Source organism: Kribbella kalugense (assembly GCF_004365875.1).
Classification (GTDB): Bacteria; Actinomycetota; Actinomycetes; order Propionibacteriales; family Kribbellaceae; genus Kribbella; species Kribbella kalugense.
On the sequence record NZ_SODF01000001.1, the window covers coordinates 911,010 to 967,780 of the forward strand.

The following is a 56,771-nucleotide window of genomic DNA, read 5'->3' on the forward strand; positions in this document are numbered from 1 at the left end:
TACGGCGCACCGGTCGCCGGATCGATCGACGAAGGCCCGGTGGTCCCGCGGCAGCCGCCCAGGAGGTTGGTCGACACGACGAAGTACCGGTCGGTGTCGAACGCCTTGCCCGGACCGATCATCCCGTCCCACCAGCCGAGCCCGGCGCCGGCGGTGCCGTCGCGGTCCGCGGCCCCGAACCCGTCGCGGGTGCCGGCCTCCGGCGGGGACTTCGCGAACCCCGCCGCATGCGCGTCGCCGCTCAGTGCGTGGCAGACCAGGATGACGTTGTCGCGCTGCGGCGAGAGCTCGCCGTACGTCTCGTAGGCCACGCGGATCGGGTGCAGTCTCCGCCCGCAATCGAGTGCCACCGGCTCGGGCAGCTCGGCGTACCGGGTCTCCACCGTTCCGACGGAACCGGCCGCGAGTTTCGGGTCTGGCTCCGCCATGTGGTCATCCTAGCTGGCTTCTTAACTATCTCTATAGACTAACCAAACAATCCGAACGAAGGGGCGAACGGACATGAGTACGACGGTTGTCAACGGGGTCAACGTGCAGGCACTGCTGGACGCGCGGGAGGTCCTGAAGGGCGCGCCGGAAGCCGCCCAGTTCGTCTGGCGGGCGTCGTCGAAGTGGCAGAAGGGCGTGCACAGCACGACCACGATCCAGAACTTCTTCGGTCTCGGCGAAGAACAGACGCACAAGTCCGAATCGGTCTTCGACGCCGATCACCCCGCGGTCTTCGCGGCCGAGGACAACGGCATCACCCCGATCGAGTACCTGCTGGTCGGCCTGGCGAGCTGCCTGACGGCGGGCGTCGCGTCGGTCGCGCAGAACCGCGGCATCCAGCTGCGTTCGGTCGAGTCGACGGTCGAGGGCAACCACGACATCCGCGGCATCCTCGGTGCCGACAGCGACGTTCGCAACGGCTTCAACGACGTCAAGGTGACGTTCACGATCGACGCCGACGCGTCCAAGGAGGACATCGAGGCGCTGGTGGCCCAGTCCCAGAAGCGTTCCGCGGTGTTCGACGCGCTCACCAACCCGACCAACGTGACCGTCGAAGTCGCCTGAGGTTCCGGCCATCGAGCGCACCGCGGTCGTCGTCATCGGCGCCGGCCACGCCGGTCTCGCCGCCAGTCACTTCCTCACCGAGCGGTCCCTGGACCATGTCGTGCTCGAGCGCGGCGAGGTGGCGAACTCCTGGCGACGCGAACGCTGGCCGTCGCTGCGGCTGCTCACGCCCAACTGGCTGAGCCGGCTCCCGGGTCATCACTACGACGGCCCGGAGCCGGACGGCTACATGACGATGGCCGAGGTGACCGAGTTCATCGAGCGCTTCGCCAAGGTGTCGCGCGCGCCCGTCCGGACTGGCACTGAAGTGACTCGGGTACGCCGCATTGACGACGGCTACCAGGTCATGACGAGCAACGGCGAGATCCGGTGTCGTGCGCTAGTAATCGCTAGCGGTGCGTGTAACCGGCCGACCGTGCCGGAGCTGGCTGCCGCAGTGCCGGAGTCGGTCGAGCAGCTGACGCCGTTCTCCTATCGCGATCCCGCTCAGCTTGCCGATGGCGGCGTACTCGTCGTCGGCGCCTCGGCGACCGGGGTTCAGCTCGCAGCCGAACTGCGACGCTCGGGCCGGCCGGTGACGATCTCGGTGGGGGAGCAGGCACGGATGCCGCGGACCTACCGCGGTCGCGACGTACTGTGGTGGATGGTTGCCTCCGGCATCTGGGACCAGCGGTACGACGAGGTTGACGACCTCGACCGGGCCCGCCGACTGCCGTCGCCGCAGCTCGTGGGGACGCCGGAGCGCACGACGCTCGACCTCAACGTGCTCACCGCGATGGGTGTCGAGCCGGTGGGTCGGCTGGCCGCTATCCGCGACGGCACCGCGTTGTTCTCGGGCGGGTTGCGCAACGTGTTCGCGCTGGCTGACCTGAAGTTGGCGCGACTGTTGACCACCTTCGACGAGTGGGCCGACGACGAGGCCGATGCGCCCGAACGCTTCGCGCCGACCCAGGTGCCTGCGTCGGCACGACTGCAGCTCGATCTGCGCAGGGGCGAGATTCGGACGATCATCTGGGCGACCGGCTTCCGGCCCGACTACGGGTGGCTCGACGTACCGGTCCTCGATCCGAAAGGCCGCCTGCGCCATGACGGCGGCGTGGTCGACAGCCCAGGAATGTACGCCCTCGGCCTGCCCGTGCTGAGACGCCGCAAATCCACCTTCATTCACGGCATCGAAGACGACGCCCGAGACGTCACCAACCACCTCGCACACCATCTTGACGGCATGGTGGAATGAGGCGGGTGACCCCGTTCTCCCCAGACGCCATCGGCGCTGCGCTCGGCTCGCGGCTGAGCGACGTACAACTGCTGGACACGTTCGCTGCCTCGGATGCTGAGGTCGTGCGGGTGCGGCTGGACGGCTCTGAAACCACGGTCATCGCAAAGCACGCGACCGGTGCCGGGGCGGCAGCTGCGCGGCGGGAAATCGCCTTCTACGAGCAGCTTGCGCCGCGTTGGGACCACCCGGCACCGCGGTTGCTCGGTGCAACAGACGACGGTGAGTCGGTCCTCCTGCTGACCGAGGACCTGAACGCAGGCGGCTATCACGCCCCGGGTCCGGACGTTTCCGACAATCAGTTGCACGGCGCAATCGACGTACTCGCGGCTCTGCATCGTGAGTTCTGGAACGACGTCCCGGCCGCCGAGCTCGAGCAATCGGTCACCAGTACGGCGCAAGCCTGGCCGCCGGAGGTGATCAGCCGGAATGCGGCCGCCGTCCGCGCCGAGGCCGCACGATTCTTCGACGCCGCCACGGAACTCGTGGACGCGGAACGCTCGATCCTCGAGGAGATCGTCGACGGCTGGGAGAACCAGTTCCAAGCAAGAGTCCGCGAAGGCCGCGCACTCACCCTGATCCACGGTGACTTCCACTTCCTCGGCAACGTGTTCTTCAAGGAAGCCGACCCGAGGCCCAAGGTCATCGACTGGTCCGAACTCAAGCCCGGCCTCGGCCCGCACGACCTGGCCTACGCCCTGTCTGTGGTCCCATCCGACGATCGACCGACCCGCGACCGAGCGCTCCTGCGCCGTTACTGGGAAGCACTCGCAGCCGAGGACTACAGCTGGGAACTGTGCGAGTGGGACTTCCGCTTCTCACTCATCAGCAACCTCTTCCAGTCGGTGTTCCAGCACAGCGTCCGCTGGTACCGCGTCTCACTCACCGCAATCGAGACCCTCGACGCCCGCTCAACCCTGACCGACCGCCCGCCGATCAGTGGCGGGTGAGGCGGTCCAGGACTTCGAAGACGCCGGCGATGTCTCGGCGCTCGTAGCCGAGGGCTCGGGCCAGTGTCAGGATCTCGTCGGCGCTGGTTGCTGTTGGCAACAGGACCTCCAGGGTGCGGCCGGCCTCGAGGGCGAGAACGAGGTCCTTCTGCATCAGCCGGATGTCGAACCAGGCCTCGTCGGGAAGGTTGAGCAGCAGCGGTTCGCGGGCCTGCAGCATCGGTGAGCCGATCGGGCTGGCGGTCATCACCCGGAGGGCGAGCTCGCGGTCGACCCCGGACCGCTCGGCCAGCAGCAGCCCTTCGGCCATCGCGAGGACCTGCACCGCGAGGCTGATGTTGATCCCGAGCTTCAGCGCGAGCCCCTGACCGTTGCCGCCGATGTACGTCGGCCTGCCGAGCTCACCGAGTACCGGTTCGACCTGGTGGTAGGCCTGCTCGTCCCCGCCGACCATGATCGTGAGTGTGCCGGCCCGCACCTGAGGGACGCTTCCGGACACCGGCGCGTCCAGCAGCCGGGCTCCGGTCGCGAGCACCCGGTCCGCGACCTCGCGGCTGACCCGCGGGCTGACGGTGCTCATGTCGATCCAAACCTGACCGTCGGCCAGCTCGGGAATGATGCTGTCGGCAACGAGTTCCAGGGCAGAGTCGTCGGGAATCGAGGTGACGACCACCTCGGACGTCTTCGCCAGCGACCCTGCGTCGTCGATCCAGCGCAGACCGTCCGCGACGAGCGGTTCAGCCCGTTCGCGGGTCCGGCTCGTTCCGTACACCTCGTACCCAGCTCCGAGCAGCCGTCCCGCCATCGCGCCACCCATATGGCCCAGGCCGACAAAGCCAACAACCGGACGCCTCGCCGTACTCGTCATCGTCTCTACTCACTCCCGTCGACTTCGCACTGTCTCCAGGATCGCCGGCCGGATCGCGCGAATCGTCACCGCCAGCCGTCCTCGTATCCCCCCGCTAGCCGGAACATCGGTTTGACGCTGGCCGGGGCGATCGATCCCCACTCGGCACCGGAAACTGAGGCTATGAAGCGTGAACATCTTCGGCGCCTGCTCGCCGCACTGGCCGTATGGCGGTGGGCGCGGAGGCGGCGGCCCAGCGCGGCGCCGCAGCCAATAGGCCCGCCGATCGAGGAGATCGCGGCGGCGCTTCGGCAGTTGCTCTGGGACCACGACGAACTGCTGCGATCGCCGAACCGGGCTGTGCCTGATGGGCGACTGCGGTGGATGGAGAAGCGGATCGGCGACCGCGCGGTACAGGCGGCGCAGGCGATCGACGTACCGCATCCGGACCGGCCGGTAGGCGGTTACAGCAGGCAACAACTGGTTCGGCTACTGCATGAGCTGACCTGTGCCGGCCTGGCACTTCCCCGCTCCGTCGTCCTCCTCGCGCCGGACAACCTGCCCTGAGACGGGCCGTTGTGCGGTCGGGACGGCAGTGGGACGCTCGTCGGGTGGTGAGCCTCGGATGGGTCCGGCTCCGCGGGTCGTTGCTGCTGCAGTGTGTGGGCGCGCTGGCCGCGGGTGTCGTTGCGTTCGTCCTGGCCGCTGTCGTGTGTACGGAGGCTCGAGGTCACGTGCACGTGGTGATCGTCGGTGTCGTCCTGCTGATCGTTGTCTTCGGCATCGTTCGGCTCACCGGGATCCTGTACGCCCTGCCGATCGGCGTCGTCGTGATCCTGGCGTTCGACTGGTACATCCTGCCTCCGCTGCGGGCGCTGGACGCGGCCACCGTCCTGCTGCTGGTGCTGTTCCTGGTGATGTCGGTGATCATCGGCGCGGTGACGACCGAGGCGGGGCGCCGGTCGGTCGAAGCCGAGAAGGCCCGGGGCGACATGGCCGACACGCAGGCTTCCTTGCGACGGCTGGCCCTGCTGGTCGCGGCCGGCGAACCGCCCGCGGTGGTGTTCAGCGCGGTGACGGAGGAAGTGCTGCGGCACTTCGGCGGCGACACGGCCCGGATGATCCGCTTCGAGCGCGACGGTACGGCGACGTTGGTCGCGAGCGAGGGGACGACCGGACCGCATGTCCGGATCGGTGAGCCGTGGCAGGGCTATCCGCCGACCGGCCTGACCGAGACGATACTGCGCACCGGACAGGCCGCTCGGGTCGACGACTACGCCGTAATCCCGGGCGGCGAACCGTACCTGCGCGAAGGTCTGCGCGCCGCCGTGGCGATGCCGGTCCACGTCGACGGTCGGGTGTGGGGGATGATCGCCCTCGGGTCCGGGCACGGACCGCTGCCGGCCGGCGCCGAGGATCGGTTGACGGACTTCACCAACCTGGTCGCGATGGCGGTGGCGAACGCGCAGAGTCGCGCCGAGGTGATGACCTCGAGAGCACGGTTGGTGACGGCATCGGACGACGCCCGCCGCCGGATCGAGCGGAACCTGCACGACGGCGCCCAGCAGCGACTGGTCTCGCTGGCTCTCGGTCTCCGGTCGGCGGCGACCGGCTTCACCGGACCGGACGACATCCGTGCCGAGATCGAACAGATCGCCACCGAGCTCGTCGAGGTGATCGACGAGCTCCGGGAGATCTCCCGCGGGATCCACCCGGCGATCCTGTCGGAATCGGGACTGCGTCCGGCGCTCCGGGCGCTGGCCCGAAGGTCGGTGGTCGAAGTGGAGCTCGAGGCCCGGATCGAGGGCAGGCTTCCTGAGGCGGTCGAGGTGGCGGCGTACTACGTCGTCTCCGAGATGCTCGCCAACGCGGCCAAGCACGCGCAGGCGACGATTGTGCAGGTGCGCGCGGAGGTCTCGGATGGCCAGCTTCTGCTGGTCGTGCGAGACGATGGCGTCGGTGGCGCCGATCCGGCGCTAGGCTCGGGGCTGGTGGGCCTCAAGGACCGCCTCGACGCCCTCGGTGGTTCCTTCGCAGTCGACAGCCCACGAGGCGCCGGTACGACAGCTACCTGCGAGCTCCCGATCGGCAGCTGAGTTCCTGCTAGCGGGAACTCAGGATTCCCACCACCGTGCTCATCGGTTGGGTGCTCACCGCGACGACAGCACCACCCGCGCCGCGCGATGCTCCAAGGGTGCGATCACTGCGTAGTCCCCAGGAGCTCAAGGAGCGCTTCGAAGTCGAGGCGGTCCCGCTTCGTCAACGCGTGTACGTCGGTGCCCTGCGACTGACCGGAAATCCGGCCGATGCGGAGGATCTGGTCCAGGAGACGTACCTGCGGGCTTATCGAGGCTTCGCGGGATTCGAGCCCGGAACCAACCTGCGCGGGTGGCTGTTCCGGATCCTGCGCAACGTCTTCATCACCAGCTATCGCAAGCGCCAGAACGAGCCGATCACCGTCTCCCACGACTGGTACGAGAGCAGTGTCCGCGTCCTGCACAGCGTCGCGGCCTCCGCCGAAACCACCGTGCTCGACGCGATCCCGGACCGCGGACTGCAAACAGCGCTGGCGTCGCTGCCGGAGCGTTACCGGCGAGTGGTACTGCTGTTCGACGTCGACGGGTTCAGCTACCAGGAGATCGCCGACATCGTCGGCATTCCCCGCGGAACCGTCATGTCCCGCATCCACCGCGGCCGCCGAGCCCTCCGCGCGGACCTGGAGCGCGCGTCGTGAATGTCTCGTCGCGTGCGAGCTGGACTCATGGCCCGTGATGGCGACATCGGAGATACTCTGTGCCATGGCGACTGGGCCGTCACCACAGCAGAGCGGCGATGATGCCGCTCGGACGCGCGTGGTGCTGGCCGAGGACGACGTACTGCTGCGTGAGGGGCTCGCCAGGCTGCTGCAGCAGGCGGGGTTCGAGGTGGCCGGGCAGACCGGCGACAGCGCGTGGATCCTTCCGCTGGTGCGCGACGAGCAGCCCGATCTGGTCGTGGTGGACATCCGGATGCCTCCGACCAACACCACCGAGGGCCTGGACGCCGCCCGGCAGATCCGCCTGGAGTTCCCGGGGATCGCCATTCTGGTGCTGTCGGCCCACACCGAGGTCGAGCACGCGATGGAGCTGCTGGGGAGCGGTGAGCGGATCGGGTACCTGCTGAAGACGCGGATCACCGATGTGGACGAGTTCATCCAGACGTTGGAGCGGATCGTCCGGGGCGGTTCGGTGATCGACCCCGCGCTGGTGCAGGAGCTGGTCAGGACGCGCCGCCGGAACGACCCGCTGGCCGGACTCAGCGACCGGGAGCAGGAGGTGCTCGCGCTGATGGCAGAGGGCCGGTCGAACGCCGGCATCGCGCGGCGGCTGTGGGTGACCGAAGGCACCGTGGAGAAGCACGTCCGGCACATCATGGCGAAGTTGAGCCTGTCGGCGACCGACGACGACCACCGCCGCGTGCTCGCGGTGGTGACCTACCTCGAGGCTCGCTGACTCAGGCCGTGAGCCCGAGCACATCCCGGATCGCCGGGACCGACAGCCTGGTCTTGGGCAGGAAGCCGGCGACCCGGCTTGCCGAGATGCGATCCGCGTAGTCCTCTTCGGCGTGGGTGGAGACCACGATCACAGTGGCCGGCGCGAGGCCGGTCTCGCTGGTCAACCGGCGTACGACGTCGAAGCCGCTCTCCTGGCCGAGGTCGATGTCGACCAGCGTGACATCCGGCCCGAGCTCCACGACGAGGCGCACCGCGTCGTCCCCGTTCGAGGCCACGGCAACGACCCGCATGCCCTCGCGCTCCAGCAGACCGCGAGCAGCCGCCAGGAAATGAGGGCTGTCATCCACGATCAAGCAGCGCAACTCCATGGCTCCAGCATGCCGAACCGCCTGACCGTCGGACAATCCGGCTAGCTGGAAGCATGCGGGCTCGCGATCTTCCGGCTGGCCGGTACGCCGAATGGGCGCTCGCTGTGACGAAATCCGGTCGTTCCGTCGGCACCGTGGGAAGTGGCAGAACCCCGGAGTCGTGGAGAGGTACAGGTCGTGGTGAAAGGATCGGTGCTGAGGGCAACGGCAATGCTGGTCTCGCTGGCGGGATACGGGATCAGTCCGCAATCGCCGCCCATCGTCGTGCACCAGGATCAGGTTTCGGCGGCATCACCGGCTACACGTGCAGAGGAGCGGCTGGATGCGATGTCGACCGCCGACCGTGACCGGGTGCAGGCGACGCTGGCGGCGGCCGGTCGCGACGAGCGGCCGTACGTCGTCGAGGTGGTGGCCGCCGGGCACAGCGCCGCCGAAGTCGCCTCGTTCGCACGCCTGATCAGCGGCAAGCGGCCTCGGTGGCTGCAGACGCACCTCGATCTGCTCGATCCGGATGGGTCCGGCTGGGTGGCGTACCGGTCTTCACCGGTGCAACAGCCCGACGACACGAGCTGCGGGCCGATGACGATCCTGATGGCCCGCGCGATCTCGGACCCGTTCTACTCGCTGTACCTCACCACCGGCGACACCACCGACCGGGCCGACGCCGGCGCGGAACAGTTCCAGGCGCGGTTGACCGCCGAGGAACACCGCATTCACGCCGAGACCAACCGCTTCTGGCCGCAGAGCCTCGGCTCGACACCGCTCGGCATGAGCAACGAGCTGAACCGGTACGCCGCTGCGCTCGGAACCCGCTATCAGGCCCGGCCGGCCGATGGGTCGACGCTGTCGGATGCGGCCGAGGCGGCCGGCAACGGTCAGCCGGTGCCGGTGCTGATCGGAGACTGGATCCCGCGGCACTACATCCTGCTGATCGGCCGCGCCGGCGGCGATCTGATCTACTACGAGCCCGGGTACGCGACGGTCGGCCACATCTCCGAGCAGGACTTCGTGCAGGGCAAGATCGACGTGATCGGCTTCCACCGCATCTTCGCGGTTGTCCGCCCGCACTAGTTCAGTGCGGCGGGGGATTCGGCCTGGGGGATGAGCAGGGCGGGGTGGCCCGAGCCGTTGGCTGGGACGCTCCAGATGTCGGAGTCGGCCGGGCCGTGGGGGATGGCGTAGCCGATGGTGTCGGAGTCGAGCCAGGCCGGCTGGTCGTCGACGGTGCGGGTCTCGGCCAGTGGCGTCCTGGCGCCGGTGGCCAGGTCGAGGACCGTCAGTCGCCAGCCCTTGGCCGGGTTGCCGTCGATCGCCGACTTGAAGGCGATCCGGCGGCCGTCGGGGGAGAGGGACGGACATTCCACGTTAACGGTGATGGTACGCACGGTCCTCGCCGCGATGTCGCCCTCGACCAGGTAGCGGTGGCCGGCGGTGGACATAGTGGCGTAGAAGTGGTTGTCGTCGGCGGTGAACGTGATACCCCAGAAGTTCAGGTCGGCGGCCTTGTAGGGGTGACCGTCCAACGTCACCGACAGGAACTCCAGCGAATCGACCATGTCCAGCGTCTTCAGGTCGATCAGTCCGGAACGCGTCGAGAACCGGCCGTTGTTGTACGAGTCGCCCGCGACGAAGACGGTCCACGCCGCCATTCGTCCGTCGGCCGAGACCCGGGTGCGATTCGGTACGCCGACGAGCGGAATCGCCTTCTGCACTTGAAGATTCTTGTCCAGGATCGCGATCTGGAACGTCGTCAGTGCGCCGTCCTGCCGTAGACACGTGCCGGTGCCACCAGCGGCGTACACCCGCAAGCAGTTCAACGCCGACACCGAACGCGGTCCGCCCGGATCGTTCTTCGCGACCATGGCGAGACGCCCTTTGCTACCTGGCGCAGTACTGCGGAACATGATGCGCGGACCGGTCAGGCTGAGTCCGTCGGCTGCGGCAACCGGCGTACGGTCGTGGGTGGTTGTGAACACGCTGTAGGTGACCCCGACCGCGGCCAGGAGCAATGCTCCAAGGACCGCGATCAGCACTCGCCGGGTCACGCTGGCTGCTCCGTCCTCGGCGAGATCCCGCGGAGCAGTAGGGCGACGACGAAGACGGCTGCGACGACCAGTCCGGCGGCGATGCGGCTGGCGCTGGCCGGACCCCAGATCGTCCAGGCGAGTCCGAACAGGATCGACGATCCGAGATAGGACACCGCTTGTCCGGTCTGGATCAGCGCGATCCCCGTCGTACGGAAGCCTTCAGGAAGCAGCGGGCCGGCCAACGCCATCAGTACGCCGTCCGTCGATGCGTAGAAGAGGCCGTAGAGACCTAGTACGACGACCAGCAACGGCCAGCCGCCGAACGGTCCGAACAGCAGCAGGTAAACCAGAACGAGTGCGGTGTAGCCGCCGAGGACCACTTTGAGTCGGCCGATCTTGTCCGCCAGAATACCGAGAGGCGTTGCCAGCAGTAGATACGACAGGTTGGTGCCTACGGCAAGCAATGGGAACCAACCGATGCTCAGGTCTTCTCGTCGCTGCAGGAGCAGGTAGACGAAGCCGTCGCCGATGGTCACCATTCCGGCGACACACGCGGCCAGGACCAGGCGTCGTACCGGTCCCCTGCGCAGGAGCTCACGGAGCGCCGAGGGAGCGACGGTGTTCTTCGGCGGTTGCTTGTCACGGTGGTCGCGGACGAAGAGCACCAGCAACAGAACGCCGAACGCGGCGATGCAGAAGCTGGCGACGAACACCGCGTCGTACGCCTGCGCGGTCGCAGCCAAGATCCCGACCGCGACCAACGGCCCGGCGAACGCGCCGATCGTGTCCATCATCCGGTGTACGCCGAAGGCACGGCCGTACAACTGTGGTGGGGTGGACAGGGTGATCAGCGTGTCGCGCGGAGCCGTGCGGAGGCCCTTGCCGGTGCGGTCGATCGCGATCACCGCGCCGATCGCACCGACGGAGCTGCCCGCGGCCAGCAGACCGAGTTTCGCCACCGCCGACAGGCCGTACCCGAAGCCTGCAACGGCTTTGCGGCGCCGGGACCGGTCCGCGATGTACCCGCCGATCAGCCGCAGGAACGCGGTCGCGCCGGTGTACGTGCCGTCGACCACGCCGTACAGCGCAGGGCTGAGGTGCAGACCGATCATCAGGTACACCGGCAGGATCGCGGTCACCATCTCCGACGAGATGTCGGTGACCAGGCTGACGGCGCCGAGCGCGAAGACGTTGCCGCTGACAAGGAACAGGGCGCGTCCGCGCGCCGTCTTCGGGCGGTCGATCGTGGACAGGTACACCAGCGTCAGTTCCAGACGTTGGTGATCTCGGCGGCCGAGTTCAGGTGGGCCAGGCCGTACGAGCTCTCGATGGTGCTGAGCACGTTGTAGTGGTTGATCTGGTTGGAGAAGGTGCCGACCTGGGTGTGCGCGCCGAGGAACGCGGTGAAGATGTGGTTCGAGGAGCCGCCGTTGTCCTCGTCGAAGGTGATCACGAGCAGACTGTTGTGCGTCGTGGCCCAGGTCGCGTACGCCGTCAGGTTGTTCTTCAGCCAGGTGTCACCGTTGCCGACCGAGCAGTCGTGCATGTCGCTGCACATGTTCGGCGTCACGAACGAGACGGTCGGCAGGCTGGCGTAGTTCGCCGAGCTCGGGAAGTCGCTGTACCGGAGATTGCTTGCCGTCGGCACGTTGCTGAAGTTGACCCAGCTGTTGTGCTTGCGCTGGTACTGGCCGCTCGAGCAACCCGTGTAGGCGGCCGACGGCATGCTTTCGGAATACCCCTTGAAGGTTTTGCCGGCCGAGATCAGCTGGTTGCCGAGGTTGTTGCCGCTGAAGGTGTGCGGGCAGCTGTCGCTGGTCAGGCCCTGCGTCGAGCCGGAGAAGATCGCCGCGTAGTTGGGCTGGCTCGGGTGCGTGACGCCGTACGCCTGGGTGAACTTCGCGCCCTGGCCGGCGAGGCTGTTGAACGTCGGCGCGCTCGAGCTGCCGTTGATCTGTGAGTAGGCGTGATTCTCGAACATCACTACGACGATGTGATCGAACGCGGGCACAGCCGACGCCGCTTGCGCACTGGGCGATCTACCGGCGATCGCCACCACCGACGCGGCGACAACCGCCGCCGCAACCACCATTCCCGCAACGCGTTTCCGGATCACGATGTCTCCTCTTGGGGCGGCCACGGCCCTGGCTTGCGCCAGGGCCGTCACCCATCGTCGGAGTCAGCGCTCGACATCACCACTGCCGGCAGATGTGAGAAAGATGAACAGACCGTCACTTGACGGCAACCTTAAGTGAGGCTAGATACCACTTCTGCCAACGGCGTGGGAGCCACTCCGAGCAGCCTGCGGGTCTCCGCGCTGTCCAGCACGGCCGGCCGTTCGATCATGTAGAGCATCTCCGTGATCTCCGCGACGACCGGGTCGGCCGCCGCGAGGGCCGCGAGCTGTTCATGCGTCATCGCGGCCAGGGAAGGCTTCGTACCGGCGGCCTCGGCGAGGATCTCGGTGAGGCGGCGGAGCGAGAGGTCGGCCGTGCTCGGCACGTGCCAGGCACGGCCCCAGGACGCGTCGTTCTCGCCGGCCGCGACGGCTGTGCGGGCAGCGTCGACCGTGTACGTCCACGAGTGGGGAGCGTCCAGGTCGGCCGGGAAGAACGTCGCGTCCTGCCCGGCGAACACCGCCGGCTGCACCGTGAGGGAGTAGTACGAGACCGCGCCGGGGCCGAGGAAGTCGTGCGCGCGCACCTCGGTGGCGCGTACCCGGCCGGCGTCGTTCGCCGCCTTGACGTCCTCCCACATGCGGGCGCGTACCCGTCCCTTGGCGGTGGTCGCTACCAGTGGCAGGTCCTCGGTGATCGGCCCGTCGACCGGGCCGTAGCCGTACGCGTTGCCGACCATCACGTAGTCGGCGCCGGTCTGCTCAGCGGCTGCCAGCAGCGAGCCGGCCAGCGGAGGCCACAGCTCTGGCCAACGGTCGTACGGCGGCATCGCGCAGTTGTACAGGGTCTGTGCGCCGCGGGCGATCTCGGCGAGCGCGACGGCGTCAGTGGCATCGGCGCTGACCGCTTGTACGCCCGGGTGGTCGGGTCCCGTTCCCCGACGGCTGACCAGCCGGACCTGGTGACCGGCCTCGGCCAGCAGCAGCGCGGTGGGGATGCCGGTGGCTCCGGCTCCGACGACGACCTTCAAAGGCATGGAGTGCTCCTCTTGCGTGGACTGGACTCCATCGTCGGGCGCGCCGGCGTCGTACAGTAGTGGCCTGAATGCCATGATGCCCAAGGATCTGGACATGCACCGCGTTGCCGTCATCGCCGTACCTCCCGTGACCGCCTTCGACCTCGCCATCCCGGAGATGGTCTTCTCCGCCGTGGAGGTCGACGGCACCCCGGCGTACGACGTGGTTGTCTGCACTGCCGAGCCGGGTGTGGTGGCGACGACCGGCAGCGTTCGGATGGTCGTCGATCACGGGCTCGACGCTCTTCGCGGCGCCGACACGGTGATCGTCACGGGATCGGGGCGGCGCGACGACTTCGACCCCGAGGTGCTCGACGCGCTACGCCAGGCTGCCGACGCCGGGCGGCGGGTCGCGTCGATCTGCACCGGCGCCTTCGCGCTCGCATCGGCCGGTGTGCTGGACGGGCGGCTCGCGACGACCTATTGGCCGTACAGCGAGGAGTTCACCCGGCGATTCCCGCGGGTCGAGGTTCGCGCCGGCGTGCTGTACACAGACGACGGCGACGTGTTCACCTCGGCGGGCGTCGCGGCCGGCCTCGACCTGTGCCTGTACCTGGTCCGCCGCGACCACGGTGCGACTGTCGCCAACCACGCGGCTCGGCTCGCTGTTGTCGCGCCGGTGCGGCACGGCGGGCAACGGCAGTTCATCGAGTCGCCCGCGCAGCCGGACAACGGCACCGGCCTCGCCGAGACCCGGGCCTGGGCGTTGGAGCGGCTCGGCGACGAGCTGACCCTGACAACCTTGGCCGCCCACGCCCACACCAGCGTCCGCAACCTCACCCGCCGCTTCCGAGCCGAGACCGCCCAGAGCCCCCTGCAATGGCTCCTCCAGCAACGCGTCGACCGAGCCCGAGAACTCCTCGAAACCACCACCCTGCCCGTGGAACGAGTCGCCCACCTCAGCGGCCTCAACTCAGCCGAGTCCCTCCGCCAACACTTCACCAAAAAGATCGGCCTCTCCCCAACGGCGTACCGCAACACCTTCACTCACACACCCTCCTGAGCGGCCCGGTGAGACGATGCGGCTGTGATCACATCGCGCCAGCTCGAGTATTTCCAGGCAGTCGCGCGGGAGTTGCATTTCACTCGGGCGGCCCAGGCTCAGCGCATTGCCCAGCCCGCGCTGTCCCAGCAGATCCGCAAACTGGAGCGGCAGTTGGGGCTCACGCTGTTCGAACGCAACAACCACCAGGTGAGTCTGACGCCGGCTGGTGCCGCGTTGCTGGAGCATGCCGAACGGATCCTGGCGGACATCGTCGCCGTCGAGGAGGAGATGCTCGGCTGGACCAGCGGGGTACGGGGCCGGATCCGGTTGGGTGCCGCCCGGGGACTGATGCCTCAGCTGGCCAAGACCCTGGTGGTCTACTGCCGTACCTATCCGCAGGTCGAAGTGGAGTTGCGGGAGCAGAACACCGAGGAGATGATGGCCGACCTTCTCGGCGGCAGGATCGATGCCGCGACCCTGGCTGCCCCTCCTCAGCGGGCAGAGCGGCGAATCGAGTGGCAGCCGTTGGGCAGCGAGCCGCTGGTGCTGATCGCCGGGCCGGACACGACGCTGGGCGGTCGGGACCGGGTGCCGGTCGGTGATCTCGACGGGCAGGACCTGATCGCGTATCCGCCGCAGTCAGCGATCGCCGCGATCATCACAGGCGCTCTGGCCGAGGCCGGTGCCGTGCCGCATCTCCGCTTCGAAAGCCGCGAGTACACCACGGCACGGGCTCTGGCGAGTGTCGGGCTGGCAGCGGCCGTCGTACCCCGCTCCGTGGCTGTGGCTCCGGGACCGCCGGTCGGGGTCGCCGTCCTGGAGCCAGAGCTGGTGTGGACGCCGGCGCTCGCATGGTCGGCGGTACGACGTCCAGTGCCGGCGCTCTCGGCGTTCCTGGACCTGATGCTCGCCGGCGCGGAGTTTCTGCCCGGTGATAACCCTGACGTCTGACCGTGAGTCGGATCAGGTCTTGGACGACTGACGAACTCCTAGCGGACAGTGGTCACAGCAGCCGATCCGACCTGGAGGACCCGTCATCATGAACGCGTACGAGCGTGGCACCCGGGAGTTCACCGCCCTGATGGGCGCCCCGGCCGAAGAGGCGCTGGCCGAGGTGCGCCTTCGTTCCCCGGAGCTGTACCGGACGATGCTGGAAGGGCCGTTCGCAGGCCCGCTGGCTCACGGGGAGCTGAGTCGCGCCGACCGCGAGGTCGCGACGGTAGCGATGCTCTCGGCCCTGGGCGGCGCCGAGCAGCAGCTGGCCAGCCACGTCAAAGCGGCACTCCGCCACGGCGTCACGCAGCCCGAGCTCCTCGCGCTCGCCGAACACGTCTCGGCCTACGCCGGATTCCCCCGCGCCCTCAACGCGTTGTCAGTCATCGACGAGGTGCTCACGTCGCAAGGGATCGCTCGCCCGGCCCGCCTGCACGATGTCGCACTCGCCGACCACCGGACGACGGTGGCACAACGGGGCGAGGAAGGGCCCGCAGTGGTCCTGGTGCACGCGCTCGGGCTGGACTGGCGCATGTGGGAGCCGGTCATGGAGCAACTGGCGGCCGCGGGTCGCCGGGTGTTCGCGTACGACGTGCGCGGTCACGGCTCGGCCGCCGGGTCTCCTAACCCCTTCACCATGGACGACACTGCCCGCGACCTGATCGGCGTACTGGATGCCATGGGCCTGGATCAGGCCCATGTCGTTGGACTGTCCTATGGCGGCGGCATCGCGCAGACAGCTGCGGTTGCCCACCCTGAGCGCTTCGCCTCGCTCGCGCTGCTCGCCACGACCGACTTTGCCTTCGCCGCTTTCGAGGACCGGGCTCGCTCCGGCGAGGTCGACGGCATGCCTGCTCAGGTGGTCCCGTCGCTGACGCGCTGGTTCACACCGCCGGCCCTGGCCGTGAACGCCTGGGGTGTGCGCTACGCCCGGGAGCGGGTCCTGCGCGGCAACCCGACCGACTGGGCGGCCGCCTGGCGGGCGTTCAAGGACCTCGACGTGCAAGGCCGGTTGGAGGGTTTCCCCGCTCCGGTGCTGGTGCTGTCCGGCGAGCTGGACCTGTCGACCACTCCGGCGATCATGGGCGGCATCGCCGACCGCATCAAGGGAGCGGTGTTCCAGGAGCTGCCCGGCGTTCCCCACATGCAGACGCTGGAGAGCCCGGACCTGGTCGCGCAGGCCCTCGACGGCTTCCTGCCTCAGGAGACAGCGAACTCGAGCCAGAGGGGGTAGTGGTCGGAGATGCGCCAGGAGAGGCGGGTCTTGTCGAGGTCGGTGAGGATGTGTGGGACGAAGTCGAAGTTGCCGGCTCGGTGGGTGTAGGTCAGGCCGTCGAGGAGAGACGGCAGGCCTGGTTTGGTCGGGTCGCTGAACCAGGCGATCTGGTCGTAGAAGTGGTGAGTGTGGGGATTGTCGAAGATCGTGCGGGGGAGGACGTCGAGCTCGGACGGCGGCCACAGTCCGGTCGACACGAACGCTTGGAACAACGGGTTGCCGAGTCGGTCGAGGTTGAAGTCACCGAGGACAAGAAGGTTGTGGTTCCAGTCCTTCGGCCGGTCGGCCCAGCCACGCATCCATTTGGCAAAGGCGGTCATCTCGTCGATCCTGTCGGCCGGACCGTCGCCCCAGATGACGTGCACGGTGGTCAGGATGAAGTCGGTGTCGCCACGGACGAATCCGGCGGCATACGGCGTACGGGCGAACTGCGTCACCGGTCCGTCGGCATCGGCCGGTACGACGAGCTCGCCGACGAGGCCGGATGGCTGGATCCGTTGACTGTCGTAGATGTAGGCGAGCCGTTCGTCGCCACCCGGATCGCCTTCGGTGACATCCGATGCGATGACGCGGTACTGCGGACCGAGCAACGACAGCACAGCAAACAGGGCTGACGTGTCGCGACGCGTCTCCTGAACGGCAGTCACATCGAACCGCTCGATCACCGCAGCGATACACGCCAGCGCATGCCAATCGCGTCGCGGACTGTCTCCCTCAACCGAGTCCCACCGCGGAGCCAAACCACCGAACGCACGAATGTTCCAGGTCCCGATCAGCAAGTTGTCAACAGTCTTCTCAGGAGTCGACAACTTCAACGCACCCTTGATCCGCTCAAGATCACCAGCAACGCCCACAGGAATAGGCCCAGGCGGTGCCAGACTGGTCGTCATCGGCACTCCCCGGCAATGACAACGCACGACAAAACTTCGCGATCAACCATCGCGGCCCCCAACCCCTAATTCGCAGTATGCGAAGGTGTGGCTGGGTTTGCAACCTTTGGCGACTTGGTCGCATCTAGTAGGTGTCCAAGGGGGACATCGTGACAGTTCTGCACTCCATACTTCAGACAAGCGATATCTCCGCGGTGGAGCAGGCGCTGCTGTTGGCGATCGACTCCGGGCACACCGACAGGGCGCCGAAGGCAGCATTCAACCTCGGCGTCCTGCGGGAGGATCGGGCCGACTTCGAGGGGGCGGAGCAGGCCTATCAGCTGGCGATCGACTCGGGGCACGCAGATCATGCACCCAAGGCAGCGGTCAATCTCGGCGTACTCCGTGAGGGGCGCGGCGATTTCGCCGGTGCGGAGCGGGCCCTGTTGCTGGCGATCGACTCGGGGCACGTCGACCTCGCCCCGATGGCGGCGGTCAACCTCGGCGTACTGCGTGACGACGAGGATGGAGCGGAGCGCGCCTACCAGGTGGCGATCGACTCCGGCCACGCCGACCAGGCTCCGAAGGCGGCGGTCAACCTCGGCGTACTCCGTGAGCGGCGGCACGACTGCGTTGGTGCCGAGCGCGCCTATCGGCTGGCGATCGCGTCCGGGCACGCCACCATGGCTCCGATGGCAGCGGTCAACCTCGCGGTGCTCTGCGAGGGGCGAGGTGATTTCGCCGGGGCGGAGCTGGCGTACCAGGTAGCGATCGACTCCGGGCACGCCGATCTGGCTCCGAAGGCGGCGGTCAACCTCGGCGTACTCCGTGAAGAGCGAGGCGATCTCGCCGGGGCAGAGCTGGCCTACCGGGTCGTGATCGAATCTGGGCACGCTGACCAGGCTCCGCAGGCGGCGGTGAATCTCGGGGTGCTCTGTCACGGTCGGGAGGACTTTGCCGGCGCGGAGTCGGCCTTCCAGCTGGTGATCGAGTCCGGGCATGCTGACATGGCTCCGAAGGCCGCGTTCAATCTCGGCGTACTGCGTCAGGATCAAGGCGACCTCGACGGCGCCGAGCGTGCGTACCAACTCGCGATCGACTCCGGGCATCCGTCGGCTGCGTCTTGTGCGCGCGAGGTGATGATGCAGCTCTACGACGCGCCCAGCGCAGCCGGTGCGATTTGAGGCAGCAGGCTCTAGCCTCGACAGGGACATGGCTCCGAGTCAGCCCGTACGACGCCTGGACCTGCGTGCCGACTGCGCGCAGTGCGCCGGGCTGTGCTGCGTGGCGCTGGCGATCACCGCGTCCGCCGACTTCGCCATCGACAAGCCGGCCGGTGAACCGTGCCCGAACCTGAGGCACGACTTCCGCTGCGGCATCCACGCACGGCTGCGCGACGGCGGCTTCCCCGGCTGCACCGTGTACGACTGCTTCGGCGCCGGCCAGAAGGTCACCCAGGTGACGTACGGCGGCCGTGACTGGCGGCAGGCGGCGGACTCGGGTGCGCAGATGTTCGAGGTGTTCTCGGTAGTGCGGCTGCTGCATGAGCTGCTCTGGTACCTGACCGAGGCTCTCGAGTTGGCACCTTCTCTGCACGGTGAGCTCACGCGTGCGCTCGACGACACCGAACAACTGACCCTCGGCAGCCCGGAGTCGCTCACGGCGCTCGACGTACTCGCTCATCGCTCACGGATCAACGACCTGCTGCTACAGACCAGCGAGCTCGTCCGGGCCGGCGTCTCGCCCACGCCGATGAGCCGACGCGGCTCGGACCTCAGCGGCGCGGATCTGCGCGGCGCCGACCTGCGGGGCACGGACTTGCGCAGTGCCTACCTGACCGGCGCTGACTTGCGTCAGGCCGACCTCACGACCGCCGACCTCATCGGCGCCGAGCTCCGCGACACCGACCTCCGCGGCGCCCACCTCGCCCGCAGCATCTTCCTGACCCAGATGCAGCTCAACGCAGCCCGCGGCGACGCCACCACAACCCTCCCACCCCGCCTGACCCGCCCACCCCACTGGCCCTAGCCCTCAACCTCGAACCGCAGTACCGCCCGCGAGTCCGGCACGGCAGGCGGAGATCAGGCTCTCGGCCAACGGCAGAGCCGCGGCCTCCTCGTCGAGGATCGACAGATACAGCTCCTCGGCGGCACCCGACTCCAGGCCGAGCAGATGGACGAGCTGCTCGGCGCCGTCCAGGCGGCCCCACAGATAGTCGCATTCCCTGGCCTTGCGGGAGAAGAACGCACCGAAGTGATGTACGCCGATGCCCTGAAGCTTCGCGGCTCCTCTCGCATTGAGGCGCGTTGCGCCATCAGGACTGAAGCGGGCAACTCGGATCGGGCTGAACTGCTGGATCTCGCTCAGCGACATCAGCGGGAAGATCGCGGTGTCCCACAGCGGGAAGCCGATGAAACGCACCAGCACCGCGTTGCGCAGCTCGTCGTCCCAGCCGGTCGACAACTCGTTGAACCGCTGGAGCATCTCGAGGCTGGAGCCCTCCAGTTGCTTGTCGAGATGGCTGTTCAGTGCGGCCATCATCGCCGACACTTCAGCTTCGTGATCTCTTGCCACCCCCTCCAGCTCCTGGGTCATTAGGCCGGCGAGCGCGTCGTCGGCGAAGGGGCCGCCGTGCGGTAGCACGTCACGAAGACGGTCGGGTGCGAGCGCGGAGTCGATGGAGTCGATGAACAAGTACAGCTGGCGCTTCGCGGCGTCGAGCTGTGGCCGGAGCTCGGGACCTGCGCCGGAATAGAGGTCGCTGACACCCTGGACCACGAACCGCAGCCGACGAACGCGATACGGCACATCGCTGGACCTGATGTAGTTCTGAGCGTCCGCACTGGTGGGATCGCCGCCGTACTTGGCGTCTTGCCATTCGCCCAGGACCGCGCGGATGAACTCGGCCTGAGCCGACTCCGGCGGGTAGCCATACGCAGATGCGACCGCGGTCGCGAGTGCCTGGTGGATGCTGCGCAGTTTGAGTCGCAGGTACGTCGGATAGGTCGTGCCGACTGCTTGGCGAGCTTGATCGTGGACTTGGTTCATCGCCGTCCGCATCTGGTCCGCTTCCGGAGACCGCAGGAGCGCGCTCACCGACGCCAGCGTGGTCGGCAGGGCCGCCACCTGCGGCGTGACGAGCCGGCGGATGTCGTTGACACGCTCGTTGAACTGCCGGAGTCGCTGGAGCTCGTCGAGGATCGGTTCGCTGCGTGGGATTCCCGACAGGGAAGGGATCACCGCGCCGAGCAGGGTCGGAGCCGTGGCATCACGACGTTCGACCGTCGGCTGGGCCGGGTCGGGCTCCAGGTACACCACCCACCGCCGCACCTCGCTGGCGGCCGGCTTCGCAACGATCGCGTCGATCGCCAGACCGAACGGCTTGTTGTCCAGTACGCCGCCGTCGATGAACCAGGCGTCCTGGGCAGTGTTGAAGGGCGCACGATACGCGGGCAGGAACCCGGCCACGAGCGACGGGTTGAGGTCGCGGGTCCGTGCATCGGAGCGGAGGTCGCGATCGAAGCTGCCCAGGCCGACCGGAGGAAACGCGCCCGGGAAGGACGAGGTCGCGCGGGCGGCGAAGCTCAGGGCTCCGGTGTCGGCCGCGGTGAAGTCGTCGACCCGCTCGGCGTCCTCCGCACCCGCGGCGTCCAGGCGGAACCGCATCACCACTTGGTGAGTCTTGTCGTCGATCGTCCGATCCGCGATGCGGATGAAGCGGCGGTACCCGCGAAGGTCCGTCAGCGTCACGAACAGTTCGAGGGAGAGTCCGTCCGGGACCAAGGTGGGCTTCTCGATCTGGGTCATCCCGGCCAAGACGTCGTACAGGACGCGGCCCATCCGATCGCCGCGCAAGGGCGGTTGGGCACGGCCGAGATTGATGAGTGACCACGAGGCCCACTCCATCGCGCGGAGTTTCCAGTGGAGGTGCTCGGACAGCCAGGGGATCTTGCCGGCCAGGGCCGGCCGCCAGAGCCGCCCGATGTCGCCCTCGACCATCCAGAGGTCGCGCAGCGCATCCTGCGAGGCGTTCCGGGCGAGTGCCGTCGCCAGACAGACGCCGTTGATTCCACCCGCGGAGGTGCCGGTAATGACGTCGACGACGACCCTGGTCCGGACGCCGTGGTCCTCGAGTTGTTTCCGTTTGAGCAGGTTCCAGTACGCCGCTTCGGTCCGCTCGCCCGGCTCGGTAAACGGATTGGTCTGCTGGTTGTCCTCGTAGGCACAAGAAGCACGCACCAATTTGTGGATTTCCTTGGTCGTGCCGTGCATGTAAATCGCCAGCGACACGCCCCCGAAGCACACCAGCGCAAGCCGCAGCTCACACACCGGCTCCACCGAAACCGGTGGTACCTGAATCCTCATTTCGTCCCCCTCGACCAGCCCCTCGTCCCGTCGTACTCCTGACCGCCGAGAAGGGGAAGCGCTGGCTGCGAAGAACGTCCAACTATCCTACAGTTCGAGCGTATGACTGACGTTTGCAGGTGCTTTGTTGTATTGGATTCCAATTGGCTTTTGCAATTGTTTTTGGTGGCGGGTTCAGGTAAGTCGGATAGATTTGGGCGGTGAGGATGACAGTTGTGGGTTGCTCCGGCTCCGCGCCGGGTCCGGACTCCGCCGCGTCGAGCTATCTGGTCGAGAAGGACGGCCACCGATTGCTGCTCGACCTGGGGGCGGGTGCCGCCGGGCCCCTCCAGCGCTACTCGACCGCGGAAGCGATCGACGCCGTGATCTTGTCGCACGCGCACTCCGATCACTGGTCGGACGTGACGCAGCTCAGCTACTACCGGTCCAACGCGATCCGCGATGGAAGCGACTGCGGACCGCTGCGAGTGTTCGGTCCTTCGAACATGAACTCGGTCCTGACCACCAATCCGGACGACTTCGCCACAACCGTGACGCGAGCAGGAGACCTCGAGCTCGGTCCGATGCGTGTCCGGCTCGCCCAGGTCCGGCATGGTGAGCTCGAGTGTTGGGCGAGCAGGGTCGACGACGTCCTGTGCTACACAGCTGACACCGAACCGTGCGCGGCGATCGAGGCGTTGGCCGACGGCTGCGGAGTACTGCTTGCGGAGGCGTCCGGTTTCGACGCCGACGGGCCGATGCGTGGGCATCTCACCGCCGGCGACGCGGGCCGGCTGGCGACGAAGGCTGGTGCGAAGTTGCTGATCCTGACGCATCTGCGCGCCTGGCAGGACCACCTGCGGCTGCTCGACGAGGCAGCTCAGATAGCAGCATGCCCGGTGATCCTGGCCCATCCCGGCCTGCGAGTCGCGCTTTAGACCTCGCTCCGCGCCACGGGCATGGAAACCCGACCCGCCACCGGTGAAGTGAGCCGGGTGGCGGGTCAGGTGCTTACTCGCCCGCGAGCGGGTCGATGGTTGCTGAGGCCCAGCGGAAGTAGGCCGGGTCGTTGAACGTGCCGGGAACCTTGCCGAGGCCCTGGATGACCGTCGCGGTGCCGTTGGCGTGACCAACGGCGTACAGATAGGCCGTATTGGTGTCCTTGTCGACGCCGAGCAGCAGGGTGCCCTGGCTGCCGCACTTCTGCGCGATCAGGAATTCGAAGCCCTGCCAGGTACGGGTGCGTACCGGTTTGACCACTGGTTGCATCGGCGACGTCGTCGGGATCCGAATCGTGTAGAGCGCGCCGCCCCGGGTGTTCGCGAGGAACGTGTCATACGTCCGGGTCTTGCTGATCAACGCCATCGACTTCACCGAAGCGAAGCCCGGGGACGTGCCGGTGACTTGCCAGCCCCCGCTGGTCGAGGTCCACCTGAGCAGCACGCCGTCGGCGCGCAGCCCGTACAGCTTCGTTCGCGGGACCGAGGTCCCCTCCCGATAGCGAGCTTCCTCGAACGCGACGATGTCACCGTAGTCGCCGCCGTCGACCTCGCGACGGATCGAGTCCCGGTCGAGATCGCGGCCCATGACGAGCGTGTAACCGTTGTAGGACAGGGCTTTGCCGATGATCACATGGCCCGCGACGTAAACTCCGCGCGGATCCGGGGACGTAAACCTCGAACCGCTGAGCCGTACCTGGTCGCCGAACAGTGCGGGCGCCACGACATGATCGTTCGTTCTCGTCGGAGGTGAGGTGGCTGTGATGCGCTGCGACCTCTCGTCACCTCCAGCCGTGACCGACCCCAGATCCATCGTGCATTTGCCGGCGTTTGCGTTGCCGGTGGTTGTTGTTACAGCGTCCGCGGCTCCGGGCAACAATCCGGCGGCCAGCAATGCGGCCGCACTAACTACTACGGAGCTTCGACGGACAAGCCTTTGCTTACCGTACATTTCGCAACCTCTCGCGACCTGACCCCCCAGGTTGCGGGCTCCCTGCCAGCACTAGATCGTTGCCTAGCCTGATGCCGCCAACCCGCTGAAAGTTGCGCATTCACGACCCTTTAGGTAGAGAGAATGAAGCGCATGACCAGCTTGTGGAGTTTGCGATGAACGAGATCAAGCCGTACCGGATCGACGTACCGCAAGCTGAGCTCGATGATTTGCGAGAGCGGCTTGAGCGGGTCCGGTGGGCCGACGAGGTGGAGGGCGCCGGCTGGGACTACGGCTCGCCGGTCGACGAGCTGAAGAGCCAGGTCGACTATTGGAAGTCGTCGTACGACTGGCGCATCTGGGAGGCGCGGCTGAACGAGTATCCGCAGTTCACGACCACGATCGACGGCCAGAACATCCATTTCCTGCAGGTGAAGTCGCCGCAGGCCGACGCCTTGCCGCTGATCCTCACGCACGGTTGGCCGGGTTCCGTCGCCGAGTTCCTCGACATCATCGAGCCGCTGACCGATCCGGTCGAGGGCGACCTCGCCTTCGACCTGGTGATCCCGTCGCTGCCCGGGTTCGGATTCTCCGGGCCGACCAGCTCCCGCGGCTGGAGCCCGCACCGGATCGCGGCCGCTTGGGCGGAACTGATGCGCATGCTGGGCTACGAGCGGTACGGCGCGGTCGGCAACGACTGGGGTTCGGACATCGCCCCGGAGCTCGGCCGGGTAGCGCCGGCGGCCGTCGTCGGGGCTCACGTCACGCAGATCTTCTCGAACATCGATCCCGCCGAGCTCGACCCCAACTCGCCGGAGGAACGCGCCGCCATCGAGGGACTCGAATGGTTCCAGCAGAACATGGACGCCTACGACTACCTGCAATCACAGCAACCACAATCGCTCGCGCACGCGCTCACCGACTCGCCGGCCGGGCTACTCGGCTGGCACAACCTCATCTATCGGGGCGGTCTCGACCTCGACTTCGTGCTGACCAACGTGATGATCCACTGGCTGACCCGCACGGTCGCCTCGGCCATGCGGATCTACTACGAGAACGGCAAGAGCACCCGGCCCACTGAGCCCACGACCGTGCCACTCGGGCTGGCGCAGTTCCGCGACGACACCCAGGCGATCCGGCGCTTCGCGGAACGCGATCACGCGAACATCGTCTCGTGGAACGTCTACGACACCGGCGGCCATTTCGCCGCCCACCAGGAGCCTGACCTGCTGGTCAACGACCTGAGGACCTTCTTCACCCAACTGGACTGAATCTTGCCCGCGGGGTTGTGGGCTCTTGTGCTCCGGCAGCTAAGCGCTTAACTTCTGTTTTGCAAGGGCTTTGGCCGTCGGGTGAGGTGGGCGAGGTGTGGGCGTGACGACGATGCAGGATGTCGCCGATCGGGCTGGGGTGTCGATTGCGACGGTGTCGTACGTCGTGAACGGGACGAAGGCGGTGACGCCGGCTACGCGCGCGAAGATCGAGGCGGCGATGGCCGACCTGAACTTCCAGCGCAACCGGGCCGCGCGAGCCCTGGCGATCCGCCGGACGCAGAATCTGGCGCTGGTGTATCCGGCGCTGGAGCGGCGTCTCGGGGCGACGTCGGTGGAGTTCCTCACCAGCGCGGCCACGGCCGCGAATCGGTCCGACTACCACCTGACGTTGTGGCCGGTCAGCAACGACGCGGTCGGCCTGAAGGATCTGCTGTCCGCCGGCCTCGTGGACGGCGTACTGCTGATGGAAGTACTGCTCGACGACCCGCGCGTCACCACCTTGCGCGACGCGGGTACGCCGTTCGCGATGATCGGCCGCACCGCCGATCCGTCCGGAGAGCTGTACGCCGACATCGACTTCGACGCCACCGTGTCGGCCGCCCTGGATCGGCTGGAATCCCTCGGCCATCGGTACGTCGCACTGATCGGTGAACGCGGTGGCACCGGAGCCCTGCCTGGATACGGACCCCAGGTCCGAACGGATGAAGCCTTCGCCCGTCTCGTCGCCGAGCGGGGCTTGCGGTCGGTCACCGTCGGCTGCGAGCAGACCGCGTCGGCAGGGTCGGACATCACCCAGCAGCTGCTCGCCGAACATCCGGAAGTCACCGCGATCCTGGTGCGCAACGAGCAGGCGACGCTCGGCGTCATGGTCGGCGTTCGCCAGGCAGGGCTGCGCGTGCCGGACGACGTCTCTGTGATCGCGCTCGGCACGACCGGGGACATCTCGACCATGTCGTCACCGGCCCTCACGATGATGCAGTCGCCCGGCGAGGAACTGGGGCGACTCGGCGTCGAGATCCTGGTCGACTACCTGGAGTCCGGCACCCGGACTCCACCCCAGCTGGTTCCCTGCACGTTCTTGCCCGGCGCCTCGGTCGCGCCCGCCCGCTGACCAAGAAGGAGTACGCCATGCCGCCCACCGCCCTCAGCGCTTTGTCACGGACCAGTCGATTACTGCTGATCGGGTTCTGCATCCTGGCGCTCCTCCTGCTCGTCCCACCAGTCAGGGCGAGCGGTCAGCCCGACAGCACCGGTCACGAACTCGTGGTGAACGGCGGATTCGAAGCCGGCAGCGACCCTTGGCAGTTCACCGCGGGCGCAGGACGCGCGACCAACAACCCACACACGGGACAGGGCCTCGCCTACCTCGATGCCGGCACCGGGTACAAGGTGTCCCAGCCCCTCACAGTCGATGCCGACGGCAACTACACCGCGTCCGCGTGGATTGGGGTGAACGGTGCGGGTGGGGTATTCGGGCTTCGCGACACGGACACTGGCGACGTCCTGGCGTCCCAGAGTCTGCCCGTCATTCCGTCGTACCGGGCGTACTCGCTCGAGCCGGTCGACCTGTCCACCGGGCAGCACGTGGAGGTGTTCGTGACGAGCAGCACCGAGAACTGGATCAACATCGACGACGTCTCGGTGTACGACGACCTGCGCGAGCTGCTGAGCTTCAAGGTGGACGGCCAGCAAGGCCCATCGGTGATCGACCACGATGCCCGCACCGTGAGCTTCCAGCTGCCCTACGAGTCCGACCGGAACGCCGTGACAGCCGCCGTCGAACTGCCTGTGGGCAGCACGATCACCCCAGATCCCGCGCAACCCCTGGACTACACCCAGCCCCGGCAGTTCACGATCACCGACAGCAAGGGCAACCATTCGACGTGGACAGTGACTGCGGTGGAGGAACACAAGAGCATCGTCATCAGCAGTTCGAACGACGAACTCGTCGACACCTTCAACTGGGCCAAGTGGCGGGCCCGGCAGCACGTCCAGACCGGCAAGCGCGGCCCTGTCGACGTCGAGGGACCCGTCCCGCCCGACGCACGCCAGGCCGACTACATCCCCTCCTACTGGGCGGGTTACGCCAACAGGACGGCGTTCTACATCCGCGACTACGCACACCAGGCCGCCGGAGCGCACCTGCTGGGGCTTGACCAGGAGAACAAGTCGATGCTTCAGGCGTACGCCGCCACCTCGAACGAGACGCGGAACTGGTACCCGTTGTGGGCGCTGAACTTCGACGGCAGCCCGTACTTCCTCGACCACCCGAGCGACGACTACTTCGTCCGCGAGGTGCCCGCAGTGTTCGAGTTGGTCGACAAGGCCGCGGAGCAGTATCGCTGGACGGGGGACCGGACGTACCTCGATGACCCCGCGCTCTGGAACTTCTACACCAACGCCGTCACCAAGTTCGTCAAGCTGCACGACACCCAGCTGCCGAACGGCGTCGCCGAGGGAACAGGCCAGGGGATCTGGTACGGCGCGGCCAGCTACAACGAGAGATCCGACGCGGACATGATCGAGGCCGGCGACGGCATCGCGACGCAGTACCAGGCGTTCCGTGGGTACGCCGACCTGGCGCGGGCCCGTGGTGACGCCGCGATCGCCAAGCAGTTCGACACTCGCGCCGCCGAGCTCTTCAAGTATTTCAACAAGGATTGGGGAGTCGCGCTCGGCTCGGACGAGTACGTCCGCGGCCGCACCCCCGACGGCGCCAAGGTGGCCGGCTGGGGCCAGGAGAACTCGATGTTCATGGCGTACGACGAGATCATCGACCCGAACAGCCGCAAGACCAACGACTTCCTCGACTACATGTTCAAGAAGTACACCGAGAATCGGCCGAGCAACATCGAGTCCAGCACCTATGTCCCGGACGTGATGTTCGCCTACGGCCGGTCCGAGCAGGCCTGGTCGCGGATGAAGGACATCATCTCTGTCCTGGGACAGCCGCACGAAGTTCCGTCGCAGGGCACGAACGGCGACTATCCCGAGGTGAGCTACACGCTGGTCTCCCAGACGGTCGAAGGACTCGCGGGCATCGTTCCGAACGCACCGGCGAACGCGGTCTCCACCCTGTCCCGGCTGCCCAAGGAGATCGGCTGGCTCAACCTCGACCACATCACCGTTGGTCAGCACGATCTCGGCGTACGGCATGAAGGCGCGACCCGGACCACCGTGACGCACAACAGCGGGCCTAAGCCGCTGAAGACGACGGTCAGCTTCTACGGCGGCTATGCCCAGATTGCGGTGAACGGCCGTCGCGTGCAGGCGGAGCACACTCTGCAACGCGGCAAGTCCGTCAGCTCGGTCACCGTTTCCCTGCCGGTCGGCGCTCACGTGACCGCCGAGGCGGTGGGCCCGAACGATCAGAAGCGTTGGGGCGACGCGATCACGACGTCCCCGGACGACTTCGCGTTGACGTCCCCCAAGGACGGCGGCGACAGGGTCTCACCCCGGACTGCGGTACTGCGCTGGAGCCCGTCGGCCAACGCGACGGAGTACCGGGTCACCGTCGCGAAGGACTCGCAGCTGAGTGACGTCGTTCGCAGCTGGACCGTGAAGGGGACCACGGCTTCAGCTCCCAGCCTGATGCCGGGACGCGAGTACTACTGGTCGGTGACGGCGGTGAACGCGCGGACCCATCAGGAGCTGCCTGTGCCTGGGCTTCCGCACAGCTTCCGGACCATGCCGGCCGCTGCGCCCGCAGCTCCGACCAACCTCGGCGCCTATCGGTCCGGCAATCGGGTGGCGCTCAGCTGGAAGAGTGCACCCGACGCGTTGACCGCCGGCATTGAGCGAGCGCCTGTCGGATCGGAGGACTTCAAAACGGTGGCCGAGTCGGTGACCGGCGACGGCTGGGTGGATCGTGACGCCGCCGGCGGGCCGTGGCGGTACCGCGTGACGTCGGCGAACGAGCGCGGGGCCGGCGCGCCAGCTCAGGCCGACGAACAGTCGCTGCCGACGGATCTGACGGCGACCGCGCTCAGCGACCGGGAATGGGAGTCGGCGACCATCGGCTGGGGATCGTTGGGCCACGACCGCTCGGTCTCCGGCGGGCCGATCGCGCTGGCCGGCGTCCAGTACGCGAAGGGCATCGGAACCCATGCCAACTCCGAGATCGTCTACAAGCTCGATCCGGCCGACGTCCGGTTCAGCGCAATGGTCGGAGTCGATGACTTCCAGCGGAACTCGCCGTACTCCTCGGTGGTCTTCCAGGTGGAGGCGGATGGCAAGGTGATCTACGAGTCGCCCGTGATGCGCGGTGATTCCGATCCGCAGAAGGTGGACCTGGACGTCCTGGGCGTACAGCAGCTGACGCTCCGAGTCACCGACGCGGGCGACGGCAACAACTCCGACCACGCCGACTGGGCCGACGCGACCCTGCGTCGGTTGCCCTAGGCATCGGACGGTACGCCGGGTTGCCGGGAGATGTCGGCCTTGACCAGGACCAGAACCGCGACGAACGCCGAGGAGATCAGCCCGAACCCGATCCAGAACGCGACGTGATAGCCGTGGATCGCGGCGAGCGGATTGAACCCGGACGACGAGAGGTGATGAGCCACGACGTACGACGTGACCGCACTCGCGTAGAAGGTGTTGAGCAGCGCGGTGCCCAGCGATCCACCGATCTGCTGGGTCGAGTTGAGCACCGCGCTGGCGACTCCCGCGTCGTCGTTGCTCACCCCGGCGAGCGCGAGGCTCGAGAGCGGCACCGTCACCAGCCCGAGGCCGACGCTCATCAGCAACTCTCCGGGCAGAACGCTGGTAACCCAACTGCTGGTGTCAGAGATGAGCGTGAAGGTGCCCAGACCGATTGCGGTCAGAGCGAGCCCGACCAGCATCAGCGGCTTGGGTCCGGTGCGCGGCAGCAGCGATGACACCACGGCGGAGGTGAGGATGATGCCGACGCTGAACGGCAGGAACGCGATACCCGACTTGAGTGCGCTGTAGCCCCGGTTGTACTGGAAGTAGTAACTCAGGAACAGGAACATCGCGAACAGTCCGGCGAAGACCAGGAGCGAGGCGAGATACGAGCCGCCGCGATGGCGATCGAGTACGACGCGCATCGGCAACAGCGGGCTCGCCGTACGCAACTCGACGAGCACGAACGCGACCAGCAGGACGACGGCGCCGACGAGATAGCTGATCACTTCGACCGAGAGCCAGCCGACACCGGGCTTGGCCGCTTGGGTGAATCCGTACACGAGGGCGACCAGCCCGGCCGTGCCGAGGATCGCGCCAGGGATGTCATAGGAGCTCCCGCGGCCGGCCTTGCTCTCGGAGACCAGGATCGAGCCGGCGATGAACGCGCCGATCGCGATCGGCACATTGATCAGCAGGCACCAGCGCCACGACGCGTACTCGGTCAGCGCTCCGCCCAGGATCAGGCCGATCGCGGAACCACCTCCCGAGATCGCGCCGTACACCGCGAACGCCCGGGACCGCTCCTTCACCGCGGTGAAGGTCACCGTGATCAGTGACAGTGCGGCGGGCGCGAGCAGCGCCGCGAAGGCGCCCTGGAGGGCCCGGGCACCAAAGAGCGTCGCGCCGTTCTGCGCCGCGCCGCCGAGCGCCGACGCCGCAGCAAACCCGAGTAGCCCGGCCAGGAACATCCGCTTACGGCCGCTGTAGTCGGCGATCCGTCCGCCCAGCAGAAGCAGACCACCGAACGCCACGGTGTACGCCGTGACCACCCACTGCCGATCAGCGTCGGAGATACCGAGGTCGCGTTGGGCCGAGGGCAGTGCGATGGTCACGACAGTGCCGTCGAGCACCACCATCAGCTGAGCGATCGCTATCACCGCCAAGGCCCACCATCGGCGGCCGCCTGACGCCATGACTAGGGCCTCAGAACAATCTTGCCGCGGGTATGGCGGCGCTCGAGCTCGGTGTAGGCCTCGCGGACCTGCGCCAACGGGAACAGGTCTGCTACCGCGCCCATGCGGATGACCGCCTCACTCGGGTTGATGCCGGCCGCCTTCACCCGGACGAGGACCTGCCCGTCCCCGGGGACCGGGCGCGGCACCTCCTCGACCCGCAACACGTCGATCCCGCCGAACCCGTCGTACCTCACTGCCTTGGGCATGTCAGATCTTGTCCAGTTCGGCCACCGCGTTGGGTGGGAGGGCGAGGGTTGCGCCGGCGATGTTCTGGCGTAGGTGGTCGACCGACGAGGTGCCGCCGATCAGCAGCAGGTTCGGTGAGTGCTGGAGGAGCCAGGACGCGGCGACCGCTGTCGGGGTCGCGTCGAGTCGTTTGGCGACAGACTCCAGTACGTCGGACTGCAGCGGCGAGAAGCCGCCGAGCGGGAAGTACGGCACGTACGCGATCTGCTGCTCGGCGGTGGCCACGAGCACCGCCTCGTCCGCCCGGTTGGCGATGTTGTAGAAGTTCTGTACGCACACCACCGGGGCGATCCGCTGCGCCTCGGCCAGTTGGTCGAGGCTGACCGTGCTCAGGCCCAGGTGCCGGATCAGGCCTTGCTGCTGCAGTTCGGCGAGCGCCTCGAAACCAGGGGTGAGAGTGTCCGTAGCCGTCGCGGTGTCGACGAGCCCGACGAGGGTCCGCAGGTTGACGACGTCGAGTACGTCGAGTCCGAGCGACCGGAGGTTGTCGTGGACCTGCGTGCGCAGCGACTCCGGTGAGTTTCCGGGCAGCCAGCCGCCCTGCTCGTCGCGGACCACCCCGACCTTCGTCACGATGTGCACGTCGTCGTACGGCGAGAGCGCTTCCCGGATGATCTCGTTGGTGATGTGCGGCCCGTAGCCGTCGGCCGTGTCGATGTGATTGACGCCCAGCTCGACCGCGGTCCGCAGCACCTCGATCGCGGCGGCGCGGTCGCGCGGCGGCCCGAGTACGCCCGGGCCGGCGAGTTGCATCGCGCCGTACCCGATCCGGTTGAGTTCGAGGTCCCCGACCCGGTACGAGCCGGCCCGCGCGGCCCGTGGGTTGGTGGTGGTCATGGATCGCCCTTCGATCGGGATCGCTATCACGCCGTTCTATCGGCGGGCGGGGTGAGTGGCAGTCACCTGATTCCAGTGACTTACCGGGTCGCCGATGCGTAGTCCGGGAGGATGCCGAGCTGCGCGTACAGGGTGGTGAAGGCGATGTGGCAGTCGAAGACCTCGATCTTGCCGTTGCGCAGCCGCCAGAAGTCGGCGGTCGGGAAGTCGATCTTCGCTCCCGTCGGCTGGACCAGCCCGGCGGGTGTGTCGAAGGCGCCGAGGAAGGTGCCCTGGATCGAGAGCTGGATGCTGACGATGTCGCCGTTCACGGTGATCTGCTTCAGTTCCCGGTGTACGTCGGGAAGGAACGTGCCCATCCAGGTGATCAAGCCGCCCAGTTGCTCACCCCGCAAGGTCGACTGGCCCTCCACGCCGCCGATGCCGTTGAGGACACCGTCATGAGCGAACAGGTTCATGAATCCCTGGGCGTCCAGGACATTGCCCTCGCCGGCGTGGTAGGCGCGCAGGACGACCGCAAGGTTGGCCTTCTCGTGCTTGGTCAGGTGGCGGTCGGTGAGCGGCAGCCTGGTCAGGTCGCTCGCGCTCGAGCTCGTGCTCTCGACTCGCGCGGCGCTGACAACGGACGGCGGGGCGCCGATGGTAAGAGCCACGGCCGCGACGAACGCGCTGATCGTCTTCCAGCGATGAACCTTCATAGTCCTGTCCTCCTGTGGTCTTCAGAGCCGGCGGACCTCGATCAGCTCCAGGCCGAGCGCCTCGATCTCCGCCAGGACGCCGTACAGCGCTGAGCGGTCGAGCAGCCCGGTGAGCACGGTGTCGGCGCCGCGCCGCCGCGACTCCAGCGCCGGGAATGCAGTCAGCACGGTGGCGCCGAGGTGGCCCCGGATCCGGATCGCATACCGGGCGGGCATGGGGTCCATGAGGCACATCGTCAGTGGCGGTCAGGTGATCGCGCCTCACTGGGATGAGGTGACTCGGGGCTATTTGGTACGCGCTATTTGGTACGGCGTCCTGCCGCGAGCAACCGCAGTTCCCGCGCGCGCCGTACGGCCGACGAGCGGTCACGAACCTGGAGCTTGGCGTAGATGTTGCGCAGGTGCGTGCTGATGGTGTTCGGCGAGACGTACAGCTGGCCGGCGATCTCGTGCCGGGACAGGTTCGTCGGGAGGTAACGCAGTACTCGGAGCTCGCCCGGGCTGAGTTCCGCTGTCGGTGGCAAAGAGGACGACTCTTTGGCCGGCGGGGGAGCGCCGTGCAGGCTGTCGAGGATCTCGGTGAGCAGCGCGGCGTGCGCTGTCTCGTGCCGCGGCAGCGCCTCCAGTAGCTCCCGGGAGCCTGTGATCGCGAAGGGGAGGACCAGCCGGTCGGACTCCGCCAGGGCCAGCGCCTGTTCAGCCGCCTGGTTGGCCGCGCGCCGGTTGCCGAGCTCATGATGAGCGAGGCCGGCCAGCAGGTGAGCCTCGATGACCGTCACGTCCCCGAAGACCAGCGCCGTACCGTCCAGAACCTCGGCAACCGCGGCCAGAGCAGCGGCCGGTTCACCTTCCGCGAGACGGATCACCGCGAACGCGTTGCGGATCTCACCAGAGCCGGCCCGCTCGTCGTCGAGCGTCGCGAGCAGGGCGCGCGCCTCGCCGACCATCCCGAGGCGGGCCTGGGTGGCCAGCAGCCACCGGGTGGTCCGAGTCGCCAGCGCCGGTGAGTCCTCGAGCTGTGATCCCAGGTGTTCGGCCACGCCGAACTCCTCGAGCGCTTCTTGATGGCGGCCGCGGCCGGCGTGCAGCAGGCCGGCCGTCTGGTGCAGCAGGAGCGTGATGTCCGGGCCGGTGTCTGTTCGGAGGGCTTGTCTGGTTCGCTGCAACCATTGCTCGCCCTCATCGAACTCACCGGTCCAGATGAGGGTTGCGGCGAGCATGATCAGCGCGGGCGCGATCACCGGCTCCGTCCCCCACCCGTAGCGCTCGGCGAGCGCGATCGCCTCCCGACAGCGCCGCTGGGTCTCGGCGAACGACTGCAGGACCAGCGATGCGAACCCTAGTTGCGCCAGGCAACCAACTTCGAGATAGGGGCGGCCGATCTGCCGGGCCAGCGCGGCGCCCTCCCGCAGGTGCCGTTCGGCATCGGGCGCGGCCGGCAGCCCGAGCGTCCACGCCTCGGCGGTGCCCAGGTTCATCAGCGCCACCGCGCGCAGATCGCTGCCGAGCGCGATGTCCCCGTCGAACTGCCCGGAGGCCAGGAAACCGGCCTGCTCGATGACCCCGGCAAGCTGGCCGCGCCGCCTGGCCAGCGAGAGCGTCAGTGACGCGACCGCCACCTGGAGGCGACGCCGGCGCTCCGGCGGCGTCGCCTGGACGTGCGCTTCGGCGAGCGCGAGCTGTGCGGCCGCCTGGTCCAGACGTCCCTGCTCGAGGTCACCCATCGCGCGCACGAGGGCCAGCTCGGGGTGATCCGCGCCCTTCGGGAAGTCCCGTACCAGCGCCTGCATGGTCTGCGCTCGCCCGTCGAGCGTCAGGCTGAACGCATGATCGGCGAGCAGCCGGGCCGCGTCGACCCAGTCGCCCGCCTCCCGGGTATGCCGGATGGCCTCGACCACCTGGCCGTGCGCAATGAACCATTCCGCCGCGCGTCGGTGCAGCACCGGTACTTCCTCGGGAAGCGTCGCCCGCAGCTGCAGCCGGAGGAGATCCGAGAACAGGTGGTGATAACGGAACCACGTGCGCTCGGGATCCAGCGAGACGACGAACGCGTTCGCGTCTTCGAGTTCGAGCAGGGTCCCCTCCGAGCCGGGACGGCCGGTCAGCAGGTCCGCGAGTTCGCCATTGACTCGGTCTAGCAAGGACGTTCGTACCAGCAGATCTTGTACGTCGGGTGGTCGGCGCTCGAGCATCTCGGCGATCAGGTACTCGGCGACCGTGCGGTCGTTGCCGGAGAACTCCGCAACGAACCGCTCCGGATCGGGGTGACCGGCCAAGGAGAGCGCGGCAAGCCGAAGGCCCGCTGCCCATCCCTCAGTCCGCTGGTGCAGCAGCGCCGCCCCAGACGCCGACAGCGTGATGCCCGCGGCGTCGAGAAGGTCGCGGGTTTCGCGTTCGGAGAAGCGCAGATCCGCGGCCCTGATCTCCGCCAGCTCGCCGGCCAGACGGAGCTGATGCAGCCGCAGCCGTACGTCGTGGCGCATGGTCAGGATCGCGTGGGCCTGAGGAGGAAGGTTCGTCAGCAGTCGGGTGAGCTGGGCGAGGGCTTCCGGCGAATTGAGCTCGTGAAGATCGTCGATGATCAAGGTGACGCCGCCGGCGAGTTCCGACAACACCTGGTCGACCGTCGCCTTTGCGTTGAAGTCAGGTGTCGCTGCTCGTGGTCCTTGACTGATCGCGTCGAGGACAGCCAGCCAGAACTCCTGGTCGTCCTGCTGACCGCGTTGTACCTGCACAACCGCGACACGGTGCCCCGGTCGACCGGCCCACGCGCGCAACAGGCTGGTCTTCCCGCTGCCGGCCGGAGCCGAGATGATCGTCACCTGCCGCGTCGACGCGCGATCCAGGGCAGCGACAAGGTCACCCCGGTCGATCAGCCAGGGAGCTGCTGGAGCCACCGTCACCCCTCTCGCCATCTACGGTCGCACAACCCGGCCGGTTCAGTGGATCGTTAGCGCGATCTTTGGTGGTGCAGAGACCTCTGGCGGCCTGCCGGCCTCGGCGCGGACCTCGAGCGAACCATGCGGTGTCGGCACCGATGCCTGGGCCCACTCGAGGCCGCCGAGCTGCGGAGCGACCGTGACTGCGGTCATTCCAGGTGCTGTTGGCCGGACGCCGAGCAGCGTCGCGACGTAGTGGTACAGCGGGTGCGCACCCCACGCGTGACAGTCGCTGCGAGTCGGTTCGGGGTGCTCGATCACGGTACGCAAGCCCTGGTCCAGCAGGCCGAACCAGAGTCCGAGCCGGTCGAGCAGTACGTCGGTCCGCCCGATCCGGTGCAGTGCCTCGAACAGGTAGTGGTCGAAGTACACGGTGGTCCGCTCCAGCGGCTCCTGGAGCATCGCCCTGACCGCCGTCTCGCCGTACTTCGCTCCGGCGAGTAGCGCCAGCGATTGCGCGTGTTCGCTGAACGCGGTGTGCCCGAGGTCATCGGCGTACAGCCTGCGGTCGGTGTCGTAGAAGTTCTCGTCGGTGGCTTGAACGAGGCTGTCGGCCAGCTGCGAGTATCCGGCGTCCGGTTCGCCCAACCATGACTCCAGCTCGGCGACTTGCCGTGCGACCAGAGCCAGCTGTAGTTGCAGTACGGCGCTCACGCCGCGCCCTGGGCCGGGCCAGTCAGGGTGTACTTCGCCGTCCTGGACGATCCCGGGTGGTGTGCCGGCGTCCCAGCCGGGCACCCAGTCGGTGAAGTTCCAGCCGTGCAGGGCGTGGAAGATCCCGTGGTCGTCGACGGTACGGCGGTGTGCGTCGAGGGCCGCGCGGACTCCCGGCATGAGTTCGGTGACGAAGGCCAGATCACCGCGCCACAACGCGAAGTCGTGCACCATCGCCACCCACCACAGCGTGAACGGCGGGATGGGGGAGGCCTGCCGGGCCGGCGTACGGGACTGGACCAATCCGTTGGCGTCCTGGCTGTGGGCGAAAGCACGCAATGCCTGCCGGGCGAGGGCGTCGTCGCCGGTGGTGGCGTAGGCGACCAGGCATTGCAGGCGGGTGTCGCCGGCGTACTGAAGCTGCTCGTAGTACGGGCAGTCCATGGTCGTCTCGTGGCTGCACATTTGCAGCGTCCGGAATGCGAGTACGCCGACCTCCGCGAGCCGCGGGTCGCTGGCGGTGAAGTGGCTGCGGTCCTCGTACGGATAGTGGGTCTCACGGAACCGGAGGCCGGTGATCGTCAACGGTTCGGCCGCGGTGGTGACGAGAACCTCGACGTACCGGCCGGACTGCCACCACAGGGTGCTGTGGCACTCGCGGCCGCCGCCGGCGATGAAGAGGTCACCAATGCCGTCTTCCTCGAGCCCTGGCCGACCGAACAGCTTGCCCTCGACAACATCACGATGTCCCTTACCTGCTTCAGGATCCGTCTCGTACAGCGACTCCTGCCAATGCAGTCGTACTTCGGCATCGCGGCCGCCCTCGAGGTCGAGGAAGGGGTACGCGCAGACGTACTCGTCGAGATCGATCAGCACGCACCGACAGGTCCCGGGCGGCACCACCAGCGCCGTACCGCCGAGGAGTTGTTGCCAGTCACCGGCCTCATCGTCCAGATGGTCCGCCGGATCGACGACACGATCGTGGGTCGGCTCTCCTGCCGGATGCTCGGCGACATGGCGGACACGGGAGCCTTCGGCCCACCGCTGCGCCGGTGCAGGCAAGCGAGCCGGCACCAGCAACCGCCCTTCGGTGCCCGACCTGCTTGATCGGGCGAGGTCGCCCCTCGCAGCCGGCGACCAGTCGAGGGTGTCCTCGCCGGTCTGCCAACCCCACGGATACGTCCGGCCGTCGCTGACGTGCCTGGCTCCGCAGCCGTACCCGTCGCCTTTCGGCCGGCGGCCGTGGCCAGGCAGTGCGGCCGCCTGCCAGTCCGCCGTACCGGTGCTGAGCTCTTCGGCTGCGAGGAGAAAGGTAGGGCCGTCGCCAAGACTCAACTGCGCCAGCGGTGCGTCGTCCCCGAGGCTCCACACGCGGGCAGCAAGCCAGTGCCCGCCGGCCGGCAACCGCAGCCGGTAGCTCTCGAACGCCCAGTGCCCGACCTCGCCCCGAGAAGGACCGCGGCCGAGGAGGTCGCCGTCGAGCCACAGTTCGTACCGCTCGTCGGCGGACACGTGGACCACGACCTCAGCCACCTGGGCGCACTCGACCCGCAACCGGAAGCCAACCACGTCGCCGTACTCCGTCGCCCGGATCCAGCGCGCCGGCCAGTCGGCTTGTCCTGCGAACGGGTCGTCTTCGAGCTGCACCTGCTGAACGTCAGCGGTCATCGACACAGTCAATGCGCGTTCGCGGCTTCCGTCCAGGCGACACGACCGTACTCACCCTCGGTCGAGGGAGGCGGTTCACTCCGGCGGGGGAGGGCTCGGGGGTGGTGTGGAGGCAAGCATGGACGCATGACGATGGCGAGGACTCCGGTCGCTGACAAGCTTGAGCAGCGGCCGGTGCCGCGATGGGCGAAGCGTCTGGCACACGTGATCCCGTTGCTGGTGCTGCCCTCCGGTCTGTGGCGCTGGGCCGTCGCGTTTGGCTTCCCCATGGGCATGGTGAACAGCGCGGGGGAGCTCGAGCTCGTGCGGGGCTGGCCGGCGGTCTACGTCGCCTTCATCAGCCTCCTATCAGAGGCTGTCGCGCTGACCGCCTTCGGACTGGTCCGCCCGCTGGGAGAGGAGGTCCCGCGGTGGCTGCCGTTCTTCGGCGGCCGCACGGTTCGTCCGAAGGCGGTCATCGTTGCGGCCACAGCCGGTTCGGTGGCGCTGATGTTGATCTGGACGGTGGGGTTCTGGGAGGTCTGGACAACTGGTCGGCCAGGCCCGATGGGCAGCTCGTTCTGGGCGGCCGTCTTCACGGCCTGCTACGCACCGCTGAATCTCTGGGGTCCGGCCCTACTCACGCTGACGTGGGCCTATTGGCGCCGCAGCCAGTGAATTCGATGGCCGGATTCGGCCAGTAGCGGACGGAAAGTTGTTGGCGCGGGCAAGGTGCGTGTGGACTGCGATGGGGTATGCCAGATCCGAGAAGCCGTACCAACAACATCAAGAAGAGGGCAGAGTGATGCTCGATCCCGTCGTCGACAAAGGTCAGCTGACCGAGACCGACCGCTTCATCTTCGAGTCGTGGGGCTACTTCCTGATTCCCAACGTCTTGACCAAGGACGAGGCCGCCGAGGCGTACGACGTTTCGCAGCGCCTGCACCAGAGCCGGGATCGCGAGTTCGGGCAGATCGGCCGGACCTACGAGAGCGAGCCGGTGCTGGAGCGGCTCATCGACCATCCCGACGTACTGCCGAAGGTGCAGGGTCTGCTCGGCGACCGGTTCGTACTGCAGGCCGGCTGGAACACCATGCAACCGGCGCACGCGGGGAACGGCGGTTGGCACCAGGACGGCTCGTCCGCCTTCGACTTCAAGGAGCTGGGATACCCGGTTCCGCTGATTCAGCTCCGGGTGTCGTACCTGCTCACCGACCAGACTGTGCCGGGCATGGGCAACATGGAGCTGATTCCTGGCAGCCACCGCTCACGCGTCCCGCTCCCCGATTCGATCCGCAAGAACAAGGGCGACATCGCGATCGGCCATGTCATCTGCGCCGAGGCCGGGTCCGCTCTGGTGTTTCACAACGGCGTCTGGCATCGGACCTTCCGCCACGACGGCGACTACGACCGCTTCACTACGCACTACGTCTACAGCCCACCGTGGGTCCGCCCGGCTGACCGCCTCAGCAACGACCCCGAGTTCCTCGAGCGCACCACGCCCCTGCGTCGCGCACTGATGGGGGAGTTCGCACGGCCGGATGCCCCGTTCGGCGCCAACTACGAGCCGCTGCCGATCTGACGCATGCGCACCGGCCTCCGTTGAATTCGGAGGCCGGTGCTTCGCGCGTCAGCCGCAGTGCTGGGACTTCTCGTCGTCCGACATGGCGGCCGTCTTCGCCGTGATCTGGCCGGCCGCGTCCTTCACCGGCCCGGTCGCGTCGAAGTCCTGGTACCAGATGTAGTGGTCGTAGTACTTGTCGGGGAAGTGCATCTCGTACTGACCGTGCACCTTCTCCATCTCGGTACTGCGCTCGATCCAGCCCTTCTCGCCGGCCGGTACGTCGACGTTGCTGTCCTGACCGAACGTGCTGGACGTCTCCCAGGTGTGTGAGTACGACGTTTCGATCGACACCTTGAACACCTCGGAGAAGCCGTACTCCGCGGACAGCGAGACGCCGAAGCTGTTCGACTCGCCGGTCGTCTCGGACCACTTGATCGTGCTGCGTTGCGGCGTACCCGTGCAGTTGTAATAGGTGTCGCCGACCTGGTGCACGTCGCCGCGGAACGTCTCCGGCGCACCGGACGGATGGAAGACACAGGTATCGGTGCCGTTGTTGCATTTGTCGAGCAGTTCGCGACCGGTCGGTCCGTCGGCGAACGCGGGGGCAGTGGTGGTGAGGCCGGTGGTCGCGAGTACTGCGATTCCGGCGAAAGCGGCAAGACGTTTCGGCATAACGGCATTCCTCACGTGAATAGTGCTGGTTTGGGATCTCGACGTACTCAGCTGAAGCCGACCGACTTGGTGCGGTCGTCCATCATCGAGCCGACCCACGCGGTGTTCTGCGTGAACGGTCCGTCGCGGTCGCCGGTCAGATCCGGCTCGGGGTAGAGCCAGATCTTGCAGTTCGCCCACGGCTGCACGGAGCTGATCCGATCGGCCCAGCCGTCGATCGTGTTCGTCTGGTAGTTGATGACTCCGTCCGAGCCGTCGCAGAGCCCGGCGCCGACCACGGTCCAGCTCGCACCGCCGAAGTCACGGTCGTCGAAGAACGTGCCCTGGATGACCTCGCCGTCCGCCGTCAGATCGGCGCGGCTTATCGACCGGTCCAGCGTGGCGCGCTGCGCGGCGTCCGGCACACCGGCCGGCGCGGTGGTGATCCGGCCGTGGGTGGCGTCGCTGATCGCGGCGGTGAAGGTGCCGAAGCAGTCGATCTTGCCGGTCTTCAGGTTTTGGACGCAGTGGTTCGCCGGTGGTGCGGCGGCGTGGGCGGCAGGACTCACGCAAAGCGTTCCGCCCAGGGTCAGCGCGGTAAGTCCGGCGGCCGCGGAAAGGGTCCTCACGGTCATTTCCCTCATCTCCCGGAATGACGTTCGAATCGTTCGATGACAATTCGAAACCCTAGCGAGAGCGTTCTCACGCGGCAATGGGTCGAGTCTATTGTTGCAATTGCCGGTAGAACGTTTGGGATCACGAATCCCTTGTACAGCAGGCGGAAACCGTGTGCCGAAAGTCGGCGATGTGGGCACTTCGCAAGCTGCTTGCAACTCCGTTGTGACCAGGCTGATATGTTGCGCAAAACTGGCCGCTATCAATTGTGAATTTATCTATGCTGACACTGGCGCCTGGTCGGTTGGCCGGGGCTGGATTGATTCAGCCGCGCGTGCTCGGGGCGACCTCGCGCACCATCACGCAGTTGCCGAGGCCCTTGGGCCGGTCGTAGGTGAAGCCTTCGCGCTCGTACATCGCGCGGGTGCCGTTGTAGAGGAACGACGAGTTCTTCTTCCGGACCCCGCCGGTGTCGTGCGGGTACCCCTCGACCCGGCCGCCGCCGGCCTGCGCGATCAACTCGACGGCTCCGCGCAACGCGATCGCCGCCAGCCCCTGACCGCGGAAGCTGCGCTCGACCAGGATGCAGGTGACCCGGTAGTCGGGCAGCCGCTCGGCAGTGGCGACGTACTCCTTGCGGTGCTGGATGTTGGGCAGCTCCTCAGGCGATCCGTACTCCGCCCACGCAACGGCCCGATCGCCGTCGTACACCAGCGCCGCATGCGCGATCCCGTCCGCCACCAGACGTTCCTTGAGCGCCCGATTCCCCTCCGCACTCTGCGCCTTCTCCGCACAGTCAGGATGAAAATGCGTACACCAGCAACTGGCGAACATCCCCTTGTTCCGCTCGACAAGCGCAGCAAAGTCCCCAAACGTCTCCACCGTGAGCGCCTTGATCGCGAAGTCGGCCATACCGGCAACGTACCCCCAATTCCGGACGTTCAGCTTCCGGTACGTGTGGTCAGTGGCTGGTGACGACGAGCGTCGGCGGGTTGTGAACCAGCCCCGGAAGCGCGTTCGTCTCGTACGGCTGCCGCAGTCCGGGCCGCCAGGCGAGGAGCCGAGTACGGGATCCCGCGTCGAGGGCGATCACCAACCAGTCACCACGGCCGGCGAAGGCCAGCCCGGGTTGCGACTTGGCGGGCAGTTCGATCCCCGGCACGATGTCCAGCCGGCCGGTGCCGAGTTGCATGATCGCGATATCCATGGGCGGGAGCGGATCGCCGTCGAAAGGTGAGTCGGTCGACGCTCGTTCGATCAGGAAGGCAACCTTCGTGCCGTCGGGGCTGACCACACCGCAGCAGGCGGGGCGTGGAAGCGGGGCTCCGAGGTTCTTCCCGCCGGCGATCAGCCGGCGGCGCAGCGTGCACGGTGACGCGTCGCCGTCACAGCCGCTGGTCCAGAAGACTTGGCCGGCGCCGGCCGCGAGCGGCGCCGCTTGCTCTTCGAGCTTGGTTTGTAACCGACCGGTGCGCGCATCGACGAGCGCGAGCCAGGTCGGTGAGATTGCCGGATCGGGCTGCAGTTGCCCGACGATCGTTTCGCCCACGACGGCGGATGGAGAGAACCCGTGCGGCAGCCTCACCCGCGGCCCGCCGGCGATCGGAACGATCGTCCCGTAGGGGTTGTCGATGCCGCTGGCGAAGGAAGCGATCCAGACCCGATTGCCGTCCGTCAGCGGTGACTCGGTGGGACCGAGTGGGCGGATGACACTCACCCGGTGATCGTCGCTGATGCGCACCATTGCGTAGGGAGCCGTTTCGTTGCACGACTCGGTTGTCGCGTACGCCGTGATCGGATCGCCGGCCAGCACAGCGGCGTACTCGCCCGGACGGACGACTGCGTCAGGCAAGGTCGTCGCGCGGCCGCTGTCGAAGTCGACGAGTCGCAGCCGGTCTCCGCCGAGCAGCACCTGGATCCCGGTGTGTTCCGCGGGTGGCGCAGCCGACACGATAGGCAGCAGCGTGACCGCCCCACACGCGCCAGGCGCCGTCGGCCAGGCCCTCGCCGTCCGACCGTCCGGGATCGCGTTGATCACCTCCGACGGGGTGGGGCTCGGCACCGCCTGATGGGGCGGACCATCCGTCGAGACACGGACAACGATCAGGGTCAGCACCGCTGCCAGGACCAGAACCCATCCGGCCCTTCGGCGGCCACGCCTCGAAGCCTTCCCGACCTCGAGGACCTCATCCCGATCGTGCTCCACACCCCCATGAAATCACCGGCCGCGCCGCTCAGCTCCACGGTTCGTCCGGTGGATAGGGCCCCGGGGTCTCGAGCCGGCTCATGGCGTGGCTCGGAAGCCGTACGTTGCTCCGGTCAGGGCCTGGAACTCCGCGGTGGTGCCGCAGTCGAGGACCTTCGTGTTGACCGTCGATCCGTCGAGTACGACGGTGTGTACGGCGACGTTCGCGGCCGTGTGATTGGTTGCGACGTAGTTGTTGCTCCCCGACTTCACCAGGACGATCGTCGGGGTCGCTCCGGACGGCGTGATGTTCGCGGCCGGGACGTCGTAGGAGAAGTGATTGCCGACCACGGTGTTGCCGCTGCCGTTGAGTTGCACCAGCCCGAAGAGATCATCGAGTCCGTTGCTGAAGCCGGTCATCGCGGGGAACGATTCGGGGACCCGGAGGAAGTGGTTCGATCCGATCAGGTTGTTGTGGCAGGCGCCTTCGCACTGGATCATCCCAGGATAGAAGGCGTGCAGGCGGTTCGCGCTGATCGTGTTGTTCGTGCTGTTCTTCAGGTGCACCGAGCTCTTGCCCCGGGGGAAGATGTTGTTCCCGGAGACGATCAGGCCGAAGTGGTTCTCGGCGTAGACCGAGAAGCCGACATAGCCGGCGCCGATCATGTTGTCGTTGACCATGCTGGCCTGCCCGGAGCCGACGAGCTCGATGCAGCTGCCGTTCTCGCAGATGAAGTTGCCTTGGATGTGCAGTGCGTCGGCGTCGGTGATCACGATCCCGCGCTCCAGATAGACGATCCCCAGACCCCGGATCCGCAGCGAGTCGGTGGCGGTGGTCGACCGGATCCCGATCTTGCCGTTGAGGTAGCTGTTCTGGTTCGGCGTGAACGAGACGCCGTCCAGGCAGAAGTCGAGCAGTTCGATCGAGCTGAGCCGGGGGTCGCCGCTGCGGCTGATCAGGATGGCCTCGGCGTTCCCGTCGGTGTTCTCGACCCGGATCCGGCTGCCGCCCGGCCAGATCTCGTGCCAACCGGAGGTGTCGCCGGCGTTGTACCGGATGCTCGAGGAGGTGAAGCCGTGTCCGGACCCCTTGATCTGCAGGTAGCTGATGTCGATGACGATCCGCGTCTTGAGCGAGTAGTCGCCCGGCGGGACGTAGATCACCGCTCCGGGCTTGGAGGCCTGCGTCGGCTGGTTCGTCTTGATGTCGGCGATGATGCTGTTCACGATCGCGCCGATGTCGGTGTACGCGGTGGTGGAGGGGCTTGCGGGGATGGTCCAGGTGGTGACGTCGTAGATCGTCGAGGGCATCGTCTTCCCTTTCCAGGTGTGGTCAGAGCACGCCGAGGAGCGTGTTGTGCGGTCGGGGCGCCGGGTCCGCGGCGACGGCCGCAGCCGCCGGCGTCCTCGGCAGCTGGAGGTAGCCCGCGGCGCTCACGGCGGCCGCGGCTGCCAGGAAAACCCGGCGCGACAGGCGCGCGTCCGGTGGGGTGGAGGAGTTCACGGCGGCTCCTTGACGAGGGTGCCAAAAGGTTTTGGCAGAGTGGAATTGATCCGAAGGTAGGACTGCTGCCAGGCGGCGGCAAGATCGTCGCGGATGCCAAAAGTTTTGGCAGCTGTTTGGCGGAATTTTGGCGTTGACCGACTGGCCACGGCGGACGAACACTTCTGCCAAGACGTTTTGCCAAAACGTTTAATCACAAGCCTGGAACGGAGTCGGAGTATGAAGCTTCGCAGCACGAGCGGTCGCCTCCGGACCGCGATGGCCGGCATCGCCGTTGCGAGTGTGATCCTGGCGATCGCCGGATGCGGTGCCGGTGGAAGCTCGCAAGGTGCCGCCGGCAAGCTGACCGTCCTGGTGGAGGGAGGCGGAAAGGCCGAGCTCCAGCCGATCGCCGATCTCTACCAGAAGGAGACCGGTACGACGGTCGAGCTGGTCGAACTGCCGTACGACGGTCTCTACGACCGGATCCAGACCGAGCTCGGCTCGGGCAAGACGTCGTTCGACGTCGCGGCGCTCGACGCCATCTGGCTGAGCGCCTTCTCGACCGGTGTCTCGCCACTCGACGACCTCTTCACCGACGACGTGAAGCGCGATCTGTTCCCGGGCCTGGTGACCGAGGCACAGGTCGGCGGGTCGTACGTCGGGATGCCGGTCTGGACGAACTCCGAGATTCTCTACTACCGGACGGACCTGTTCGGCGACCCGAAGAACAAGGCTGCCTTCCAGGCGAAGTACGGCTACCCGCTGGTGCCGCCGACGACGTGGAAGCAGTACAAGGACGTGGCCGAGTTCTTCACCCGCGACACCAACGGCGACGGCCAGACCGATCTGTACGGCACCGATGTGAAGGGTGCGGTCGAGACGGAGTGGCTGGCCACGGTTTCACAGACCGGCGAGAAGACGATGGTTCTCGATCCGAAGAGCGGCGACGTCAGCATCGACGACGCCGATCACCTGGCAGCGTTGAACTTCTACACCAGCCTGTTGCCTTACGCCCCACCCGGCGCCGCGCAACTCGACTGGGCCGGCGCGCAGAACCTCTTCTACCAGGGAAAGCTCGCGATGATGCGGTTCTGGGGACACGCCTACACCCAGACCCCGGCCAACGCCAAGGTCAAAGGCAAGATCGGTGTCGCGCCGATGATCGCGGGGCCTGGCGGCATTGCCGGCGTACCGGGCGCCTGGTACCTCTCGGTGCCTAAGGCAACGGAGAAGCAGGCCGAGGCCAAGAAGTTCATCGCCTTCGCCTACGCGCACAACGATCTCTCGATCAAGACGTCGCTGGGTCTGGTCGCACGGATCTCGGCGTTCGAATCGCAGGCCGGCGTCGCCGGGCACGAGAACTATCCGGCCATCCTCACGACGCTGAAGTCGCCCGAGACGATCGCACGGCCGGCCACACCGAAGTGGCAGGAGATCGTGACCTCGGTGCTGACGCCGATGTTGCAGAAGGCGGTCGCCAAGGGCGCGAACAACGCGGCGCTGCTGAAACAGGCGAAGGGTCAGATCCAGGCCATCGTCAAGTGAAGGACACTCCCGTGCGCCTCACCGACCGCCGGTTCGCGCTCGCACTGATCGCGCCGGCCGCCTTGTTCCTGGCCGCGTTCGTGGCGTGGCCACTGCTCAGATTCGTTGCGAACGCGTTCTACCAGATCTCGCCGATGGCCGGTGGCCCGCGGAAGTTCGTGGGTTTCGAGAACTTCGCGACCGCGTTCGGTTCGCCGGCGTTCCAAGGAGCGGCGCTGCGGACGATCGTCTACACGGTCGTCGTGGTCGCGCTCGAATTCACCTTCGGGCTTGCCGTGGCGTTGGTCTTCGCGGCGCTCGGCAGTCGGTCGGCAGTGTTCCGTACTGTCTTCATGTATCCGCTCATGGTCGCCCCGGTGGTCGCCGGCCTGCTATGGCGATTCCTGCTCATCGACAACTTCGGCATCCTCAACGAGTTGCTGCGCCGGGGCGGGCTGTTGCACAGCACGGACCAGATCGGCTGGTTGAGCAATCCGAAGATCGCGTTGTTCTCGGTGGCGATGCCCGACATCTGGCTGACGACCTCGTTCATCACGCTCGTCCTCTTCGCGGGACTGCAGAACGTGCCGGGTGACGTCATCGAGGCCGCTCGGATCGACGGCGTACGTTTCCCGACGCTGCTGTTCCGGATCATCCTGCCGCTGCTGCGACCGGTGATCGCCGTCGCGCTGATCGTTCGCGGCATCGATGCGGCCCGTGCGTTCGACATCATCCTGATCCAGACCAGCGGTGGGCCACAGGACAGTACGACGACCCTCAGCCTGCTGATCTACCGCACGATGACGCGCAACGGCGATCCCGGCCTGGCCAGCGCGATGGGCACCGTCTACCTGATCGGGATGCTCGTGGTCGCCGCGATCGCGATCTTCGCCATCTGGCGACCTGGGGGAGATCAGGCATGAACGGCCTCGAGACCCGTCGCCGTCCGACCCGCGTCATCCTGTGGGGCACGCTGGTCGCTGTCCTGGTGCTGTACGGATTCCCGTTCGTCTACCTTCTGCTGACGTCGTTCAAGACCCCGCTCGATGCGATCGCAGTACCGCCCCAGGTGTTGCCGTCGCAGTGGACCCTCGACAACTACGTGGCCGCGCTCAGCAAGGAAGGCGTCGTACCGGCGCTGATCAACAGCGGCGCAACCGCAGTGCTCAGTACTGCGTTCTCACTCGCCCTCGGGGTGCCGGCGGCGTACGCGATCACCCGCTACCGAACGCCGAGCGGCCGCATCTTCGTGGTCGCGGCGCTGGTCACCCGGATGGTGCCGACAATCGCGGTCGGGGCGCCGTTGGTCGAGACGATGCGGCGGCTCGGCATCTCGGACACCACGATCGGGTTGGCGATCGCCCACACCACGATCTCGCTGCCACTGTCGATCTGGCTCATGTCGAGCTTCTTCGAGGCGGTTCCGGTCGAGCTGGAAGAAGCCGCCAAGGTCGACGGCAGCGATCGGCTGCAGGCGTTCCGGCACGTCGTACTGCCGGTCGTTTCCGGCGGCCTGGCCGTGACGGCCATCTTCGCCTTCCTCGCGTCCTGGAACGAGTTCCTGTTCGCGCTGCTGCTCACGTCGGTGCGGGCCCAGACCACGCCGATCGTGATCGCCAACTTCCAGACCCAGTTCGGCCTCGACTGGGGCGGAATGACCGCGCTCTCGGCGGTCTACTCCGTCCCCGTCATCCTGCTCACTCTTGCGCTCCAGCGGCACATCGTCGCCGGCCTGACCCTCGGCGCCGTCAAGGGCTGACATCACTCAACCACTGGAGAAGACATGGAATTCTGGCAACCCAACAGCCCGCTCGGCGGCCTGGCCCACGTGAAGTCCGGCCGGTCACGACGCGAGTCGAGCTGGGATCGCAGTGGCGGCAACCGGGACTTCGCGGTGGTGCCCGCGGGGGAGACCTTCGTGATCGCCGACATCAGCGGGGCGGGACGGATCGAGCACATCTGGCTGACCACGCGCTGCTACTCGGAGAAGTACCTGCGCAAGCTCGTCATCGAGATGTTCTGGGACGGGGAGGAGAATCCGAGCGTACGAGCGCCGCTCGGCGACTTCTTCGGTGTCGGGCACGCGGTCGCGAAGCACTACATCTCCCTACCGCTGAACGCCGTGTTCGGTCCACGGCGGGGTCCCAAAGGGCCGTTCGCGGCCGCGATGAACTCCTACTTCCCGATGCCGTTCGGCAGTCACGCGAGGATCCAGATCCGCAACGAGAGCGATCAGCCGATCGAGAACCTCTTCTACTACGTCGACTACGAGCTCAGCGAGCAGTCGATCCCGGACGACGTCGCGCAGTTCCATGCGTACTACCGGCAGGAGAAGCCGACGACCGCCGTACCGCACACCACCGATCTCGAGAACCCGGCGCCGTGGGACCTGCCGGGGACGAACCTGACCGGGGACGACAACTACGTGATCCTCGATGCGACCGGCACGGGGCACTACGTTGGCTGCGTGCTCAGCATCGACAACTTCGACGCCTCCAACCAGGTGTTCACCTGGCCGGGCGAGGGCGACGACATGTTCTTCATCGACGGGGAGGTCTGGCCGCCCTCCTTGCACGGGACCGGCACGGAGGACTACTTCGGTGCCGCCTGGGGATTCCCCAGTGGGGAGTACGCCGGTCCGTACCACGGCATCACGCTCGGTGCGAGCCCGCAGGAGCACTTCGGGCTGTGGAGCATGTTCCGCTGGCACATCGAGGACCCGGTCCGGTTCGAGCAGAGCCTGCGGGTGTCGATCGAGCACGGACACGCCAACGATCAGGGGAACGACTACTCGAGCGTCGCCTACTGGTACCAGTTGGGCGAGCACGCGCCGCATGCCGAGCTGCCACCGGTCGAGGAGCGGCTGCCGCGACGGTGGCCGGAGCACGGCCTCTGGGACGAGTGAGGTCGGGTCGATGAGCGGGGCAGAGGAGGAAGCGATCACGCCGAAGGTCGGCATCCGGGATGTCGCCCGCGCCGCGGGTGTGTCCGTCACGACGGTTTCGCATGTGCTCAACGAGACGCCGCACACGCGAACGAGTGAGGCGACCCGGGATCGGGTCCGATCGGTCGCCCGGGACCTCGGGTACACCCCGAACCGGCTCGCCCGCGGGCTGCGGACCCGGGCGTCGGACATGATCGGGCTGCTCACCGAGGAGATCGCGACCACCCCGCATGCCGGCCGGATCATCCTCGGCGCGCAGGAGGAAGCGAGTCGGCACAACCTCACGCTCGCGATCATCAACTCGCATCTCGACGCCGGCGCGGACGCCCGCCGCGCCGACGCCCGGGCGCTGATCGAGCGTCAGGTCGACGGCATCATCTACGCCACGGTGTTCCACCACGAGGTGTCGGTGCCGCGCGAGTTGCGCGCGGTACCGGCGGTGTTGATAGGAGCCCTGGACCGGCAAGGCGTCGTACCCGCCGTTCTCCCGGACGAGGCCAGTGGGGCGGCCGATCTCGTTGCCCTGCTGGCCGACGCCGGGCATCGGCGGATCGCGTTCGCGGACTCGAGTATCGAGGTTCCGGCCACCCAGGGCCGCCTGGTCGGGTACCTCCGCGGTCTCGAGCAGGCAGGTATCCCGCGGAACGACCAACTGATCACCTCGGGTGTCTCGGAGGCTGTCGGCGGATACACGACCAGCCTCGACCTGCTCGATCGAGACGACCGGCCGACGGCGATCTTCTGTTACAACGACCGGATGGCGATGGGCGCTTACCGCGCGGCCCAGGAGCTCGGCCTGCGAATTCCCGACGACGTGTCGATCGTCGGCTTCGACGACCAGGCGCCGATCGCGGCCAGTGTCTACCCGGCGCTCACCACAGTTGCGCTGCCGCATTACGAGATGGGTGCCTGGGCGGTGGCCACCTTGACCAGGTTGATCCAGAGCAGCAGCACCTCGTGGTACCGCTCGACCCACCCGACCTTGCTGCCCTGCCCGGTCGTCATCCGCGAGTCGGTTGCCCAGAACAACCGTTGACACCGGGCACGCCCGATGATCAGCTGAGCGGGTGAGTCGTTGGGGACTGCGAGGAGGAATTGTGGGACGTTTTGGTCGTCGTCGTGGTTACCTTTTGATCGTCGGTGCGTTGGCTCTTGGGCTGGTGGCCGGCACCGGGCTGACGGCGAGTGCCGCGCCTGAGCGAGTGTCGCGGTTCTCGCCTGGTGCGGCAGGGGCCGGGGATCCGTACTTCCCCGACATGGGTAACGGCGGGTACGACGTCAGCCACTACGACATCAGGCTCGCGTTCGACCCGAAGACCAAGGCGATCAGCGCGACCACGACGATCCTCGCCAGAGCCACGCAGAATCTCTCCCGCTTCGACCTGGACTTCCAGGGACCGTTGAAGATCAGCAAGCTCTCGGTCAACGGGCGCGATGCGTCGTACGCCCGCAGCGGTGCGCAGGAGTTGGTGATCACTCCGCGGCACGGGCTGCCGCGGGGGAGCACCTTCCTCGTCTCGGTGACGTACGCCGGCGTTCCGCAGAAGATCGACGACCCTGCGCTGGGCCTTTCCGGCTGGGTCGCCACGAAGGACGGCGCGGTCGCGCTCAACCAGCCGATCGGCGCGGCGACGTACTACCCGGTGAACGACACCACCGACGACAAAGCGACGTACACCCAGACCATCACCGTGCCGACCGGGCTCACCGTGCTGGCGAACGGCGAACCAGGTCCGAGCACCAAGCACAACGGCCGGACCACCTTCCGCTGGCACATGAACCAGCCGATGGCCAGCGAGTTGGCCATGATCGCGATCGGGAAATACAACGTCACCCGGAGCGTGACCGACGGTCTCCTGAACATCACCGCGATCGGGCAGTCGATCGACACCGTGGCCGGTCAGGGCAAGGTGCTCAACAACACCACCGCGCAGGTCATCCAGTGGGAGTCGTCGCTGTACGGGCGTTATCCGTTCGACTCGACCGGCGGCATCATCGCCGACGTCGGCGTCCACTACGCCCTGGAGACGCAGGGCCGACCCGTGTACGACCAGCGCACCAGCAAAGTCAGCGGTGACCTGCTTGCCCACGAACTCGGCCACCAGTGGTTCGGCGACAGTCTCACGCCGGTGCACTGGTCGGACATCTGGCTGAACGAAGGCTTCGCCACCTACTCGGAGTGGCTCTACCAGGAGAAGTTCAACGGCGTCCCGGTAGCGAAGAGCTTCGCGGAGACGTACGCCGACGAGAAGGACTGGACCGGGAAGGTAGCGGATCCCGGCCGGGACCAGATCTTCGACGACCTGGTCTACAACCGCGGCGCGATGACGTTGCAGGCGCTGCGGATGAAGATCGGTGACCGCGCCTTCTTCGAGGTGCTCAAGCAGTGGCCGACGACGTACCGGCACGACAATGTCTCAACGCAGACTTTCATCCGGTTCGTCGAGCGACTGACCCACCGCGACCTCGGCACGTTCTTCCAAACCTGGCTCTACCAACCAGGCAAACCAACCCTCTGACGCCTTACTGCTCGTAGATTCCACACTCTGCCGTGATCTCGGCCGTCGCTTGCGCCGCGGCGAAGAAGTCGTCGGCCAGCGGCGAGGTGCGCGATGCCGCCATCGCGACGCACACCTGGTCGGGCGCGAGTTCGGGGATGGGGACGTAGCTGATGTCCGGGCGTGAGTAGAAGACCGTCTCCGAACGCCCCACGAACGAGATGCCCCGGCCGGCCGCGACGTACTCGAGCTTCTCCTCCACGCCGCGCACCCGGAGACCGGAGTCGGGGTGCGGGCGCCTGGTGGGCTGCGTGCTCGGGTCGGCGTGCCAGACCAGCGGTTCACCGTCGAGGTCGGCCTCGGTGAGCTCCTCCTTGCCGGCCAACCTGTGGTCTGCCGGCAGCACCACCATGAGCGGCTCGGTGAACAGCGGGGTCACGCGCAGGCCGGTCTCGTCGATGGGCAGCCGCACATAGCCGACGTCGATGCGGCCGTCGAGCAGCATCAGGGCCTGGTCGTCCCATTCGATCCGCTGCACGTCCACGACCACGTCCGGGTGCCGGGCCTCGAACGCCCGCGCGGCCGGGATGACCGGGATCCCGGTCCGGAAGCCGACTGCCAGCCGCCGGCTGCCGCGGGCAGCCACCAACACCCGGCGGCGGACCGCGTGCGTGGAGGCGAGCAGCGGACCGGCGTCGTCCAGTAGTTGCCGGCCCGCGTCGGTCAGCTCTACGCCGTGGCTGTCCCTGGTGAACAGCGCGGCGCCGAGATCCTTTTCCAAAGCGCGGATCTGCCGACTGAGCGCCGGCTGCGCGATGTGCAGCTCCTCGGCGGCGCGGCCGAAGTGCAGCCTCTCGGCGACGGTCACGAAGTACCGCAGCTTGCGCAGGTCCAGATCCATCGAGCCTCCCGGTACGGCGATGCCTCCAGGGTATCGCCACCGCTGAAAGAGGTCTTGGACACCCACTCGAGCCGATGGCATCGTTAATGGGGCCGAGCGAATTCGGGATAAGCAATTTCGAGTATTCATCAATTCTATGGAGTGATTGTGGGAAAGCTCGATGGCAAGGTCGCCGTTATTACCGGTGGATCCACCGGTATGGCACTGGCCGGCGCCAAACTGTTCGTCGAGGAAGGCGCGCACGTCTTCATCCAGGCCCGGCGGCAGGAGGCACTGGACGACGCCGTCAAGTTGATCGGGCGCAACGTCACCGCCGTACAGGGTGACGCGGCCGAGCTGGACGACCTGGACCGCTTGTACGACGCCGTCAAGCGGGAGAAGGGTTCGATCGACGTGCTGTGGGCCAGCGCCGGGATGGGCGAACCCGGCGTACTCGGCGAGATCACCGAGGAACAGTTCGACCGCGCTTTCTTGCTGAACGCGCGCGGCACCTTGTTCACCGTGCAGAAGGCGCTGCCGCTGATGAACGACAACGGCTCGATCCTGATGACCGGATCCAACGCCTCCCTCGGCGCCTTCCCCGGCTGGAGCCTCTACGCGGGAAGCAAAGCCGTTCAGCAGGCCTGGGCCCGCGTCTGGCTGAACGAACTGCGCGACCGCAAGATCCGGGTCAACGTCCTGACCCCCGGCCAGGTCGCCACCGCCAAACAGGCAGAACTGTTCGACGAGGCAACCAAGGCCGCATTCGAGTCCCTCATCCCTCGCGGAGCGATGGGCCGGCCCGAAGAAATCGCCACCGTCGCGCTGTTCCTCGCCTCCGACGACTCCAGCTACGTCAACGGCCTGGAACTGGTCGCCGACGGCGGCACCACCGCCATCTGAACCACAGGAAGAGAGCACACCTCATGAGCAGCATCACCCTTATCGGTGCGGGGAACATGGCCCGTACCATCGGCACACTCGCGGTTGCCGGCGGCAACAAAGTCGAGGTCATGGGACGCGATCAGTCGAAGGCCGATGACCTGGCCAAGGCTCTCGGCGGCGGCGCGACGACGGGCAAGTGGGGCGCCGTCCCGGCCGGGGACATCGTCATCACGGCCCTGCTGTACGACGGGGTTGTTCCGGTCGTCACGGAGTACGGAGACGCCCTGGCGGGCAAGGTCATCGTCGACATCAGCAACCCCTTCAACGCGACGTTCGACGGACTCGCCTACAGCGGGGAGAGCTCGATCGCGCAGGAGGCCGCCAAGGTGGCGCCGGCCGGCGCCAGCGTGCTGAAGGCGTTCAACACCATCTTCCGTAATGTCCTGGAGAAGGGCCGGCCCAGCGTTTTCATCGCCGGTGACAATGCGCAGGCCAAAGCGGACCTGGCTGCATTCATCGAGAGCCTCGGGTTGCGCCCGCTGGACGTCGGCGGCCTGAAAATGGCGCACTGGCTGGAAGGAATGGGTCTGGTCACGATGGGCCTCGCCGGCAACGGGGTCGGCCACTGGGACTTCGCCCTCGGCGTCAACGAATTCACCGACTGAGCGCGTTCCACCTCAATCACAAGGAGCAGTAGCGTGCGCGTTTTCGTCGCTGGCGGGACCGGCCACACCGGTTCGTACATCATCCCCGAGCTGATCGCCGCCGGGCACGAGGTCACCGGCCTGGCCCGGTCGGACACGGCTGCGGCAGCGTTGTCAGCGCTCGGCGCGAAGGTGCGTCGCGGCGACCTCGAGGATCTCGACGGGCTCAAGGAGGCGGCCGCGGACTCCGACGGAGTCATCCACGTCGCACACAGGCAAGACCTGCTTCCGTCCGGCGGGATCGACGCCGTGGCCGCCGCGGAGCTCCCGATCATGCTCGCGTACGGCGAGGCACTCGCGGGAACCGGAAAGCCGCTGGTCGCGGCGGGGAGCATCGGCTCACCCGGGAACCTGGGCCGGCCGGCCACCGAGGACGACCCGGCCCTTCCCAGCAGCGATGAGTACAGGGGCACGCTGCGGGTTCGCAACGTCGTGGAGACCGCCGTCGTCGGCCTCGCCGAGCGGGGAGTGCGGTCGTCGGTCGTGCGGATTGCCAACATCGCGCACAGCACGACCGATCGGGCCGGCTTCCTCGTGCAGCTGATCGCGCTCGCGAAGGAGAAGGGCGTCGTCGGCTACCCCGGAGACGGCGCGAACCAATGGAACGCCGTACACATCCGCGACCTCGCCTCCCTGTTCCGCTTGGCACTGGAGAAGGGCCCGGCCGGCAAGTACTGGCACGCGGTCGGCGACTCGGCGATCCCGCTCCGCGAGATCGCCGAGGCCATCGCCAGCCGCCTGGGCCTGCCCGCCGTGAGCATTCCCGCGGACGAACTGATGATCCCGGGGTACTTCGGTTTCCTCGCGAACATCGTCACGCAGAACTACCCGGCGTCCAACCACATCACCCGCCGAACCCTCGGCTGGGAGCCCACTCAGCCAACCCTGCTGGCCGATCTGGACAACGGCAACTACTTCTCCACGTCAGCGTCGGACCTTTAGTTTCTGGCCGACGCGGATGAGTGTGGTCGACAGCCCGTTCAGTTTCATCAGCTCGGCCACCGACATTCGGTGCTGCAGCGCGATCCTGAAGAGGGTGTCGCCGGCCTTGACGACAACGACTCCTAGTGACGGGGCTCGAAGATCTGGATGCCCCATCGTGGTCAACCTCGCCGTCACCCGGGCCCGGACCTGGTCCATCGTCGGAAGGCCGGCGGTGGTGCGGGCCGGGTCGATCTTGCGCTTCGGTGCCCACTCCTTGTGCCCGATCAGCATCGCGGGCTGCCGGCGGAGTCCGAGGAGCAAGGTCGCGAACACGGTGTCGCAGGTCTCGAGCAGTCCGGGTGTCCAGAGCTCTCCGACGCCGTCGTTCTCGACCTCGACGCCGATCAGGAAAGAATTCCCCGCGTCCTTCGTGATGCCGATCAGGGGACCACCCGCACCCGCGTGGTTCGCCCGGCCGGCGGCGATCGTTCGGACTGTCAGGTCCCGGCCGATGAGCACGTGGCACAGCGGGCCGGGGATTCCCGGCCGCCCCTTCAGAACGGTGCCGAGCGATGGCGCGGAGCCACCGTGCTTGCCCGAAGCTGTGTGGTGGAAGACCACACCGCGCGGCTCGAAGGTCCCCGGCCGGCCACGTGTCTTCCAACCCGCGACCTCAAGCACCTTGAGGCCGTTGCTGCGAAATGCGTCAGCCATCCACGGCACCGTGCTCATTGGGCCACCCCGCTGTCGTCTTCCTCGAACTCGATGTCGTCGGTCGGCGCCAGTACGACGCCGTCCTCGGTCAAGCCGGCTTCCGCTGTTGCTTCCGGTGACGCATCCTCGTGCTCGATGACGTCGTCGTCCTCGCCCCTGAGATCCAAGTCATCAATGGCGACTCTTTCGAGCTGTTCTTCACTCACGTGAAGCCCCCCTGTCAACTGCTCCGATCGAACCAACTCAATGGCGCGCATGACGAAGCCGGCAGCACGCGGCATGCCGAAGCGCCCGCACGGAGCATCCGCGGTTCGCTGAATTCCCACCCCTGTGACCTCGATACTCTTCCGAACAGCTGAAGTCAACAAACACAACCGCATGAAGCGGATGCATGAAACCGTCAGGCCAGTAGGGGAAGCAGATGGAGGATCGGGGCGCCGAGGGTGCCGAGCCAGCCGGCGAGGGTGTGTAGGGGTTGAAGTAAGGATGAGCCGGCCGTTGCGAGTGAACCCGCTGCGAGAAGTAGCCGGGTGAGCCGCTCCAGGGAACGGGCGACGCGGGGACGATCGGGCTGCGGCTCCCGGATCGCCGTCTCGATCTGCGTCACCTCGGCCTCCGCATCGGCCGCGGTCTGCTCGTCGAGCGAGGTTGTCCGCAGGCCGGCGCGTAGGTCGATCACTGCCTGGCCGGCGGCCTCGGGCGTCACCAGTACGCCGTGCTGGCCGCCGGTGATGTGTTGATCGCGAGCCACGTTGTTGATGTTGCCCGCCGACTGATTGCCGATGTTGAAGGTCATTCGCCCACTCGTCTCAATGCCTCCGGTACTGCGGAGGGGGCGGAGGGAAGTCTCGGTTGACGCGCTTGCGACGCGACGTCGCGACGATGTGCAGAACTATTCCGATGATGACCAGTAGCACGCCGACGGTGTTGATCAAGCCACCGACCGCCGCGATCAGGAGACCGCTGAAATCGAGCTCCGGAGCAGTGGACGAAGCAGTCGACGAACTCCACACGTCGGCGAACCATTGCAGGTAGTTGAAGCCGCCGACATAGGCGATTCCCAGACCGATCACGAAGAGCGCTACACCTGTCCACACCAGCCAGCGTGCCTTCGTCTTCGTCGCCGCGATCTCGCGGAAGAAACTCTCCCGCTGCTGGACAATGTGCTGCGAGTAGTTGAACTGGTCCCGCCCGACGTTGTTGATCTCGTCGGCTCGTTGTTCCCGGATGTCGTAGCGGACCTGCTGAGACTCCTGCCGCGGCCGAGGATCCTCCGAGCCGTCAGCTGAGTACCGGAGTCGAAGACCGGCGAACGCGACCGTGTCTCCGGCGCGAAGCTCGCGTGGACCGGTAATGACGACGTTGTTGACGTAGGTGCCACCGGACGAGCCGAGGTCCTCGACGTAGTCCGCGTCGCC

At 67.1% G+C, this 56,771-nt stretch carries 56 protein-coding genes (2 of these 56 cut by a window edge); 28 read left to right on the forward strand and 28 right to left on the reverse strand.

Features of this window, described 5'->3' with window-relative positions; translation table 11 throughout:
- A protein-coding gene (gene metX / locus EV650_RS04210; protein ID WP_134115493.1) for a homoserine O-acetyltransferase MetX crosses the window boundary here: on the reverse strand, positions 1-428 show its start. The gene continues 769 nt to the left of window position 1, outside the view; the window shows 428 of its 1,197 coding nt (coding positions 1-428); it begins with the start codon at positions 426-428; its stop codon lies beyond the left edge, outside the window.
- Positions 429-501: 73 nt separating this feature from the next.
- On the opposite strand from metX, the gene EV650_RS04215 reads away from it, so the two are divergent.
- The 3 genes from EV650_RS04215 to EV650_RS04225 are packed head-to-tail and all read left to right on the forward strand — an operon-like array spanning position 502 to position 3,279.
- Positions 502-1,053: an OsmC family protein gene (locus EV650_RS04215; RefSeq protein WP_134115496.1), complete on the forward strand. Its 552-nt coding sequence runs from the start codon at positions 502-504 to the stop codon at positions 1,051-1,053.
- Positions 1,054-1,087: 34 nt separating this feature from the next.
- A complete protein-coding gene (locus EV650_RS04220; protein WP_238174258.1) occupies positions 1,088-2,290 on the forward strand; it encodes a flavin-containing monooxygenase in 1,203 nt (400 codons plus the stop codon).
- A complete protein-coding gene (locus EV650_RS04225; RefSeq protein ID WP_134115498.1) occupies positions 2,287-3,279 on the forward strand; it encodes an aminoglycoside phosphotransferase family protein in 993 nt (330 codons plus the stop codon). The genes EV650_RS04220 and EV650_RS04225 overlap by 4 nt, the downstream gene beginning before the upstream one ends.
- Here the strand turns inward: EV650_RS04225 and EV650_RS04230 are convergent.
- Positions 3,266-4,147 carry an NAD(P)-dependent oxidoreductase gene (locus EV650_RS04230; protein WP_134115500.1) on the reverse strand — a complete coding sequence of 294 codons (882 nt, stop codon included), beginning with the start codon at positions 4,145-4,147 and terminating at the stop codon, positions 3,266-3,268. The two genes, EV650_RS04225 and EV650_RS04230, sit on opposite strands and share 14 nt — an antisense overlap.
- A 162-nt stretch (positions 4,148-4,309) precedes the next feature.
- On the opposite strand from EV650_RS04230, the gene EV650_RS04235 reads away from it, so the two are divergent.
- The 4 genes from EV650_RS04235 to EV650_RS04250 all read left to right on the forward strand — a co-directional run bounded on the left by EV650_RS04235 (position 4,310) and on the right by EV650_RS04250 (position 7,617).
- Positions 4,310-4,693, forward strand: coding sequence for a hypothetical protein (locus EV650_RS04235; RefSeq protein ID WP_134115502.1), 384 nt, complete (start codon positions 4,310-4,312; stop codon positions 4,691-4,693).
- Positions 4,694-4,737: 44 nt separating this feature from the next.
- Positions 4,738-6,222, forward strand: a complete 1,485-nt coding sequence (locus EV650_RS04240; RefSeq protein WP_202874389.1) for a GAF domain-containing sensor histidine kinase — start codon at positions 4,738-4,740, stop codon at positions 6,220-6,222.
- Positions 6,223-6,320: 98 nt separating this feature from the next.
- The gene (locus EV650_RS04245; RefSeq protein ID WP_134115505.1) at positions 6,321-6,860 is read left to right on the forward strand and encodes a sigma-70 family RNA polymerase sigma factor; all 540 of its coding nucleotides are present in this window, start codon (positions 6,321-6,323) and stop codon (positions 6,858-6,860) included.
- 64 nt (positions 6,861-6,924) lie between these two features.
- Entirely contained in the window at positions 6,925-7,617 is a 693-nt protein-coding gene (locus EV650_RS04250; protein ID WP_134115507.1) for a response regulator, read from the forward strand.
- Between the two features lies 1 nt (position 7,618).
- On the opposite strand, the gene EV650_RS04255 is transcribed toward EV650_RS04250, so the two are convergent.
- A complete protein-coding gene (locus EV650_RS04255; protein WP_134115510.1) occupies positions 7,619-7,987 on the reverse strand; it encodes a response regulator in 369 nt (122 codons plus the stop codon).
- A 192-nt stretch (positions 7,988-8,179) separates the two neighbouring features.
- Between EV650_RS04255 and EV650_RS04260 the strand changes: the two genes are divergently transcribed.
- On the forward strand, positions 8,180-9,058 hold the full coding sequence (locus EV650_RS04260) for a hypothetical protein (protein WP_134115512.1): 879 nt from the start codon (positions 8,180-8,182) through the stop codon (positions 9,056-9,058).
- Here the strand turns inward: EV650_RS04260 and EV650_RS04265 are convergent.
- The 4 genes from EV650_RS04265 to EV650_RS04280 all read right to left on the reverse strand — a co-directional run bounded on the left by EV650_RS04265 (position 9,055) and on the right by EV650_RS04280 (position 13,167).
- A complete protein-coding gene (locus tag EV650_RS04265) occupies positions 9,055-10,032 on the reverse strand; it encodes a TolB-like translocation protein (protein ID WP_202874390.1) in 978 nt (325 codons plus the stop codon). The two genes, EV650_RS04260 and EV650_RS04265, sit on opposite strands and share 4 nt — an antisense overlap.
- Positions 10,029-11,273, reverse strand: a complete 1,245-nt coding sequence (locus tag EV650_RS04270) for an MFS transporter (protein ID WP_134115514.1) — start codon at positions 11,271-11,273, stop codon at positions 10,029-10,031. Before EV650_RS04270 ends, EV650_RS04265 begins: the two co-directional genes overlap by 4 nt.
- 5 nt (positions 11,274-11,278) lie before the next feature.
- Complete coding sequence (locus EV650_RS04275) at positions 11,279-12,130, reverse strand: alkaline phosphatase family protein (protein WP_238174012.1); 852 nt, start codon at positions 12,128-12,130, stop codon at positions 11,279-11,281.
- A 131-nt stretch (positions 12,131-12,261) separates the two neighbouring features.
- Positions 12,262-13,167: an NAD-dependent epimerase/dehydratase family protein gene (locus EV650_RS04280; RefSeq protein WP_134115517.1), complete on the reverse strand. Its 906-nt coding sequence runs from the start codon at positions 13,165-13,167 to the stop codon at positions 12,262-12,264.
- A gap of 94 nt (positions 13,168-13,261) precedes the next feature.
- On the opposite strand from EV650_RS04280, the gene EV650_RS04285 reads away from it, so the two are divergent.
- The 3 genes from EV650_RS04285 to EV650_RS04295 all read left to right on the forward strand — a co-directional run bounded on the left by EV650_RS04285 (position 13,262) and on the right by EV650_RS04295 (position 16,418).
- Complete coding sequence (locus tag EV650_RS04285) at positions 13,262-14,209, forward strand: GlxA family transcriptional regulator (protein WP_134115519.1); 948 nt, start codon at positions 13,262-13,264, stop codon at positions 14,207-14,209.
- 24 nt (positions 14,210-14,233) lie between these two features.
- Positions 14,234-15,142 (forward strand): LysR family transcriptional regulator, encoded by a 909-nt coding sequence (locus EV650_RS04290; RefSeq protein ID WP_134115522.1) that lies wholly within the window; start codon positions 14,234-14,236, stop codon positions 15,140-15,142.
- Between the two features lie 88 nt (positions 15,143-15,230).
- Positions 15,231-16,418, forward strand: coding sequence for an alpha/beta hydrolase (locus tag EV650_RS04295; protein WP_134115525.1), 1,188 nt, complete (start codon positions 15,231-15,233; stop codon positions 16,416-16,418).
- On the opposite strand, the gene EV650_RS04300 is transcribed toward EV650_RS04295, so the two are convergent.
- Positions 16,385-17,350, reverse strand: a complete 966-nt coding sequence (locus EV650_RS04300) for an endonuclease/exonuclease/phosphatase family protein (protein ID WP_134115527.1) — start codon at positions 17,348-17,350, stop codon at positions 16,385-16,387. The genes EV650_RS04295 and EV650_RS04300 overlap by 34 nt on opposite strands.
- Before the next feature lie 149 nt (positions 17,351-17,499).
- On the opposite strand from EV650_RS04300, the gene EV650_RS04305 reads away from it, so the two are divergent.
- Positions 17,500-18,513 carry a tetratricopeptide repeat protein gene (locus EV650_RS04305; protein ID WP_134115529.1) on the forward strand — a complete coding sequence of 338 codons (1,014 nt, stop codon included), beginning with the start codon at positions 17,500-17,502 and terminating at the stop codon, positions 18,511-18,513.
- 28 nt (positions 18,514-18,541) lie between these two features.
- The gene (locus EV650_RS04310; RefSeq protein WP_134115531.1) at positions 18,542-19,357 is read left to right on the forward strand and encodes a pentapeptide repeat-containing protein; all 816 of its coding nucleotides are present in this window, start codon (positions 18,542-18,544) and stop codon (positions 19,355-19,357) included.
- Between the two features lie 3 nt (positions 19,358-19,360).
- On the opposite strand, the gene EV650_RS04315 is transcribed toward EV650_RS04310, so the two are convergent.
- Complete coding sequence (locus EV650_RS04315) at positions 19,361-21,694, reverse strand: patatin-like protein (protein WP_134115532.1); 2,334 nt, start codon at positions 21,692-21,694, stop codon at positions 19,361-19,363.
- Positions 21,695-21,900: 206 nt separating this feature from the next.
- Between EV650_RS04315 and EV650_RS04320 the strand changes: the two genes are divergently transcribed.
- A complete protein-coding gene (locus tag EV650_RS04320) occupies positions 21,901-22,611 on the forward strand; it encodes an MBL fold metallo-hydrolase (protein ID WP_134119891.1) in 711 nt (236 codons plus the stop codon).
- A gap of 73 nt (positions 22,612-22,684) precedes the next feature.
- Here EV650_RS04320 and EV650_RS04325 read toward each other — a convergent pair whose 3' ends face one another.
- Positions 22,685-23,395, reverse strand: coding sequence for a hypothetical protein (locus EV650_RS04325; protein ID WP_238174013.1), 711 nt, complete (start codon positions 23,393-23,395; stop codon positions 22,685-22,687).
- Positions 23,396-23,778: 383 nt separating this feature from the next.
- Here EV650_RS04325 and EV650_RS04330 point away from each other — a divergent pair, with 383 nt between their 5' ends.
- The 3 genes from EV650_RS04330 (at position 23,779) to EV650_RS04340 (ending at position 29,277) form a co-directional block, all read left to right on the forward strand.
- Positions 23,779-24,873, forward strand: coding sequence for an epoxide hydrolase family protein (locus tag EV650_RS04330; RefSeq protein ID WP_134115537.1), 1,095 nt, complete (start codon positions 23,779-23,781; stop codon positions 24,871-24,873).
- A gap of 112 nt (positions 24,874-24,985) precedes the next feature.
- Positions 24,986-25,987, forward strand: coding sequence for a LacI family DNA-binding transcriptional regulator (locus tag EV650_RS04335; RefSeq protein ID WP_238174259.1), 1,002 nt, complete (start codon positions 24,986-24,988; stop codon positions 25,985-25,987).
- 17 nt (positions 25,988-26,004) lie between these two features.
- On the forward strand, positions 26,005-29,277 hold the full coding sequence (locus EV650_RS04340) for an NPCBM/NEW2 domain-containing protein (RefSeq protein ID WP_134115541.1): 3,273 nt from the start codon (positions 26,005-26,007) through the stop codon (positions 29,275-29,277).
- On the opposite strand, the gene EV650_RS04345 is transcribed toward EV650_RS04340, so the two are convergent.
- The 7 genes from EV650_RS04345 to EV650_RS04375 form a co-directional block, all read right to left on the reverse strand.
- Positions 29,274-30,680: an MFS transporter gene (locus EV650_RS04345; protein ID WP_202874391.1), complete on the reverse strand. Its 1,407-nt coding sequence runs from the start codon at positions 30,678-30,680 to the stop codon at positions 29,274-29,276. The two genes, EV650_RS04340 and EV650_RS04345, sit on opposite strands and share 4 nt — an antisense overlap.
- Positions 30,681-30,718: 38 nt before the next feature.
- Entirely contained in the window at positions 30,719-30,964 is a 246-nt protein-coding gene (locus tag EV650_RS40645; RefSeq protein WP_202874392.1) for a hypothetical protein, read from the reverse strand.
- A gap of 1 nt (position 30,965) precedes the next feature.
- Entirely contained in the window at positions 30,966-31,841 is an 876-nt protein-coding gene (locus EV650_RS04355; RefSeq protein ID WP_134115546.1) for an oxidoreductase, read from the reverse strand.
- An 80-nt stretch (positions 31,842-31,921) separates the two neighbouring features.
- Positions 31,922-32,539, reverse strand: a complete 618-nt coding sequence (locus tag EV650_RS04360) for a nuclear transport factor 2 family protein (RefSeq protein WP_134115549.1) — start codon at positions 32,537-32,539, stop codon at positions 31,922-31,924.
- A gap of 21 nt (positions 32,540-32,560) precedes the next feature.
- Positions 32,561-32,764 carry a DUF8691 family protein gene (locus tag EV650_RS04365; RefSeq protein WP_134115551.1) on the reverse strand — a complete coding sequence of 68 codons (204 nt, stop codon included), beginning with the start codon at positions 32,762-32,764 and terminating at the stop codon, positions 32,561-32,563.
- Between the two features lie 74 nt (positions 32,765-32,838).
- A complete protein-coding gene (locus EV650_RS04370; protein ID WP_202874394.1) occupies positions 32,839-35,436 on the reverse strand; it encodes a winged helix-turn-helix domain-containing protein in 2,598 nt (865 codons plus the stop codon).
- Positions 35,437-35,478: 42 nt separating this feature from the next.
- Positions 35,479-37,800 (reverse strand): alpha-L-rhamnosidase-related protein, encoded by a 2,322-nt coding sequence (locus EV650_RS04375; protein ID WP_134115556.1) that lies wholly within the window; start codon positions 37,798-37,800, stop codon positions 35,479-35,481.
- A 126-nt stretch (positions 37,801-37,926) separates the two neighbouring features.
- On the opposite strand from EV650_RS04375, the gene EV650_RS04380 reads away from it, so the two are divergent.
- Complete coding sequence (locus EV650_RS04380; protein WP_134115558.1) at positions 37,927-38,457, forward strand: hypothetical protein; 531 nt, start codon at positions 37,927-37,929, stop codon at positions 38,455-38,457.
- A gap of 127 nt (positions 38,458-38,584) precedes the next feature.
- On the forward strand, positions 38,585-39,361 hold the full coding sequence (locus EV650_RS04385) for a phytanoyl-CoA dioxygenase family protein (RefSeq protein WP_134115561.1): 777 nt from the start codon (positions 38,585-38,587) through the stop codon (positions 39,359-39,361).
- 48 nt (positions 39,362-39,409) lie between these two features.
- Here the strand turns inward: EV650_RS04385 and EV650_RS04390 are convergent, their stop codons facing one another.
- The 6 genes from EV650_RS04390 to EV650_RS40255 all read right to left on the reverse strand — a co-directional run bounded on the left by EV650_RS04390 (position 39,410) and on the right by EV650_RS40255 (position 44,298).
- Positions 39,410-40,015, reverse strand: a complete 606-nt coding sequence (locus EV650_RS04390) for a hypothetical protein (protein ID WP_134115563.1) — start codon at positions 40,013-40,015, stop codon at positions 39,410-39,412.
- A gap of 47 nt (positions 40,016-40,062) precedes the next feature.
- Positions 40,063-40,623: a hypothetical protein gene (locus EV650_RS04395; protein ID WP_202874395.1), complete on the reverse strand. Its 561-nt coding sequence runs from the start codon at positions 40,621-40,623 to the stop codon at positions 40,063-40,065.
- Positions 40,624-40,933: 310 nt separating this feature from the next.
- Complete coding sequence (locus tag EV650_RS04400) at positions 40,934-41,521, reverse strand: GNAT family N-acetyltransferase (protein ID WP_134115565.1); 588 nt, start codon at positions 41,519-41,521, stop codon at positions 40,934-40,936.
- A 49-nt stretch (positions 41,522-41,570) separates the two neighbouring features.
- The gene (locus EV650_RS04405) at positions 41,571-42,815 is read right to left on the reverse strand and encodes a hypothetical protein (RefSeq protein WP_134115568.1); all 1,245 of its coding nucleotides are present in this window, start codon (positions 42,813-42,815) and stop codon (positions 41,571-41,573) included.
- Positions 42,816-42,893: 78 nt separating this feature from the next.
- A complete protein-coding gene (locus EV650_RS04410) occupies positions 42,894-44,105 on the reverse strand; it encodes a NosD domain-containing protein (protein WP_134115571.1) in 1,212 nt (403 codons plus the stop codon).
- Positions 44,106-44,127: 22 nt separating this feature from the next.
- A complete protein-coding gene (locus EV650_RS40255; protein ID WP_166678018.1) occupies positions 44,128-44,298 on the reverse strand; it encodes a hypothetical protein in 171 nt (56 codons plus the stop codon).
- Between the two features lie 219 nt (positions 44,299-44,517).
- Between EV650_RS40255 and EV650_RS04415 the strand changes: the two genes are divergently transcribed.
- The 6 genes from EV650_RS04415 to EV650_RS04440 all read left to right on the forward strand — a co-directional run bounded on the left by EV650_RS04415 (position 44,518) and on the right by EV650_RS04440 (position 51,267).
- Positions 44,518-45,825 carry an ABC transporter substrate-binding protein gene (locus EV650_RS04415; protein ID WP_134115574.1) on the forward strand — a complete coding sequence of 436 codons (1,308 nt, stop codon included), beginning with the start codon at positions 44,518-44,520 and terminating at the stop codon, positions 45,823-45,825.
- Positions 45,826-45,836: 11 nt separating this feature from the next.
- Complete coding sequence (locus EV650_RS04420) at positions 45,837-46,727, forward strand: carbohydrate ABC transporter permease (RefSeq protein WP_134115578.1); 891 nt, start codon at positions 45,837-45,839, stop codon at positions 46,725-46,727.
- On the forward strand, positions 46,724-47,563 hold the full coding sequence (locus EV650_RS04425; protein WP_134115580.1) for a carbohydrate ABC transporter permease: 840 nt from the start codon (positions 46,724-46,726) through the stop codon (positions 47,561-47,563). Before EV650_RS04420 ends, EV650_RS04425 begins: the two co-directional genes overlap by 4 nt.
- A 24-nt stretch (positions 47,564-47,587) precedes the next feature.
- Complete coding sequence (locus tag EV650_RS04430; protein WP_134115582.1) at positions 47,588-48,709, forward strand: glycoside hydrolase family 172 protein; 1,122 nt, start codon at positions 47,588-47,590, stop codon at positions 48,707-48,709.
- Between the two features lie 10 nt (positions 48,710-48,719).
- The gene (locus EV650_RS04435; RefSeq protein ID WP_134115585.1) at positions 48,720-49,784 is read left to right on the forward strand and encodes a LacI family DNA-binding transcriptional regulator; all 1,065 of its coding nucleotides are present in this window, start codon (positions 48,720-48,722) and stop codon (positions 49,782-49,784) included.
- Positions 49,785-49,845: 61 nt separating this feature from the next.
- The gene (locus tag EV650_RS04440; RefSeq protein WP_134115587.1) at positions 49,846-51,267 is read left to right on the forward strand and encodes a M1 family metallopeptidase; all 1,422 of its coding nucleotides are present in this window, start codon (positions 49,846-49,848) and stop codon (positions 51,265-51,267) included.
- Positions 51,268-51,271: 4 nt separating this feature from the next.
- Here EV650_RS04440 and EV650_RS04445 read toward each other — a convergent pair whose 3' ends face one another.
- The gene (locus EV650_RS04445; protein ID WP_134115589.1) at positions 51,272-52,147 is read right to left on the reverse strand and encodes a LysR family transcriptional regulator; all 876 of its coding nucleotides are present in this window, start codon (positions 52,145-52,147) and stop codon (positions 51,272-51,274) included.
- Positions 52,148-52,294: 147 nt separating this feature from the next.
- Here EV650_RS04445 and EV650_RS04450 point away from each other — a divergent pair, with 147 nt between their 5' ends.
- From EV650_RS04450 to EV650_RS04460, 3 genes are read left to right on the forward strand one after another with little or no spacing between them, the layout of a single operon-like run.
- Positions 52,295-53,029, forward strand: a complete 735-nt coding sequence (locus tag EV650_RS04450; protein ID WP_134115591.1) for an SDR family NAD(P)-dependent oxidoreductase — start codon at positions 52,295-52,297, stop codon at positions 53,027-53,029.
- Between the two features lie 23 nt (positions 53,030-53,052).
- Positions 53,053-53,676, forward strand: coding sequence for an NADPH-dependent F420 reductase (locus EV650_RS04455; protein ID WP_134115594.1), 624 nt, complete (start codon positions 53,053-53,055; stop codon positions 53,674-53,676).
- A 33-nt stretch (positions 53,677-53,709) separates the two neighbouring features.
- The gene (locus EV650_RS04460) at positions 53,710-54,657 is read left to right on the forward strand and encodes an SDR family oxidoreductase (RefSeq protein WP_134115596.1); all 948 of its coding nucleotides are present in this window, start codon (positions 53,710-53,712) and stop codon (positions 54,655-54,657) included.
- Here the strand turns inward: EV650_RS04460 and EV650_RS41380 are convergent.
- The 4 genes from EV650_RS41380 to EV650_RS04480 form a co-directional block, all read right to left on the reverse strand.
- A complete protein-coding gene (locus EV650_RS41380; RefSeq protein WP_305000020.1) occupies positions 54,640-55,353 on the reverse strand; it encodes an N-acetylmuramoyl-L-alanine amidase in 714 nt (237 codons plus the stop codon). The genes EV650_RS04460 and EV650_RS41380 overlap by 18 nt on opposite strands.
- Before the next feature lie 14 nt (positions 55,354-55,367).
- The gene (locus tag EV650_RS04470; protein ID WP_134115602.1) at positions 55,368-55,679 is read right to left on the reverse strand and encodes a hypothetical protein; all 312 of its coding nucleotides are present in this window, start codon (positions 55,677-55,679) and stop codon (positions 55,368-55,370) included.
- Positions 55,680-55,753: 74 nt separating this feature from the next.
- Positions 55,754-56,149 (reverse strand): hypothetical protein, encoded by a 396-nt coding sequence (locus EV650_RS04475; protein WP_134115604.1) that lies wholly within the window; start codon positions 56,147-56,149, stop codon positions 55,754-55,756.
- 13 nt (positions 56,150-56,162) lie between these two features.
- Positions 56,163-56,771, reverse strand: partial view of an FHA domain-containing protein gene (locus tag EV650_RS04480; protein WP_166678019.1) — the 3' portion only. The gene runs 168 nt beyond the window's last position; only the last 609 of its 777 coding nucleotides appear in the window; its start codon lies beyond the right edge, outside the window; the stop codon is at positions 56,163-56,165.

What these genes read in the sequence shown, in the direction of transcription:
- EV650_RS41380 (WP_305000020.1), bottom strand. Translation starts at nt 55,353, where the DNA reads ATGGCTGACGCATTTCGCAGCAACGGCCTCAAGGTGCTTGAGGTCGCG.
- EV650_RS04315 (WP_134115532.1), bottom strand. Translation starts at nt 21,694, where the DNA reads ATGAGGATTCAGGTACCACCGGTTTCGGTGGAGCCGGTGTGTGAGCTG.
- EV650_RS04445 (WP_134115589.1), bottom strand. Translation starts at nt 52,147, where the DNA reads ATGGATCTGGACCTGCGCAAGCTGCGGTACTTCGTGACCGTCGCCGAG.
- EV650_RS04410 (WP_134115571.1), bottom strand. Translation starts at nt 44,105, where the DNA reads ATGCCCTCGACGATCTACGACGTCACCACCTGGACCATCCCCGCAAGC.
- EV650_RS04215 (WP_134115496.1), top strand. Translation starts at nt 502, where the DNA reads ATGAGTACGACGGTTGTCAACGGGGTCAACGTGCAGGCACTGCTGGAC.
- EV650_RS04285 (WP_134115519.1), top strand. Translation starts at nt 13,262, where the DNA reads ATGCACCGCGTTGCCGTCATCGCCGTACCTCCCGTGACCGCCTTCGAC.
- EV650_RS04310 (WP_134115531.1), top strand. Translation starts at nt 18,542, where the DNA reads ATGGCTCCGAGTCAGCCCGTACGACGCCTGGACCTGCGTGCCGACTGC.
- EV650_RS04300 (WP_134115527.1), bottom strand. Translation starts at nt 17,350, where the DNA reads ATGACGACCAGTCTGGCACCGCCTGGGCCTATTCCTGTGGGCGTTGCT.
- EV650_RS04255 (WP_134115510.1), bottom strand. Translation starts at nt 7,987, where the DNA reads ATGGAGTTGCGCTGCTTGATCGTGGATGACAGCCCTCATTTCCTGGCG.
- EV650_RS04415 (WP_134115574.1), top strand. Translation starts at nt 44,518, where the DNA reads ATGAAGCTTCGCAGCACGAGCGGTCGCCTCCGGACCGCGATGGCCGGC.
- EV650_RS04390 (WP_134115563.1), bottom strand. Translation starts at nt 40,015, where the DNA reads ATGCCGAAACGTCTTGCCGCTTTCGCCGGAATCGCAGTACTCGCGACC.
- EV650_RS04400 (WP_134115565.1), bottom strand. Translation starts at nt 41,521, where the DNA reads ATGGCCGACTTCGCGATCAAGGCGCTCACGGTGGAGACGTTTGGGGAC.
- EV650_RS04430 (WP_134115582.1), top strand. Translation starts at nt 47,588, where the DNA reads ATGGAATTCTGGCAACCCAACAGCCCGCTCGGCGGCCTGGCCCACGTG.
- EV650_RS04360 (WP_134115549.1), bottom strand. Translation starts at nt 32,539, where the DNA reads ATGAAGGTTCATCGCTGGAAGACGATCAGCGCGTTCGTCGCGGCCGTG.
- EV650_RS04280 (WP_134115517.1), bottom strand. Translation starts at nt 13,167, where the DNA reads ATGCCTTTGAAGGTCGTCGTCGGAGCCGGAGCCACCGGCATCCCCACC.
- EV650_RS04380 (WP_134115558.1), top strand. Translation starts at nt 37,927, where the DNA reads ATGACGATGGCGAGGACTCCGGTCGCTGACAAGCTTGAGCAGCGGCCG.
- EV650_RS04320 (WP_134119891.1), top strand. Translation starts at nt 21,901, where the DNA reads ATGACAGTTGTGGGTTGCTCCGGCTCCGCGCCGGGTCCGGACTCCGCC.
- EV650_RS04435 (WP_134115585.1), top strand. Translation starts at nt 48,720, where the DNA reads ATGAGCGGGGCAGAGGAGGAAGCGATCACGCCGAAGGTCGGCATCCGG.
- EV650_RS04355 (WP_134115546.1), bottom strand. Translation starts at nt 31,841, where the DNA reads ATGACCACCACCAACCCACGGGCCGCGCGGGCCGGCTCGTACCGGGTC.
- EV650_RS04225 (WP_134115498.1), top strand. Translation starts at nt 2,287, where the DNA reads ATGAGGCGGGTGACCCCGTTCTCCCCAGACGCCATCGGCGCTGCGCTC.
- EV650_RS04375 (WP_134115556.1), bottom strand. Translation starts at nt 37,800, where the DNA reads ATGACCGCTGACGTTCAGCAGGTGCAGCTCGAAGACGACCCGTTCGCA.
- EV650_RS04340 (WP_134115541.1), top strand. Translation starts at nt 26,005, where the DNA reads ATGCCGCCCACCGCCCTCAGCGCTTTGTCACGGACCAGTCGATTACTG.
- EV650_RS40645 (WP_202874392.1), bottom strand. Translation starts at nt 30,964, where the DNA reads ATGCCCAAGGCAGTGAGGTACGACGGGTTCGGCGGGATCGACGTGTTG.
- EV650_RS04335 (WP_238174259.1), top strand. Translation starts at nt 24,986, where the DNA reads ATGCAGGATGTCGCCGATCGGGCTGGGGTGTCGATTGCGACGGTGTCG.
- EV650_RS04455 (WP_134115594.1), top strand. Translation starts at nt 53,053, where the DNA reads ATGAGCAGCATCACCCTTATCGGTGCGGGGAACATGGCCCGTACCATC.
- EV650_RS04385 (WP_134115561.1), top strand. Translation starts at nt 38,585, where the DNA reads ATGCTCGATCCCGTCGTCGACAAAGGTCAGCTGACCGAGACCGACCGC.
- EV650_RS04425 (WP_134115580.1), top strand. Translation starts at nt 46,724, where the DNA reads ATGAACGGCCTCGAGACCCGTCGCCGTCCGACCCGCGTCATCCTGTGG.
- EV650_RS04250 (WP_134115507.1), top strand. Translation starts at nt 6,925, where the DNA reads ATGGCGACTGGGCCGTCACCACAGCAGAGCGGCGATGATGCCGCTCGG.
- EV650_RS04230 (WP_134115500.1), bottom strand. Translation starts at nt 4,147, where the DNA reads ATGACGAGTACGGCGAGGCGTCCGGTTGTTGGCTTTGTCGGCCTGGGC.
- EV650_RS04235 (WP_134115502.1), top strand. Translation starts at nt 4,310, where the DNA reads ATGAAGCGTGAACATCTTCGGCGCCTGCTCGCCGCACTGGCCGTATGG.
- EV650_RS04330 (WP_134115537.1), top strand. Translation starts at nt 23,779, where the DNA reads ATGAACGAGATCAAGCCGTACCGGATCGACGTACCGCAAGCTGAGCTC.
- EV650_RS04475 (WP_134115604.1), bottom strand. Translation starts at nt 56,149, where the DNA reads ATGACCTTCAACATCGGCAATCAGTCGGCGGGCAACATCAACAACGTG.
- EV650_RS04295 (WP_134115525.1), top strand. Translation starts at nt 15,231, where the DNA reads ATGAACGCGTACGAGCGTGGCACCCGGGAGTTCACCGCCCTGATGGGC.
- EV650_RS04365 (WP_134115551.1), bottom strand. Translation starts at nt 32,764, where the DNA reads ATGGACCCCATGCCCGCCCGGTATGCGATCCGGATCCGGGGCCACCTC.